General features: G+C 68.3%; 56 protein-coding genes and 1 tRNA gene (1 of these 57 cut by a window edge). 13 read left to right on the top strand and 44 right to left on the bottom strand.

Annotation, left to right across the window (positions count from 1 at the left end; all coding sequences use genetic code 11):
• From G528_RS0110995 to infC, 6 genes are all read right to left on the bottom strand, one after another.
• On the bottom strand, positions 1-509 hold the 5' portion of the coding sequence (locus G528_RS0110995) for an ABC transporter ATP-binding protein (RefSeq protein WP_026919012.1). The gene continues 310 nt to the left of window position 1, outside the view; 509 of the gene's 819 nt are visible here — the first part of the coding sequence; the start codon lies at positions 507-509; the stop codon falls past the left edge of the window.
• A gap of 80 nt (positions 510-589) precedes the next feature.
• Entirely contained in the window at positions 590-937 is a 348-nt protein-coding gene (locus G528_RS0110990; protein ID WP_026919011.1) for a gamma-glutamylcyclotransferase family protein, read from the bottom strand.
• On the bottom strand, positions 934-1,707 hold the full coding sequence (locus tag G528_RS0110985; RefSeq protein ID WP_084638156.1) for a TrmH family RNA methyltransferase: 774 nt from the start codon (positions 1,705-1,707) through the stop codon (positions 934-936). Before G528_RS0110985 ends, G528_RS0110990 begins: the two co-directional genes overlap by 4 nt.
• 79 nt (positions 1,708-1,786) lie before the next feature.
• Entirely contained in the window at positions 1,787-2,167 is a 381-nt protein-coding gene (rplT, locus tag G528_RS0110980) for a 50S ribosomal protein L20 (RefSeq protein ID WP_026919009.1), read from the bottom strand.
• Positions 2,168-2,201: 34 nt separating this feature from the next.
• Entirely contained in the window at positions 2,202-2,396 is a 195-nt protein-coding gene (gene rpmI, locus G528_RS0110975; protein ID WP_026919008.1) for a 50S ribosomal protein L35, read from the bottom strand.
• An 86-nt stretch (positions 2,397-2,482) separates the two neighbouring features.
• On the bottom strand, positions 2,483-3,076 hold the full coding sequence (gene infC, locus G528_RS0110970; protein ID WP_245569747.1) for a translation initiation factor IF-3: 594 nt from the start codon (positions 3,074-3,076) through the stop codon (positions 2,483-2,485).
• A gap of 213 nt (positions 3,077-3,289) precedes the next feature.
• Between infC and G528_RS0110965 the strand changes: the two genes are divergently transcribed.
• Positions 3,290-3,682 carry a DUF1844 domain-containing protein gene (locus G528_RS0110965; RefSeq protein ID WP_026919006.1) on the top strand — a complete coding sequence of 131 codons (393 nt, stop codon included), beginning with the start codon at positions 3,290-3,292 and terminating at the stop codon, positions 3,680-3,682.
• Between the two features lie 54 nt (positions 3,683-3,736).
• Here the strand turns inward: G528_RS0110965 and G528_RS17235 are convergent, their stop codons facing one another.
• From G528_RS17235 to G528_RS17230, 3 genes are read right to left on the bottom strand one after another with little or no spacing between them, the layout of a single operon-like run.
• On the bottom strand, positions 3,737-4,573 hold the full coding sequence (locus tag G528_RS17235; RefSeq protein ID WP_035719733.1) for a N5-glutamine methyltransferase family protein: 837 nt from the start codon (positions 4,571-4,573) through the stop codon (positions 3,737-3,739).
• Positions 4,570-7,428: an excinuclease ABC subunit UvrA gene (gene uvrA / locus G528_RS0110950; RefSeq protein ID WP_026919005.1), complete on the bottom strand. Its 2,859-nt coding sequence runs from the start codon at positions 7,426-7,428 to the stop codon at positions 4,570-4,572. Before uvrA ends, G528_RS17235 begins: the two co-directional genes overlap by 4 nt.
• A gap of 21 nt (positions 7,429-7,449) precedes the next feature.
• The gene (locus tag G528_RS17230; RefSeq protein WP_342663117.1) at positions 7,450-8,946 is read right to left on the bottom strand and encodes a DUF222 domain-containing protein; all 1,497 of its coding nucleotides are present in this window, start codon (positions 8,944-8,946) and stop codon (positions 7,450-7,452) included.
• A 226-nt stretch (positions 8,947-9,172) separates the two neighbouring features.
• Here G528_RS17230 and G528_RS0110940 point away from each other — a divergent pair, with 226 nt between their 5' ends.
• The 3 genes from G528_RS0110940 (at position 9,173) to G528_RS0110930 (ending at position 13,170) form a co-directional block, all read left to right on the top strand.
• Positions 9,173-9,871 carry an MBL fold metallo-hydrolase gene (locus G528_RS0110940; RefSeq protein ID WP_026919004.1) on the top strand — a complete coding sequence of 233 codons (699 nt, stop codon included), beginning with the start codon at positions 9,173-9,175 and terminating at the stop codon, positions 9,869-9,871.
• A gap of 134 nt (positions 9,872-10,005) precedes the next feature.
• Positions 10,006-10,728 carry a DoxX family membrane protein gene (locus tag G528_RS17225; protein ID WP_035719732.1) on the top strand — a complete coding sequence of 241 codons (723 nt, stop codon included), beginning with the start codon at positions 10,006-10,008 and terminating at the stop codon, positions 10,726-10,728.
• Between the two features lie 126 nt (positions 10,729-10,854).
• Positions 10,855-13,170, top strand: coding sequence for a HelD family protein (locus G528_RS0110930; protein WP_026919003.1), 2,316 nt, complete (start codon positions 10,855-10,857; stop codon positions 13,168-13,170).
• Positions 13,171-13,224: 54 nt separating this feature from the next.
• On the opposite strand, the gene G528_RS0110925 is transcribed toward G528_RS0110930, so the two are convergent.
• Positions 13,225-13,668, bottom strand: a complete 444-nt coding sequence (locus G528_RS0110925) for a universal stress protein (protein ID WP_026919002.1) — start codon at positions 13,666-13,668, stop codon at positions 13,225-13,227.
• A gap of 98 nt (positions 13,669-13,766) precedes the next feature.
• A complete protein-coding gene (uvrB, locus tag G528_RS0110920; RefSeq protein WP_026919001.1) occupies positions 13,767-15,920 on the bottom strand; it encodes an excinuclease ABC subunit UvrB in 2,154 nt (717 codons plus the stop codon).
• 115 nt (positions 15,921-16,035) lie between these two features.
• On the opposite strand from uvrB, the gene G528_RS0110915 reads away from it, so the two are divergent.
• The 4 genes from G528_RS0110915 to coaE all read left to right on the top strand — a co-directional run bounded on the left by G528_RS0110915 (position 16,036) and on the right by coaE (position 19,028).
• A complete protein-coding gene (locus G528_RS0110915; protein ID WP_051198680.1) occupies positions 16,036-16,497 on the top strand; it encodes a VOC family protein in 462 nt (153 codons plus the stop codon).
• A 150-nt stretch (positions 16,498-16,647) separates the two neighbouring features.
• Positions 16,648-17,172: a ribonuclease FAU-1 family protein gene (locus G528_RS0110910; RefSeq protein ID WP_026918999.1), complete on the top strand. Its 525-nt coding sequence runs from the start codon at positions 16,648-16,650 to the stop codon at positions 17,170-17,172.
• A gap of 70 nt (positions 17,173-17,242) precedes the next feature.
• Positions 17,243-18,058 (top strand): LppU/SCO3897 family protein, encoded by an 816-nt coding sequence (locus G528_RS0110905; protein ID WP_026918998.1) that lies wholly within the window; start codon positions 17,243-17,245, stop codon positions 18,056-18,058.
• Positions 18,059-18,086: 28 nt separating this feature from the next.
• Positions 18,087-19,028 carry a dephospho-CoA kinase gene (coaE, locus tag G528_RS0110900; protein WP_211220628.1) on the top strand — a complete coding sequence of 314 codons (942 nt, stop codon included), beginning with the start codon at positions 18,087-18,089 and terminating at the stop codon, positions 19,026-19,028.
• A gap of 9 nt (positions 19,029-19,037) precedes the next feature.
• On the opposite strand, the gene dmpG is transcribed toward coaE, so the two are convergent.
• From dmpG to G528_RS0110885, 3 genes are all read right to left on the bottom strand, one after another.
• Complete coding sequence (gene dmpG, locus G528_RS0110895) at positions 19,038-20,075, bottom strand: 4-hydroxy-2-oxovalerate aldolase (RefSeq protein WP_026918996.1); 1,038 nt, start codon at positions 20,073-20,075, stop codon at positions 19,038-19,040.
• Positions 20,072-21,031, bottom strand: a complete 960-nt coding sequence (locus G528_RS0110890; protein WP_026918995.1) for an acetaldehyde dehydrogenase (acetylating) — start codon at positions 21,029-21,031, stop codon at positions 20,072-20,074. Before G528_RS0110890 ends, dmpG begins: the two co-directional genes overlap by 4 nt.
• Positions 21,032-21,093: 62 nt before the next feature.
• Positions 21,094-21,891, bottom strand: coding sequence for a 2-keto-4-pentenoate hydratase (locus tag G528_RS0110885; protein ID WP_084638161.1), 798 nt, complete (start codon positions 21,889-21,891; stop codon positions 21,094-21,096).
• An 80-nt stretch (positions 21,892-21,971) separates the two neighbouring features.
• Here G528_RS0110885 and G528_RS0110880 point away from each other — a divergent pair, with 80 nt between their 5' ends.
• The gene (locus G528_RS0110880) at positions 21,972-22,739 is read left to right on the top strand and encodes an IclR family transcriptional regulator (protein WP_026918993.1); all 768 of its coding nucleotides are present in this window, start codon (positions 21,972-21,974) and stop codon (positions 22,737-22,739) included.
• 72 nt (positions 22,740-22,811) lie between these two features.
• On the opposite strand, the gene rpsA is transcribed toward G528_RS0110880, so the two are convergent.
• On the bottom strand, positions 22,812-24,284 hold the full coding sequence (gene rpsA / locus G528_RS0110875; protein WP_026918992.1) for a 30S ribosomal protein S1: 1,473 nt from the start codon (positions 24,282-24,284) through the stop codon (positions 22,812-22,814).
• A 254-nt stretch (positions 24,285-24,538) separates the two neighbouring features.
• Between rpsA and G528_RS18045 the strand changes: the two genes are divergently transcribed.
• Together G528_RS18045 and G528_RS0110865 are read left to right on the top strand one after the other, a co-directional pair.
• Positions 24,539-25,180: a 2'-5' RNA ligase family protein gene (locus G528_RS18045; protein WP_051198678.1), complete on the top strand. Its 642-nt coding sequence runs from the start codon at positions 24,539-24,541 to the stop codon at positions 25,178-25,180.
• Complete coding sequence (locus G528_RS0110865) at positions 25,177-26,001, top strand: class I SAM-dependent methyltransferase (protein WP_026918991.1); 825 nt, start codon at positions 25,177-25,179, stop codon at positions 25,999-26,001. The genes G528_RS18045 and G528_RS0110865 overlap by 4 nt, the downstream gene beginning before the upstream one ends.
• Here the strand turns inward: G528_RS0110865 and G528_RS0110860 are convergent.
• From G528_RS0110860 to G528_RS0110825, 8 genes are all read right to left on the bottom strand, one after another.
• Positions 25,998-26,291, bottom strand: coding sequence for a YrhK family protein (locus G528_RS0110860; protein WP_026918990.1), 294 nt, complete (start codon positions 26,289-26,291; stop codon positions 25,998-26,000). The genes G528_RS0110865 and G528_RS0110860 overlap by 4 nt on opposite strands.
• Positions 26,288-27,040, bottom strand: a complete 753-nt coding sequence (locus G528_RS0110855; protein ID WP_026918989.1) for an amino acid ABC transporter ATP-binding protein — start codon at positions 27,038-27,040, stop codon at positions 26,288-26,290. The genes G528_RS0110860 and G528_RS0110855 overlap by 4 nt, the downstream gene beginning before the upstream one ends.
• 35 nt (positions 27,041-27,075) lie before the next feature.
• Positions 27,076-28,032 carry an amino acid ABC transporter permease gene (locus G528_RS0110850; RefSeq protein ID WP_026918988.1) on the bottom strand — a complete coding sequence of 319 codons (957 nt, stop codon included), beginning with the start codon at positions 28,030-28,032 and terminating at the stop codon, positions 27,076-27,078.
• Between the two features lie 4 nt (positions 28,033-28,036).
• Positions 28,037-28,939: an ABC transporter substrate-binding protein gene (locus tag G528_RS0110845; RefSeq protein ID WP_026918987.1), complete on the bottom strand. Its 903-nt coding sequence runs from the start codon at positions 28,937-28,939 to the stop codon at positions 28,037-28,039.
• Positions 28,940-29,081: 142 nt separating this feature from the next.
• On the bottom strand, positions 29,082-30,161 hold the full coding sequence (locus G528_RS0110840) for an isocitrate/isopropylmalate dehydrogenase family protein (protein ID WP_051198676.1): 1,080 nt from the start codon (positions 30,159-30,161) through the stop codon (positions 29,082-29,084).
• Between the two features lie 5 nt (positions 30,162-30,166).
• Positions 30,167-32,845: a DNA polymerase I gene (gene polA, locus G528_RS0110835; RefSeq protein ID WP_425402231.1), complete on the bottom strand. Its 2,679-nt coding sequence runs from the start codon at positions 32,843-32,845 to the stop codon at positions 30,167-30,169.
• A 178-nt stretch (positions 32,846-33,023) separates the two neighbouring features.
• Positions 33,024-33,623, bottom strand: a complete 600-nt coding sequence (locus G528_RS0110830; RefSeq protein WP_026918984.1) for an ANTAR domain-containing response regulator — start codon at positions 33,621-33,623, stop codon at positions 33,024-33,026.
• A gap of 65 nt (positions 33,624-33,688) precedes the next feature.
• Positions 33,689-33,770, bottom strand: a tRNA-Leu gene (locus G528_RS0110825).
• Between the two features lie 227 nt (positions 33,771-33,997).
• Between G528_RS0110825 and G528_RS0110820 the strand changes: the two genes are divergently transcribed.
• Positions 33,998-36,076 (top strand): CocE/NonD family hydrolase, encoded by a 2,079-nt coding sequence (locus tag G528_RS0110820; RefSeq protein ID WP_051198690.1) that lies wholly within the window; start codon positions 33,998-34,000, stop codon positions 36,074-36,076.
• Positions 36,077-36,118: 42 nt separating this feature from the next.
• Here G528_RS0110820 and G528_RS0110815 read toward each other — a convergent pair whose 3' ends face one another.
• From G528_RS0110815 to hisD, 19 genes are all read right to left on the bottom strand, one after another.
• Positions 36,119-36,595, bottom strand: a complete 477-nt coding sequence (locus tag G528_RS0110815) for a hypothetical protein (RefSeq protein ID WP_026918982.1) — start codon at positions 36,593-36,595, stop codon at positions 36,119-36,121.
• Positions 36,596-36,610: 15 nt separating this feature from the next.
• Positions 36,611-37,507 (bottom strand): acyl-CoA thioesterase, encoded by an 897-nt coding sequence (locus G528_RS0110810; protein ID WP_026918981.1) that lies wholly within the window; start codon positions 37,505-37,507, stop codon positions 36,611-36,613.
• A gap of 36 nt (positions 37,508-37,543) precedes the next feature.
• Complete coding sequence (pyk, locus tag G528_RS0110805) at positions 37,544-38,977, bottom strand: pyruvate kinase (RefSeq protein WP_026918980.1); 1,434 nt, start codon at positions 38,975-38,977, stop codon at positions 37,544-37,546.
• 10 nt (positions 38,978-38,987) lie between these two features.
• Positions 38,988-40,601 carry a prolipoprotein diacylglyceryl transferase gene (gene lgt, locus G528_RS0110800; protein ID WP_026918979.1) on the bottom strand — a complete coding sequence of 538 codons (1,614 nt, stop codon included), beginning with the start codon at positions 40,599-40,601 and terminating at the stop codon, positions 38,988-38,990.
• 33 nt (positions 40,602-40,634) lie between these two features.
• Positions 40,635-41,441 carry a tryptophan synthase subunit alpha gene (trpA, locus tag G528_RS0110795; RefSeq protein WP_026918978.1) on the bottom strand — a complete coding sequence of 269 codons (807 nt, stop codon included), beginning with the start codon at positions 41,439-41,441 and terminating at the stop codon, positions 40,635-40,637.
• Complete coding sequence (trpB, locus tag G528_RS0110790; RefSeq protein ID WP_026918977.1) at positions 41,438-42,796, bottom strand: tryptophan synthase subunit beta; 1,359 nt, start codon at positions 42,794-42,796, stop codon at positions 41,438-41,440. The genes trpA and trpB overlap by 4 nt, the downstream gene beginning before the upstream one ends.
• Before the next feature lie 54 nt (positions 42,797-42,850).
• Entirely contained in the window at positions 42,851-43,669 is an 819-nt protein-coding gene (gene trpC / locus G528_RS0110785; protein ID WP_026918976.1) for an indole-3-glycerol phosphate synthase TrpC, read from the bottom strand.
• Positions 43,670-43,750: 81 nt separating this feature from the next.
• Positions 43,751-44,470, bottom strand: coding sequence for a TIGR02234 family membrane protein (locus G528_RS0110780; RefSeq protein ID WP_026918975.1), 720 nt, complete (start codon positions 44,468-44,470; stop codon positions 43,751-43,753).
• On the bottom strand, positions 44,467-46,032 hold the full coding sequence (locus G528_RS0110775) for an anthranilate synthase component I (protein ID WP_245569745.1): 1,566 nt from the start codon (positions 46,030-46,032) through the stop codon (positions 44,467-44,469). Before G528_RS0110775 ends, G528_RS0110780 begins: the two co-directional genes overlap by 4 nt.
• 26 nt (positions 46,033-46,058) lie before the next feature.
• A complete protein-coding gene (locus G528_RS0110770; RefSeq protein WP_026918973.1) occupies positions 46,059-46,238 on the bottom strand; it encodes a tautomerase family protein in 180 nt (59 codons plus the stop codon).
• A gap of 9 nt (positions 46,239-46,247) precedes the next feature.
• Positions 46,248-46,622 (bottom strand): phosphoribosyl-AMP cyclohydrolase, encoded by a 375-nt coding sequence (hisI, locus tag G528_RS17215; RefSeq protein WP_035719721.1) that lies wholly within the window; start codon positions 46,620-46,622, stop codon positions 46,248-46,250.
• Between the two features lie 15 nt (positions 46,623-46,637).
• A complete protein-coding gene (hisF, locus tag G528_RS0110760; RefSeq protein WP_026918972.1) occupies positions 46,638-47,411 on the bottom strand; it encodes an imidazole glycerol phosphate synthase subunit HisF in 774 nt (257 codons plus the stop codon).
• Entirely contained in the window at positions 47,408-48,241 is an 834-nt protein-coding gene (locus G528_RS0110755; protein WP_026918971.1) for an inositol monophosphatase family protein, read from the bottom strand. Before G528_RS0110755 ends, hisF begins: the two co-directional genes overlap by 4 nt.
• A gap of 7 nt (positions 48,242-48,248) precedes the next feature.
• Positions 48,249-49,001 carry a bifunctional 1-(5-phosphoribosyl)-5-((5-phosphoribosylamino)methylideneamino)imidazole-4-carboxamide isomerase/phosphoribosylanthranilate isomerase PriA gene (priA, locus tag G528_RS0110750; protein ID WP_026918970.1) on the bottom strand — a complete coding sequence of 251 codons (753 nt, stop codon included), beginning with the start codon at positions 48,999-49,001 and terminating at the stop codon, positions 48,249-48,251.
• 12 nt (positions 49,002-49,013) lie between these two features.
• On the bottom strand, positions 49,014-49,310 hold the full coding sequence (locus G528_RS0110745) for a hypothetical protein (RefSeq protein ID WP_035719720.1): 297 nt from the start codon (positions 49,308-49,310) through the stop codon (positions 49,014-49,016).
• Positions 49,310-49,948, bottom strand: coding sequence for an imidazole glycerol phosphate synthase subunit HisH (gene hisH / locus G528_RS0110740; protein ID WP_026918968.1), 639 nt, complete (start codon positions 49,946-49,948; stop codon positions 49,310-49,312). Before hisH ends, G528_RS0110745 begins: the two co-directional genes overlap by 1 nt.
• Positions 49,945-50,598 (bottom strand): imidazoleglycerol-phosphate dehydratase HisB, encoded by a 654-nt coding sequence (gene hisB / locus G528_RS0110735; protein WP_026918967.1) that lies wholly within the window; start codon positions 50,596-50,598, stop codon positions 49,945-49,947. Before hisB ends, hisH begins: the two co-directional genes overlap by 4 nt.
• A gap of 5 nt (positions 50,599-50,603) precedes the next feature.
• Positions 50,604-51,725: a histidinol-phosphate transaminase gene (locus G528_RS0110730; RefSeq protein WP_026918966.1), complete on the bottom strand. Its 1,122-nt coding sequence runs from the start codon at positions 51,723-51,725 to the stop codon at positions 50,604-50,606.
• On the bottom strand, positions 51,722-53,047 hold the full coding sequence (gene hisD, locus G528_RS0110725; protein WP_026918965.1) for a histidinol dehydrogenase: 1,326 nt from the start codon (positions 53,045-53,047) through the stop codon (positions 51,722-51,724). Before hisD ends, G528_RS0110730 begins: the two co-directional genes overlap by 4 nt.
• A gap of 216 nt (positions 53,048-53,263) precedes the next feature.
• On the opposite strand from hisD, the gene G528_RS0110720 reads away from it, so the two are divergent.
• Entirely contained in the window at positions 53,264-55,027 is a 1,764-nt protein-coding gene (locus tag G528_RS0110720; protein ID WP_245569744.1) for a DUF222 domain-containing protein, read from the top strand.
• A gap of 36 nt (positions 55,028-55,063) precedes the next feature.
• Here the strand turns inward: G528_RS0110720 and nadC are convergent, their stop codons facing one another.
• Together nadC and nadA are read right to left on the bottom strand one after the other, a co-directional pair.
• A complete protein-coding gene (gene nadC / locus G528_RS0110715) occupies positions 55,064-55,954 on the bottom strand; it encodes a carboxylating nicotinate-nucleotide diphosphorylase (RefSeq protein ID WP_026918963.1) in 891 nt (296 codons plus the stop codon).
• A gap of 5 nt (positions 55,955-55,959) precedes the next feature.
• On the bottom strand, positions 55,960-56,970 hold the full coding sequence (gene nadA / locus G528_RS0110710) for a quinolinate synthase NadA (RefSeq protein WP_084638160.1): 1,011 nt from the start codon (positions 56,968-56,970) through the stop codon (positions 55,960-55,962).
• Positions 56,971-57,156 lie beyond the last annotated feature (186 nt).

Genomic DNA, 57,156 nt, shown 5'->3' with positions numbered 1-57,156 from the left:
ATCAGGTCGGTCTCCTGGGCGAGGGTCATCGCGATCCAGACCCGCTGCCGTTGACCGCCGGAGAGCGAGTCGACGGGCCGATCGGCCAGATCGCGGGTCGCGGTCAGGTCCATCGCCGACCTCACCGCCTCGTCGTCGGCGCCCGAGAACTGCCGATACCAGCTCTGATGCGGATGACGTCCGCGGGCGACGAGGTCGGCCACGGTGAGACCGTCGGGAGCCGTCGGCGCCTGCGGCAGCAGCCCGAGCGTCCGTGCCACGTCCTTGGGTTTGCGCGATGCGATGTCCGCACCGTCGAGCAGCACGGTCCCGCCGGTCGGACGAAGCAGTCGGGCGAGCGCTTTCAGCAACGTCGACTTGCCGCACCCGTTGGGACCGACGATGGTGGTCACCCGCCCCGTCAGCACGTCCAGGTCGAGCCCGTCGAGCACGGTGAACCCGTCGTATCCCACCGTCAGGTCGGCCGCACGCAGCCGTGCGGGATGCACTGCTCGGTGGATCGTCGTCACGGGGTCTCCTCACCTCCCGGGGGCCGCTGCGGCACCGCCGAAAGAATGATAACCCCTAAGTAAGGTAAGCCATGCCTGGCCTAGTCGGTGGGTTCGGCTGCGAGATACACCCACGCCCGCAGTCCCGACGTCAACGTGACGCGGACCCGTCGATAATCGTCCACCTCGTAATCGTCAGCGGCCGACAATCCCGCGTCGTCGACCTCGAGGCGCACCCCCGGCACCGGATCGGCACGCGGATCCGGCCGGAGCACCAGATGGGTGTCGGTCCCGCTCAACGCGATCACCGCCGGATCGGTGATCGTCAGCTCATCGACTCGGAACCCGGGAAGCGAATCGGCGACGGTCGGCACGCTGCGACCGAAGACGCCCCGCTGTACCGCCGGGTCCCGCAGGGTGCCGTAACTGAACAGCAGATGGGCGCTCACCCCGGCCGCCCGTCCCGTGTCGCCTGTACCCGGGCGCTCGCATACAGGCAGATGGCACTGGCCGCAGCGAGATTCAAGCTCTCCGCCCGCCCCCGCAGGGGGATGCGGATCCGCCGCACGGCGTCGCGCACCACGTCGCCGGGCAGCCCGTGCGCCTCATTGCCGAACAGCCAGGCATGCGGCTCACCGAGCACGTCGTCCGCATCGTCGAGGCCGACCTCACCGTCCATCGTCGTCGCCAGTGTCGAGATCCCCGCCTCGCCGATCAGGTCGAGGCCGGAGGCGACCTCCGCCGACCGGACCACGGGGATGTGAAAGACGCTGCCGGCGCTCGCCCGTACCGCCTTGCCGTTGTGCGGATCCACCGAGTCGCCGAGCAGGATCACCGCGTCGGCCCCCATCGCGTCGGCACACCGGATCAGGGTTCCCACATTCCCAGGTTCGCGCGGCTCCACCGCGACGACGAGCAGTCGCGGCCGCGCCGCCAGCACATCGGCGAGTCGGACCGTCAGCAGGTCGCACACCGCGAAGACTCCCGGCGGCGTCGTCGTCTCGGACAGTTTGTCGGCCGCCCGCGCCGTCACGCGGAGGACCGGGATCCCAGCCTCCTCGGCGCGCCCGAGCAGAGCTCCGTGGCGATCGGAGTCGCCGTCCCGAACCAGCAGCCTGCGGGCACGACCGGTGGCCAGCGCCGCATCGACGGCGTTGGCGCCTTCGGCGAGGAACTGCTTCTCGTCGCGACGAACCGCGGCACGGTGCAGCTTCGCCACAGCAACGACCCGCGACGACCGTTCTGTGAGAACGTCCGTCGCGGGTCGTGAGTCAGTCACTGTTACCCGATCGCGCAGGTCAGGCCGCCGGAGCGTTGACGTCCGTCGGCAGCGCCTTCCGAGCGACCTCGACCAGGCCGGTGAACGCGGCCGGATCGGTCACCGCGAGATCGGCGAGCACCTTGCGATCGACCTCCACACCCGCGAGCTTGAGGCCCTGGATGAAGCGGTTGTACGTGATGTCGTTCGCACGCGCCGCGGCGTTGATGCGGGTGATCCACAGCTTCCGGAAGTCGCCCTTGCGTGCGCGACGGTCCCGGTAGGAGTAGGTCATCGAGTGGAGCTGCTGCTCCTTGGCCTTGCGGTAGAGGCGCGAACGCTGCCCGCGGTAGCCCTTCGAAGCCTCCAGGATGGAGCGGCGCTTCTTCTGGGCGTTGACAGCCCTTTTCACACGTGCCATGAGTCTTAGTCCTTCTCGAAATCGGTGCGGGAGATCAGCGGTTCAGCAGGCGCTTGATGCGCGGAGCGTCGTTCTCGCTCACGACGGTCACACCGTCGAGGCGACGCGTGCGGCGCGACGACTTGTGCTCCATCAGGTGGCGGCGGTTGGCCTTCTGGCGGAGGATCTTCCCGCTGCCGGTCACCTTGAAACGCTTCGCGGTGCCCTTGTGGGTCTTGCTCTTCGGCATGATTTTCCTTCGTTCTGGCGAACAGCGACCCCACCCGGATCCGATCCGGGCGGTGTCACCGTCCACTGCTGCTAACGGGGGTCGGTTCAGGAGCCCTGCGAGGGCTGCTGGGCCTTGGCCCTGGTCTTGGCTCCCTTGTGCGGAGCGAGGACCATCGTCATGTTGCGGCCGTCCTGCTTGGCCGAGGTCTCGACGAAGCCGTACTCGGCGACGTCGTCCCCCAGGCGCTGCAGCAGACGGAATCCCAGCTCGGGGCGGGACTGCTCACGACCGCGGAACATGATCGTGACCTTCACCTTCGAACCCGCCTCGAGGAACCGGACGACGTGACCCTTCTTGGTCTCGTAATCGTGGTCGTCGATCTTCGGGCGGAGCTTCTGCTCCTTGATGACGGTCATCTGCTGGTTACGGCGGGACTCGCGCTTCTTCTGCGCCGCCTCGTACTTGAACTTGCCGTAGTCCATGATCTTGCACACCGGCGGACGGGCGTCAGGCGCCACCTCCACCAGGTCCAAGTCGGCTTCGTAAGCCAGGCGAAGCGCATCTTCAACACGCACAATGCCCACCTGCTCTCCACCGGGCCCGACGAGCCGGACTTCGGGGACGCGGATGCGCTCGTTGATGCGGGTTTCAGTGCTGATGTGGCCTCCTCGATCAATGTGTTCCGAATGGCCGGCCAGCTGTGCTGGCAGCGCGAGGAGGATCGAGACCGAACAACCGTCGCGTGCGGGCACACTCTCGGCGATCTCTCGCCGGCGCCCCGCCGACTCGCGACGGTGTGACCGGAACCGGACAACCACGCGCCGGAGGCGGTGTCGTACGGTGGGACTCGAAGTTCCTCTTGCTACCCCGGCGTGTGCCGAGGCGGTCATCGATGTGAAAGTCTAACAGGCGTGAACGATAACTCCTATTCGCCGACCGGCGCCCCGTCCGATGAGAACGTCCACGTCGCATCGTCGGGAGGCGACGACGTCCGAGAACTCGCCACGATCCCGGCCGTCGAGGTGGTCACCCGCTCGATCGTCATGCTCATGAGCGCGGCCGCGGAGAAGATCGGCCCGGAGGCCGGCGGCGACGAGGAGTACCGCGATCTCGCGGAGGCTCGGTCGCTGATCAATGCGCTCGCCGGTCTCGTGATGGCGGCCTCACCCGACCTCGGTCTGCACCGCAAGCCGATCCTCGACGGGCTCAAGGCCCTGCAGCTCGCGTTCCGCGAGGCGTCGGCGTTCCCCGACGAGCCGGGCGCCGGCCCCGGAGAGAAGTCCACCGGCCCGGTCACCGGCTGATCTGGGGCGATGCCGAACATCCTCGAGGCACCCGTTCCCTGACGCCTGCGCTCGTCACACCGGTGTCCGCTGGGAGAGTTCGGCGACGAGCAGCGCCGTCTGGCCGTCACCATCGGTGACCACGTCCCCGACCTCATCGACGACACTGACCTCGTCGACGACACAGACGGGCGACAGCCCCTCGGCGCGAGCGGCGGTCCGGGCGGCGGCCAACTGCCCGATGTTCAGCTCCACGGCGACGGTCCCGCCGTCGGTCAACCAGTCGGGGGCTTCGGCGAGCAGTGACCGGACGTGGTCGAGACCGTCCGCCCCGCCACCGAAGAGCGCGGCCGCCGGTTCGTGATCCCGCGCCTCGTGCGGCAGCAGGTCGGCTGCGGACTCGGGAACGTACGGCGGTACCGCGGCGATCACATCGATCCTCCCGCGGAGCTCCGCCGGGAGGCATGACAGCCCGGGACCGCACCGCACCCGGCCGATTCCCACGTTCCTCGACGCCAGGCGCACCGCTTCGGGATCGACGTCGGTGGCGAACACCGTCGATTCCCGATGGGTCGCGGCGACGTGCGCCGCGATCGGGCCCACACCGCAGAACGGTTCGACGACCACCGGGCGCCGCCGGTGGCCGATGAGCCGCGACACGGTCTTCGCCAGGAGCAGGGATCGCTGTCGCGGTACGAACGTCTGCGCTCCCACGGCGAGATCGAGATCCCCGAACCGCACGTGACCGACGAGATGTTCCACCGGTTCGCCGCGGACGCGGCGATCCACCCACGCGGTCAACTCCGCGGCGTCGGACGCCCACCGCCGCAGTTCGGCCAATTCGTCCTCGGCGAAGACGCAGCCCGCTCGGCGCAGTCGGCCGAGGAGGCGGGCGTCCGCCGCCGACGTCACTTCGGAAGCATCTCCGCGATGAACGCCCCGGTGTGGCTGCCCGTGACCGTGGCGACGTCCTCGGGGGTGCCTTCGGCGACGACGGTGCCGCCGCCACTGCCGCCTTCCGGACCCATGTCGATGATCCAGTCGGCGGTCTTGATGACGTCGAGGTTGTGTTCGATCACGATGACCGTGTTGCCCTTGTCGACGAGACCGCCGATCACCATGAGCAGTTTCCGGATGTCCTCGAAGTGCAGTCCGGTGGTCGGCTCGTCGAGGATGTACACGGTCCGCCCGGTCGATCGCTTCTGCAGTTCGGCCGAGAGTTTGACGCGTTGGGCCTCACCGCCCGACAGGGTCGGTGCGGGTTGTCCGAGCCGAACGTATCCGAGCCCCACGTCGACGAGGGTTCGCAGGTAGCGATGGATCGAGGTCACCGGTTCGAAGAACTCGGCCGCCTCGTCGATCGGCATGTCGAGGACCTCGGCGATCGTCTTCCCCTTGTAGCGGACCTCGAGCGTCTCGCGGTTGTAGCGGGCGCCGTGGCAGACCTCGCACGGTACGTACACATCGGGCAGGAAGTTCATCTCGATCTTGATGGTGCCTTCGCCCATGCATGCTTCGCACCGGCCGCCCTTGACGTTGAACGAGAATCGACCGGGCTGGTATCCGCGCACTTTGGCCTCGGTGGTCGCGGCGAACAGGGTGCGGATCTTGTCGAACACCCCGGTGTACGTCGCCGGGTTGGAGCGCGGAGTCCGCCCGATCGGCGACTGGTCGACCTGCACGAGCTTGTCGAGGTGCTCCAGACCTCTGATCCGGGTGTGGTGGCCCGGCACCTGACGCGCCCCGTTGAGCTTGTTCGCCAAGACGGTCGCGAGGATGTCGTTGACGAGCGTCGACTTACCCGAACCGGACACGCCGGTCACCGCCGTCAACACGCCGAGCGGGAAGGTCACGTCGATGCCGCGGAGGTTGTTCTCACGCGCGCCTACCACCGTGACGCTTCGCTTCCGGTCGACCGTGCGCCGCTGTTCGGGGACGGGGAGGACCTCGCGACCCGCCAGGTACGCGCCGGTGATGGACTCCTTGTTACGGAGCAGGTCCGTGTAGCTGCCGCTGTGGACGACGCGGCCGCCCTGTTCGCCGGCGCGCGGACCGATGTCGACGATCCAGTCGGCCGAGCGGATCGTGTCCTCGTCGTGCTCCACGACGATCAGGGTGTTCCCCAGGTCGCGGAGCCGGACGAGGGTGTCGATGAGTCGACGGTTGTCGCGTTGGTGCAGGCCGATCGACGGCTCGTCCAGCACGTACAGGACGCCCGCCAGTCCCGCGCCGATCTGGGTCGCGAGCCGGATCCGCTGGGCTTCACCGCCGGAGAGGGAGCCTGCGGCACGGGCGAGCGACAGATATTCCAGGCCGACGTCCAACAGGAATCGGATCCTCGCCTGAACCTCTTTGAGAACCCGTCCGGCGATGGCCGCCTCGCGCTCTCCCAGCTCCAGCCCGTCGAGGTACTCGGCGCACTCGGCGACCGACAGCGATGTCACATCGGCGATCGACTTGGGACCGTGAACCGGGTGATCGAGGGTGACGGCGAGGATCTCAGGCCGCAGGCGTGCGCCGCTGCACGCCGGACACGGGACGTCGCGCATGTACCCCTCGTACCGGTCCTTCATCTGCTCGGACTCCGTGGTCTCGGCGCGCCGGCTGAGGAACGCCATGACTCCCTCGAACTCCGTGTAGTACGAGCGCGTTCGTCCGTACCGGTTGCGGAATCGAACGTGGACCTGATGGTCGGACCCGTTGAGCAGGGCTGTTCTCGCCGCTCGCGGAAGGTCGCTCCACGGGGTGTCGACGTCGAATCCCATCTGATCGCCGAGCCCTTCGATCAGCCGCAGGAAGTAGTCGGCGTTGTGACCCGTCGACCAGGGGGCGATCGCGCCGTCGCGCAGCGTCACCTCTGGATCGGGCACGACCAGGGTCTCGTCGATCTCCTTGCGGACACCGAGTCCGTCGCAGTCGGGGCATGCGCCGAACGGCGAGTTGAACGAGAAGGCCCGGGGTTCCAGATCGTCGATCGCGATCGGATGCGAGTTGGGACACGCCATCCGCTCGGAGTACCTGCGCTGGCGGTCGGGATCGTCCTCCGGGACGTCGACGAAATCGAGGACCACGATCCCGTCGGCCAGGCGCAGCGCGGTCTCCACCGAGTCGGTCAGCCTCTGTTTCGCGGAGGGCTTCACGACGAGGCGGTCGATGACCACATCGATGTCGTGCTTCTCCTGCTTCTTGAGCTTCGGCGGGTCGGACAGCTGGTGAATGCGGCCGTCGACCATGGCGCGCGCGAATCCCTGCGTCTGAAGATCCGCGAACAGGTCGACGAACTCGCCCTTCCGGCTGCGGACGACGGGCGCCAGCACTTGGAACCGCACGCCTTCGTCCATCGCGAGCACCTGGTCGACGATCTGCTGCGGGGTCTGCCGCGCGATCCGTTCGCCGCACACCGGACAGTGGGCGGTGCCGGCTCGCGCGTACAGCAGCCGTAGGTAGTCGTAGACCTCCGTGATGGTGCCGACGGTCGATCGAGGGTTCCGGTTGGTCGACTTCTGGTCGATCGACACCGCGGGCGACAGACCTTCGATGAAGTCGACGTCGGGTTTGTCCATCTGTCCGAGGAACTGACGAGCGTACGCCGACAGGGACTCCACGTATCGTCGCTGCCCTTCGGCGAAGATCGTGTCGAAAGCGAGCGATGACTTCCCCGACCCCGACAATCCCGTGAACACGATCAGCGAATCGCGGGGCAGGTCCACGTCGACTCCACGCAGATTGTGCTCGCGCGCACCGCGGACGATCAGGCGATCTACCACAGGAATTTCCTCACGTTCTCATCACAGATTTACCCGGCTGCAACAGTACGCGGGACCTCCGACAATCATGATCTCGGCGGTGGGTGGGCATTCGGCACCGGGAGCAGTTCTGCGTGGTGGATGGTGTTGAGCTGCCACCGGTGGGGGCTCCCGGTTGCCGGTCGCCAGTGGACGCGTCCGGTGTGGGGGCCGGTGGCCGCGATGCGGGTTTCCCATTGGCCGGGTGCGGTGCCGACGGTGCGGTTGTGGCTGCCGCAGGCCGCCCCGAGGTGGTCGATGTCGGTGGGGCCGCCGTCTTGCCAGTCCGGAAAATGGTGGGCTTCGGTGCGGGCGAAGGGTGCCGGGCAGCCGGGGGGCGGTGCAGCCGCGGTCCCGCGCGAAGAGCATCAACCGTTGGGCGCGGGAGGCCAGGCGGCGCCCGCGTCCGAGGTAGAGGGGTTCGCCGGTGGTGTGGGCGAAGACCGCCAGGTGTGGGGTCGCTTCGGCGGCCAGGCGCACCAGTTCGCTGATCGGTACTCGTGTTCCGGTGGCGGTCAACGCGATGCCGGCGTGGGCGGCCAGTTCCGCGTCGGTGATGGTGACGACGAGTTCGGAGCGCAACGACCCCGACGCCGGGGCGGCACTGTGGGAGCGGGCGAGGATCAGGAGGGCGTGCAGGGCGTCGTGGTTGCGTTGCATCGGGGTGCGGTCATCGCGCTCGGCCGCCGCAGCCACCACGGCCGGGTCGGCCGATTCGACGGCTCCGGTCGGGGAGGCGGGATCATCGGGGTTGTTCATACCCGGGGCGGCCCAGGACTGGAGCATGATCTCGAGGTCGGCCCGCAACCCCGGGGTGAGCCGGGTGCGCAGGGTGCTCATCAGCTGTCGGTCTTGGGGCATCAACGCCAGACCGCGCAGGCGGCGGCGGTCGCGGTCGTCGGTGAGCTGCCCATCAGGATCCAAATGCGCCAGCAGACGCACACCGGCGGTGCGGACCCCGGCGGGAGTCAACGTGCGGGCCACGGCCGCCAGCTGGGCTTCGGCACCCTCGCGGGTGGTCTCGTCGACCGCGGCCGGGATGCGGGTCAAGACGGCATCGATTTCCAGGACGTGATCGACCCCGATCGCCCCGTCAGCAACCGCATCGGCCGTCGCGGGGCACCGCGGAGACAGGGTTTGACCTTGCATGCTGGTGAATCGTCCGATCGCCGCGGCGGCGACCCGGCGACGCCTCGCCGCGCCGTCACCGACCCGCAGACCACCGGACAGATAGGAGTGCAACGACAGGTAGCCGGCTGTGCGGTAGGCGCCTCGGTCGGAGATCTCCACCAGCACGGCCGCGTCGGCGGCGTCGAACCGGCGTCGCGCCTGCTCCAACGACTCGGCGGCCGTCAGTAGCTCGCCCTCGGTGGATGCGGCCAGCGGTAGTGCGGCGAGTTTCACGGCGACCGCATTCGCGACGGCGGCCAGGGCGATCGGATCATCGGGCAGCAGGGCGTCCAGGTCGGGTGAGGTCGGCGTGGCGATGATCGTCGTCACGACCCTCACCCCCTAGCGTGTTCCTGCAGCTCATCGCTGCTATTGAAGCTGTGACACGACACTAACAAGAGCCTCCGACAAAACGGCCCCGCTGCCATCCAAGACCCCCTGCTGTCCAAGACCCCCTGCTGTCAAAGACCCCCTGCCGTCCCAGACCCCCTGCCGTCCAGGATCCGCTTACATCAATGCCGGCGAGCCGTCTCCTCGACGTGGCTAGCCTGAAGGCATGAGTACACAGGTCACCCTCACAGACGATTACACCGGCGACGTCACCCCCGATCCAGACCATCACGGAGCGCGCGCCCAGCGTCGAGTCCTCGACAACGCGACCATCGTCAAGATCTCGGTCGGCCCGATGGACAACAACGTGTACGTGATCACCGACACTGCGACGGGTGATGCTCTCCTGATCGATGCGGCCAACGATCCGCAGACCATCCTGGCGCTGCTCGACATCCTCCCCGGGAACGTCCGCCAGATCGTCACCACGCACGGCCACTTCGACCACTGGCAGGCTCTTGAGGAGGTGCACCGCGTCCTGCGAGTGCCGACGGCCGTCGGCGAGGCCGACGCCGATGAGCTCCCGCTCGACCCCGACCGCGTCCTGACCGACGGCGACACCGTCGACGTCGGCGATCTGACGCTCGACGTCATCGGGATCCCCGGTCACACTCCGGGATCGATCACCCTCGTCCTCACCGAGGAGTCCGGACGGACCCACCTGTTCACCGGCGACACCCTGTTCCCCGGCGGAGTCGGCAAGACATGGCAGCCCGGTGACTTCGAGACCCTGCTCGACGGAGTGACCGGCAAACTCTTCGACCGGTACGGCGACGAGACCATCGTCTATCCCGGGCACGGCAAGGACACCCGGATCGGTGTCGAACGACCTCATCTCGACGAGTGGCGGAAGAGGGGCTGGTGACATTCGGCGTCCCCGCCGGACGTTGCCGGTAGCGTGGATCGTGACGGCGTGTTCGCTCCCGCGGTCAGCGGTTCGCGATGCTCTCGGGGGTGAGCGCCTCGTCTTTCGTTCTCCGAGATGAAAGGCCGAAATCCATGCTGCTCCGCACCATCGCCCGTCCGCTCCTGGGGACCGCGTTCGTCGCGTCCGGGGTCGACGCCCTCCGTGCGCCCGCAGGCCCCGCCCGGGTGGCGGAGCCCCTGCTCGATTCCGTCCCGGCGGAGTCCGAGACCGTCATCCGTGCCGCCGGCGCCGTCCAGGTGGCGGCCGGCGTCGCCCTGGCCGCGGGCAAGGCTCCTCGACTCTCGTCAGCCGTCCTCGCCGGCACTCTGGTTCCGACCACGGTGTTCGCAAGTGACTTCTGGAACGAGACCGATCCCGCGCTCAAGAGCGCGAAGCGGTCGGAGTTCGTCAAGAACCTCGGACTGCTCGGTGGTGCGCTGATCGCCTCGGCCGACACCGAGGGCCGCCCCTCCCTCGGTTGGCGTGGCCGTCGCCGACTCGAGAGCGCGCGTACCTCGGTGGTCGACGCCCTCCCGTCCGGTGCACAGCGCCAGTCCGCGTGGGACGACGTGGCCGAGCGAACCTCACAGTGGGCCGGTACGGCAGCGGATCGGGCCCAGGACGTCGCCGACCAGGTCGCCGACCGCGCGCCGGAGGTCATCGACACCGTGCGCGACCGTGCCGGCACATTCGCCGACCAGGTGGTCGACCGGGCTCCGGAGGTCGCCGATCGCGCGCGGGATCTGGCCGAACGCGCCGGTGAGGAGACCGCTGTGCGGACCCGCCGCTGGCGACGAGCCCTCGCCGATCGCTGAGCTGACATTCACGGGGCCGGACGACTTCCGGCTCGGAACGTCACACCGGGGTCTGCGCCGATCACGGCGCGGACCCCGGTCTTGTGACGAGCCCCGGGGATTGAACGCCGGTACCATGGAGCGACTGTGACAGCGCCAACGCCGAAGAGCGACGACTCCCCCGGTACCGATCCGCGGACCGGTGAGGAGCAGACACACCTCGACACCGTCTACGGGCGACTCGACCGCATGCGGGCCACCACCCGTCGCCGACTCGACGAGACCCTGCGCGAATCGGCCGGGACACCTCAGGCCCTCTCCGAGCGAGAGTCGTACGAACGGCTGTACAGCGAGGAACTCGTGAAGATCGATGCGGCCGAACACAATCTGTACTTCGGCCGCCTCGACATCGACGGTGAGGACGAGCCCCGCCGCATCGGGCGAATCGGCATTCTCGACGACGACGCCGCCGACACGACACTGCTGCTCGACTGGCGTGCACCGCTGGCACGCCCGTTCTATCTCGCGACGCCGGCCTCCCCCGAGGGCGTCGAGCGCCGTCGGCATGTCCGCACTCGGTCCCGGCGTGTTCGCGGAGTGTCGGATGAGTATCTCCGCTCCGGCCGCATCGACGATGCCGACGACACGACGGCGAATGTGGTGAACGAATCGGCGTTGGTCGACGCCCTCAACGCCGCCCGGACCGGCGAGATGACCGACATCGTCGACACCATCCAGCGCGAACAGGACCAGATCATCCGATCCCCGCACCGCGGGGTCACCGTGGTGCAGGGCGGACCGGGGACCGGGAAGACCGCTGTCGCCCTGCACCGCGCGGCGTATCTCCTCTACACGTACCGTGACCTGCTCGCCCGCAGTGGAGTCCTCATCATCGGTCCCAACACCGACTTCCTGAACTACATCGGCCAGGTGCTTCCGTCGCTGGGTGAGACGGGGGTGCTGCTCTCGACGATCGGCGACCTGTTCCCCGATGTCCGCGCTCGCGGTCGGGATTCGCGCGCCGCCGTGGCCCTCAAGGGGGACCCGAGGATGCAGTCCGTTCTGCGTGCCGCGGTCCGGGCGCGTCAATCGCTGCCCCCACGCGGGTTGTCGATCACGTTCGACGGCTACGACCTGCCCATCGCCCCCGAGATCGTGAAGACCGCCCGCGCGCATGCCCGGTCGACGCGGCGGGCCCACAACCTCGCTCGCCGCGCATTTCTCCGTGCGGCGCTCGACGAGCTCGCCGCGGTTCACGCTCACCGGGTCGGGGCGGACCCGCTCGACGGCGGTCAACTGTTGACGCCCGCCGATCTCGAGGACATCCGCGTCGAGCTGGAGGCCGATCCCGGTGTCACCGAGGTGCTCGGACGGTTCTGGCCACAGCTCACGCCGCAGGGACTGCTGCGCGATCTGTTCGCGGACCCCGCATTCCTCCGCAGGGCGACCCGCGGATGGACCGATGACGAGCGGGCGGCGCTGTTCCGCGAAGCGCGTCCGCTGGCCGACGACGCCGACGTCTCCCCCGCAGATGTTCCGCTGCTCGACGAGCTCGCCGAACTGATCGGTTACCGCACCGACGAGGCCGACCGGCTGACGCGCAGCCGGTGGCGGCAGCGGCTCGCCGACGCCCAGGATGCGCTCGACATCCTCACCGGCTCGGCGCCGCAGGACCTCGAGGACGATCTGGATCCGGAGATCCTCATGGCGTACGACCTCATCGATGCCGAGCAGCTCGCCGAACGTCAGGAGCACGTGGACCGCCGAACCACGTCCGAACGCGCCTACGGGGATCGGACGTGGACTTTCGGTCACGTGATCGTCGACGAGGCCCAGGAGCTGTCGCCGATGGCGTGGCGCATGGTGATGCGGCGGATTCCGAACCGGTGGATGACCGTGATCGGTGATACCGCGCAGACCGGGGACGCCGCCGGAACGGATTCGTGGGAGGCGGTCTTCTCCCCGTATGTGGCCGACCGGTGGCGGTTGCACGAGTTGACGGTCAACTATCGGACCCCGTCGGAGATCACCCGGTACGCGAACCGTGTGCTCGATTGGATCGACCCGGGACAGACGCCTCCGGAGTCGCTGCGGTCGAACGGGATCGAGCCGTACGCGGTTCCGGTCGCCGACGACGGTGATGCCGCGTCGACGGCGGTCCGCATCGCGACGCAGATCCGCGAACCCGGGTTGACGACGATCATCGGGTCCGACGAGGGGGCTGCCGCGGCGCTGCGGGCGGCGTCGGCGTCGGCTGTCGATGTGAGCGTTCACGCGATCACCGCGGCCAAGGGGCTGGAGTTCGACACGGTGATCCTGCTGGAGCCGGCCGATCTCATCGCCGAGTCACCGCGGGGGTACAACGACCTGTACGTCGCGCTCACGCGTGCCACCCAGCGGCTCATCGTCGTCCACGGCCGGGCGTTGCCACCGGATCTCGCCGACATGCCCGCGCACGGCTGACCGCCGGCCCTCGCAACCGACTGGCGGGAGGACCGGCGGTGGGACTCCGCGTTTCTAGGTGGTGTGGACGATCAGCACGTCACATGCGGCCTTGCGCGCGACGTCTGCCGGCACCGATCCGAGCAGGCGCCCGGCGATCGAGTTGAGTCCCTTGTTGCCGACCACGAGGAGGTCGGCCTGGGTGTCGACGACCAGCTGGAGGAGCGCGTCGACCGGCGCGCCCTGCACCGCTCGCTGGACGACCTTCGCAGCGCCGGCACCGACGGCCCGCTCTTTCGCGGTCCGGAGGATCTCCTCCGTGGGAGACGACCCCATGACCTGGTAGGCCTCGTCGCGGAGCGTATCGGTGGCCGCGCTGGCCGCCTTGCCGTCATTCGGGAAGTAGGCGCAGGCGATCACGAGCGTCGCATCGCCCGCGATGGCGCCGGCGCGTTCGACGGCCTTCATCGACGACTCCGAGCCGTCTGTACCGACCACGACCGTGGTGTAAGCGCTCATGCTTCTAGGTCCCTCCAAACGTGAAGTGAGCAGCGCACCCGACTCCCGGGAGCGCGATTCCTCGTCATGAAGATACCCCGAATGTCTCCTGCTCTGGGTCACTTGATCCCAGCGGCGTCCATTCCACGCAGTTCCTTCTTCAGGTCGGCGATCTCGTCGCGCAGTCGGCCGGCCAATTCGAACTGCAGGTCCCGGGCCGCATTCATCATCTGATCGGTGAGCTGCTGCACCAGATCCGCCAGTTCGGCCCTCGGCATCGACGATGTGTCCCGCTTCTCGATGACGCCCGCCGATGCGGCGGTCGAGACCTCACCCTGTGCGCGTCGGCCGCGGCTCGCGTTGCGTCCGGATCCGCCGACGTCGACGGCGTCTTCGGCTTCGGCGTACACCTGGTCGAGAATGTCGGCGATCTTCTTACGCAGGGGCTGCGGGTCGACGCCCATTCGGGCGTTGTACTCGATCTGTTTGGCCCGCCGACGATCGGTCTCGTCGATGGCGCTCTCCATCGCCTCGGTGATCTTGTCGGCGTACATGTGGACTTCGCCGTCGACGTTGCGCGCCGCACGCCCGATCGTCTGGATCAGTGACCGCGTGCTGCGGAGGAATCCCTCTTTGTCGGCGTCGAGGATCGCCACCAGCGACACTTCGGGGAGGTCGAGTCCCTCGCGGAGAAGGTTGATGCCGACCAGGACGTCGTAGTCGCCCGTCCGGAGCTGCCGCAGCAGTTCGACTCGTCGCAGCGTGTCGACCTCCGAGTGCAGATAGCGGACCCGGATGCCGAGTTCCAGCAGATAGTCGGTGAGGTCCTCTGCCATCTTCTTGGTCAGCGTCGTCACCAGGACCCGCTCGTCCTTCTCGGTGCGTTCCCTGATCTCGTGCACCAGATCGTCGATCTGTCCCTTGGTCGGCTTGACGACGACCTTCGGATCGAGGAGTCCGGTCGGCCGGATGACCTGTTCGACCACCTCGCCCCCGGCCTGCCCGAGCTCGTAGTCTCCCGGCGTCGCCGACAGGTAGACGGTCTGTCCGACGCGGCCCTCGAACTCGTCCCACGTGAGGGGGCGGTTGTCGACGGCGGACGGGAGGCGGAACCCGTAGTCGACGAGATTGCGTTTGCGCGACATGTCGCCCTCGTACATCGCCCCGATCTGCGGGACCGTCACGTGCGACTCGTCGATCACCAGCAGGAAGTCGTCCGGGAAGTAGTCGAGCAGCGTTGCGGGCGCCGACCCCGGTCCCCGCCCGTCGATGTGCCGCGAATAGTTCTCGATGCCGGAGCAGAAGCCGACCTGTCGCATCATCTCGAGGTCGTATGTGGTTCGCATGCGCAACCGCTGGGCTTCGAGCAGTTTCCCCTTCGCCTCCAGGTCGGTGAGGCGTTCGGCGAGTTCGGCTTCGATGCCCTCCATCGCCGCGGCCATGCGTTCGGGCCCCGCCACGTAGTGGGTCGCCGGGAAGATCCGCAGGTTCTCGACCTGCCGGACGACGTCGCCGGTGAGCGGATGCAGGTAGTAGAGCGCCTCCACCTCGTCGCCGAAGAACTCGATCCGAACCGCCAGTTCCTCGTAGGAGGGGATGATCTCGACGGTGTCACCGCGCACACGGAAGCTGCCGCGGGTGAATGCGGTGTCGTTGCGGGTGTACTGGACGTCGACGAGGAGGCGGAGCAGCGCGTCGCGGTCGATCGTGTCCCCGACCGACATCTCCACCGACCGGTCGAGGTACGACTGCGGGGTGCCCAGGCCGTAGATGCACGACACGGACGCCACCACCACCACGTCCCGTCGGGAGAGCAGGTTCGACGTCGCGGCGTGCCGCAGCCGCTCCACGTCGTCGTTGATGGAGCTGTCCTTCTCGATGTACGTGTCCGTCTGCGCGATGTACGCCTCAGGTTGGTAGTAGTCGTAATACGAGACGAAGTATTCGACGGCGTTGTTCGGCAGCATCTCCCGCAGCTCGTTCGCCAACTGCGCTGCGAGGGTCTTGTTCGGCGCCATGACCAGTGTCGGACGCTGGACGCGTTCGATGAGCCAGGCGGTGGTCGCCGATTTACCCGTGCCGGTCGCCCCCAGGAGCACCACATCGCGTTCGCCCGCGACCAGGCGTCGCTCCAACTCGGCGATCGCCGTGGGCTGGTCGCCCGCCGGCTCGTATTCGCTGACCACCTCGAAGGGTTTGTCGGTGCGCTGGATCTCGCCGATCGGGCGGAACTCGGACTGCGCGATGACCGGTTTCTCCGCAGGAAATGCCATACCTCCACAGTAGACGCGGGTACCGACAGATCCGCTCGCCCCGATCTGCTCGGCCGGGCCGTGCCCGGCGGCGAACGCGCGTACTGTCGCATCCACCGGCAGACAGGAGATCCAGATGCATCCGCCGCACGGCACGTCCGGCGATCGACGGCCGCCCGTGATCTCCGCCGTCACCCTCGGCGTCCGCGACGTCGCTCGATCGACCGAGTTCTACGTCGACGGCCTCGGCTTCCGGCCGATCAGCTCGGTTCCCGACGAGATCTCGTTCGTCCAGGCCGGGCACGGACTGCTGCTCGCCCTCTGGAACATCCGATCGATGCCGCAGGAGTACGGGGACGTCGCCCACGGCCGGTCGGGGCCACCGGTCTCGTTGGGGCACAACGTCGATCACCCCGACCTCGTCCACGCGCTGTTCGACGCGGCGGTCGCGGCCGGAGCCACGGTGGTGAATCCGCCGAGTCGGCAGAGTTGGGGTGGGGTGAGCGCGTGCGTCGCCGATCCGGACGGGTTCCGCTGGGACTTCGTCCACAACCCCGGGTTCGCAGTCGCCTCCGACGGCACCGTGATCTCGGTCTGACGGGACAGCGGCCAGACGGGACAGCGATCTGACGGAACACGGGGTCCGGCGTGACGCCTGCCCGACGAAGACGAGGCCCGGTCAGACCTGACCGCTTTGCACATCCCTCGAACGCGACCGTCGTCCGCCCCGACATGCCACGCTGAGGACATGGCCGCCGATCTGCATCCCCCGAAGCGGGAGGTCTTCGACCCGCCGGCGATGACGAACACCGACAACAAGGGCATCGTCCGCGCCGTCGAGGAGTTCCGGAGCACCGACTACGGCCTCTACATGTCCCGGACGGCCGATCATCGGCGGTTCCATCACCTCGAGAGCTGGCTGCTCCCCACACTCGGGTTGCGGGCCAACATCTTCCACTTCACGCCGGGACATCGCTCCGACCAGCGCCTCTACCTCGACGTCGGTCGGTTCTCCGGTCCCGACGAAGACGGCCGCTGGCACGCCGTCGACTGGTACCTCGACCTCGTCGACCGTCCCGGTCGGCCGTTGCAGCTGGTCGACGTCGACGAACTCTTCGAGGCGCACGCCGCTTCGCTCCTGTCGACGGTCGATGCCGAACAGGCCGTACGGATCGCGACCGTCGCCCTCGGCGGGGCCGAACGGGCCGGCGACGTCCAGTCCTGGCTCGACGAGCAGATCGGCGAGCGTCTGCACTGGTTGGACCGCACCTGACGGAGCGCTCGGCCGGCCGACGTGTCACACTTCGTCTGATCCGTCGCTCTCCGTAGAAGGTGCCATCACGATGACCACTCCCCCGCCGCAGCAACCGCCGAACCAGCCGGGCGGCCAGTTCCCGGGCGGCCAGTTCCCGGGCGGGCCGGTGCCGCCGCAGGGGCAGTTCCCCGGCGGCCAGTTCCCGGGCGGCCAGTTCCCGGGCGGCCAGTTCCCGGGCGGCCAGTTCCCGGGCGGGCCGGTGCCGCCGCAGGGGCAGTTCCCCGGCGGCCCCGTGCCGCCGGCTCCCCGGGGACCGCAGAACGGAAGGAATCCGCAGAAGAACCTGCTGACCGTCGTCATCGGCGTGGCCCTGGTCCTCGTCGTCGCGATCGGCGGCGTCATCGTCTACACCATGAACCGCGATGACGACAGCGGAACCTCGGTCGACTCCAGCCCCGTCGGATCGTGCATCACGGTGAGCGGGTCGTCGATGGACGTCGAGACGGAGGCCGTCGACTGCGCGGACTCCACGCCGTCGTTCATCGTCGGCGCCGCACTCCCGACGAAGTACCTGTGCGAGTCGGCCGGATACAGCTACTACGTGTCCGAATACGGCAGCGACGCCAGCGACGACGTGTCGTGCCTGATCCCGAACTACCGGCAGGGAACCTGCTACAAGGAGTCCTCGTTCTCGTTGAAGGTCGAACTCACCACGGTCGACTGCTCCAAGCCGTCCGGCATCGCCTCAGCCCACTTCAAGGTCACCGAGCGCGTCGAGAGCACCGATGTGCCGAACTGTTCCGACGAGGCCACGCAGAAGCCGCTGACCTTCACCATCGCAACCGATCCGCAGCGTCAGATCGGGTTCTGCGCGGAGACCCTCGGCGACTACACCTGGCAGTGATCGACCTCGGGTCTGACACACTGGACACGTGATCAGAGTGGGGCTCACCGGCGGCATCGGTGCCGGGAAATCGACCGTGGCGACGACCTTCATCGATCGGGGTGCCTATCACGTCGACGCCGACCGGATCGCGCGCGAGGTCGTCGAACCGGGCACCCCGGGTCTCGACCGCCTCGTCGACGCCTTCGGTTCCGAGATCCTGGGGCCTGACGGCGCGCTCGATCGGCCCGCGCTGGCCGCGCGGGCGTTCGTCGACGACGAGAGTCGGGCACTCCTCAACTCGATCACCCATCCGTTGATCGGGGCCCGAACCCAGGAGCTCACGGATGCCGCACCGGCCGATGCGATCATCCTGCACGATGTGCCGCTGCTCGTGGAGGGCCACATGGCGCCCTTCTACCACCTGGTCGCCGTGGTGCACACGGACGCCGACGTCCGCCTTCGCCGTCTCGTCGATCTGCGCGGGATGGACGCCGAGGACGCGCGAGCACGGATCACGGCGCAGGCCACCGACGAGCAGCGTCGCGAGGTCGCCGACATCTGGCTCGACAACTCCGGCACCCCGGAGGAGCTCGCGACGCAGGCGCGCACGGTATGGGAGGAACGCCTGATCCCGTTGCGCGACAACGTCGCCGCGGGGGTCCCTGCCGCCCTGCCGACGCAGGTCCGCGACTACGACCCCGACTGGGCGGTTCTCGGCCGGCGGGTCGTCGCGAGGGTGTGGGCGCTGCTCGGCGCGAACGCCTCCGCGGTCGAGCACGTCGGCCCGACATCCGTGGTCGGTGGCCGCGCCGCGCCGGTCATCGACGTCGAGGCGACGGTCGCCGATCTGGGCGTGGCCGACTCCGTCGCGGACTCCCTCACCGCGGGCGGTTTCCCGCGTGCGGAGTCGTCGGGTCCCGGCCGTCTCCACATCAGCGCAGACGCCGACCGCCCGGTTCGAGTTCGACTCCGGGCGGTCGGCGTCTGAGCAGGCGCGTCAGGCGACGTCCTCGCCGTCGCGCTCGGCGACGAGGGTCAACGCGATGTCGACGATCATGTCCTCCTGGCCGCCGACGAGGCGACGTTCGCCGCAGACCGTGAGGATGTCGCGGACGTCGAGGTCGTAGCGCTCCGCAGCGGCTTCGGCGTGCCGTAGGAAGGATGAGTAGACGCCCGCGTAGCCGAGCGTCAGGGTCTCCCGATCGACTCGGACGGGACGGTCCTGCAGCGGGCGCACGATGTCGTCGGCCGCGTCCTCGAGACGATTGAGGTCGCAGCGATGCTCGAATCCCGAGAGGTTCGCGACGGCGATGAACGGTTCGATCGGGCAGTTGCCGGCGCCCGCGCCGTGGCCGGCCAGCGAGGCGTCCACCCGGTACACCCCGTTCTCGACGGCGACGACGGAGTTCGCCACCGAGAGAGACAGGTTCTCATGGGCGTGGATGCCGATCTGCGTGCCCGGGTCGAGCACATCGCGGTACGCCTTCACTCGGGCTTCGACGTCGCGCATCGTGAGTCGGCCGCCCGAGTCGGTGATGTAGACGCAGTGAGCGCCGTACGACTCCATCAGCTTGGCCTGCTCGGCCAGTGCGGCCGGTTCCGACATGTGGGACAGCATCAGGAACCCCGAGACGTCCATGCCGATCTCGCGGGCCGCGGCGATGTGCTGGGCGGCGACGTCGGCCTCAGTGCAGTGCGTGGCGATGCGGACCGAGCGCACACCGAGATTCCAGGCGTGTTCGAGTTCCTCGACCGTGCCGACGCCCGGCAGCAGGAGCGTCGTGAGACGCGCGTTCTCCAGGACGTCGGCGGCCGCCTCGATCCACTCCCAGTCGGTGTTCGATCCCGGGCCGTAGTTCACCGACCCGCCGGCGAGACCGTCGCCGTGCGCCACCTCGATGGCGTCGACGCCCGCCTCGTCGAGGGCCTTGACGATGCGCTGGACGTCATCGGTGCTGATCTGGTGCCGGATGGCGTGCATGCCGTCGCGGAGTGTGACGTCCTGAACGAAAATGGGCGTTCCCGTCGAAGTCATGCGGTGGCCTCCTGCTCTTTGAGCGCCGCGATCCGCTCCGCGTACTGCAGACCGGCGGACGTCATGATGTCGAGATTGCCCGCGTAGGCGGGCAGGTAGTGTGCGGCGCCCTCGACTTCGAGGAACACCGAGACCTGGTGGGTCGGCTCCGATTCCGGATCCTGTTTCATCAGGGTGTGCACCGTCGCGCCCTCGCCGATCTCGGTGATCTGCACCTTCTGCTTGAGCCGGTAGCCGGGCACGTAGGCCGAGACGTCGGCGACCATCTTCTCCACCGAGTTGCGGATGCGTTCCTGCGTGTCCAGGTCGGGGGCGTCGACGAGCGCGTACACGGTGTCGCGCATGATCAGCGGCGGCTCGGCCGGGTTCAGGATGATGATCGCCTTGCCGTTCCGCGCACCGCCGACGTCACGGATGGCGCCCGAGGTGGTCTCGGTGAACTCGTCGATGTTGGCGCGGGTGCCGGGGCCCGCCGATTTCGAGGAGATCGATGCGACGATCTCGGCGTATGCGACCGGCGCGACCCGGGAGACGGCCGCCACGATCGGGATCGTGGCCTGACCGCCGCACGTCACCATGTTGACGTTCTGCGCGTCGAGGTGGTCGTCGATGTTGACCGCGGGCACCACGAACGGGCCGATCGCGGCCGGCGTGAGATCGATCAGCCGTTTACCCAACGGCTGCAGGATCGACGCGTTGTGCTCGTGGGCCTTGGCCGACGTCGCGTCGAAGACGATCTCGATCTCATCGAAGTTCGGCAGTGCGAGGAGCCCCTCGACGCCTTCGTGGGTCGTCGGCACGCCGAGACGCTCGGCGCGCGCCAAACCGTCGGAGTCCGGGTCGATACCGACCATCGCGCCCATCTCGAGATGCTTCGCCGTGCGGATCACCTTGATCATCAGATCGGTGCCGATGTTGCCCGATCCGATGATGGCGACCTTCGTCTTGCTGCTCATCGCTGTTCTTCCTTCATCTGACTCTTCCTGCCTGGTGTGGGGACGCCCGTGCGGTGCGGCGGTCACGAGAACCGCGCACCGACCGATCCGAGGCCGCCGATCTCGACGGTCACCTCGTCGCCGGACGCCAGCGGCCGCATCGGACCGAGGGCTCCGGACAGGATGACCTGTCCGGCACGCAGCGGTTCACCGAAGTCACGGGCCGCCTTCGCCAGCCAGGCGACCGCGTTGAGCGGATCACCGAGGCATGCGGCGCCGGTGCCGGTCGAGACCTCCTCGCCGTTGATCACCATCGACATCGTGGTGTCGACGGGATCGAATTCGTCGAGGGTCTTGCGGACCGTTCCCAGGACGTAGACCCCGGAGGAAGCGTTGTCGGCCACGGTGTCGGCGAAGGCGATGTCCCATCCGTCGATCCGGCTGTCGCAGATCTCGATGGCCGGAACCCCGTAGGCGACGGCGCCCCGGATCTGTGCGAGACCGAGGTCGCCGTCCGCCAGGTCCTCACTCAGGACGAAGCCGATCTCCGCCTCCGCTTTCGGCTGGAGCAGCGTGTCGGTGGGGACCAATGCGCCGTCGTCGTACGCCATGTCGTCGAAGAGGACCCCGAAGTCGGGCTGATCGACACCCATCTGCTGTTGGACGGCGTCGGAGGTGAGGCCGATCTTTCGGCCCACGATCGTGGCGCCACCGGCCACGCGGCCCGCCGTGAGCCGTTCCTGGACTCGGTAGGCCGCCGGCAGATCGACGGCTCCGATCAGGTCGCGCACCGGTGCGCAGGCCTGACGGGTGCGGAGCGCGGTCAACAGCCGCTGGGCCGCCTGCTCCTCGGCGACGTCGCGGTCGGTGGTGGAAGTCATGGTGACCATGGTCACCGGCGTCGAGGAAAGACGAAAGAACATCGTCTCACTCAGCGATACGCTCCGCGTAGTGTGGATGCATGACCAGTGAGGCGGGCACTCCCGACACCGTGATCGGCAAGGTGGTGCTGATCCTGCGCGCCTTCACGGTCGACGACTCCGAACTCCCCCTGGCCGAGTTGGTTCGCCGAACGGGCCTCCACAAGGCCACCGTGCACCGACTCGCCCGCGAACTCGCCGACGTCCGCCTCCTGGACCGCACCGATGCCGGGTACCGACTCTCCGGCGGTCTCTTCGAACTCGGCATGCTCGCCTCGGTGGAACGCAGCCTGCTGGAGATCGCGATGCCGTTCATGCAGGACCTCTACACCCGCACACGCGAGACCGTGCACCTCGGCGTCCTCGACGGCCACGAGGTCGTCTACGTCGCCAAGATCGGCGGCCACCGCTCGGCCACCGCGCCGTCGCGTACAGGCGGCCGAATGCCCCTGCACTGCACTGGAATCGGCAAGGCCCTCCTCGCCCATTCCACCTTCGACCTTCGACGCGACGTCCTGTCCGGCGACCTGATCCGACGAACTCCGCGGACCATCGTCGCTCCGGGCATGCTGAGCAGGCAGCTCGACGCCGTCCGCGAGAACGGCGTCGCCTTCGAATACGAGGAGTCGGCGCTCGGGATCGCGTGTGTCGCCGCCCCCGTCCTCGACGTCGGGACCGACGACGCCGTCGCCGCCATCAGCATGACCGGGCCGCTGAACCGCTACCGGCCCGAGGCCCACGCCGACGCCGTCCGTGCCGCCGCCGGCGGAATCGCCGCCACCCTGCAACGCCGCGCCCTCCTCCGCTGAGCGGGCGAACCAGACAGCGGTGCCCCGGAACCGAAGTTCCGGGGCACCGTGGTCTAGCGGGCTAGAAGCGGATCAGGCGTTGCCCGACAGCTTCTCGCGCAGCGCGGCGAGCTGCTCGTCGCTGGCCAGCGAGCCGCCCGACTGAGCGGGGCCGCTGCTGGTCGCGGGTGCAGCCTGCGCCGCCCCCGTGCTCGACGAGTAGTCGCTCGGAGCGTTCTCCGCCTCGGCTGCAGCCGCAGCGAACTTCTCGATCTGAGCGGTGTGCAGCTTGTGGCGACGCTCGGCCTCGGCGTAGCGGGCCTCCCACTCCTGCTGCTGCTGCTCGTAGCCCTCGAGCCACTCGTTGGTCTCGGCGTCGAAGCCCTCGGGGAAGATGTAGTTCCCCTGGTCGTCGTAGCTGTCGGCCATACCGTACTTCGAGGGGTCGAACTCCTCGGTGTAGTCCTCGTTGGCCTGCTTCAGCGACAGCGAGATGCGACGGCGATCCAGGTCGATGTCGATGACCTTGACCATCGCGTCGTCGCCGACCGAGACGACCTGATCGGGAACCTCGACGTGGCGCTCGGCCAGCTCCGAGATGTGCACCAGACCCTCGATGCCCTCCTCGACGCGGACGAACGCACCGAACGGCACCAGCTTGGTGACCTTGCCCGGCACGATCTGACCGATCGCGTGGGTGCGGGCGAACTGACGCCACGGATCTTCCTGAGTGGCCTTCAGCGACAGCGAGACGCGCTCACGATCCATGTCGACGTCCAGGACCTCGACCGTGACCTCGTCGCCGACGGTGACGACCTCGGACGGGTGGTCGATGTGCTTCCAGGAGAGCTCCGAGACGTGCACCAGGCCGTCGACGCCGCCGAGATCGACGAACGCACCGAAGTTGACGATCGACGAGACGACGCCCTTGCGGACCTGGCCCTTCTGCAGCTGGTTGAGGAACTCGCTGCGGACCTCCGACTGCGTCTGCTCGAGCCATGCGCGACGCGACAGAACGACGTTGTTGCGGTTCTTGTCGAGCTCGATGATCTTGGCCTCGACCTCCTTGCCGATGTACGGCTGCAGGTCGCGGACGCGGCGCATCTCGACCAGCGAGGCGGGGAGGAAGCCACGCAGGCCGATGTCGAGGATCAGGCCGCCCTTGACGACCTCGATGACGGTGCCCTTGACGGCCTCGTCCTTCTCCTTGAGCTCCTCGATCGTGCCCCAGGCGCGCTCGTACTGAGCACGCTTCTTCGACAGGATCAGGCGGCCTTCCTTGTCCTCCTTGGTGAGAACCAGGGCCTCGACCTCGTCGCCGACGGTGACGACTTCGTTGGGGTCGACGTCATGCTTGATCGACAGTTCACGAGACGGGATGACTCCCTCGGTCTTGTAACCGATGTCGAGCAGGACCTCATCGCGGTCGACCTTGACGATGGTGCCTTCGACGATGTCGCCATCGTTGAAGTACTTGATCGTCGAGTCGACGGCGGCGAGAAAATCCTCGGCCGTGCCGATGTCGTTAACGGCGACTTGCGGCGAGGTGATGGTGGGGGACGACATGTGTTGAGTAGCTCCGGACAGGCATCTAGTAGGTACAGGGTCCAGGCAGAGCGCTCGGATGCGGAATCGGTATTCGAATCGTCGCTGGCTGTGCCCGGTTTCTTGCATCAGGCGCACCGACGGTGATCAGGCCCCCGGCGGCGCTGTGCGGACGCGTCGCGCACACACGTGACCAAGCGTACTACCCTGGGTTGGCCTGCACAAACGCGACCCACACGCGGTCCGCGCGCCGACCACGACGAGGTGACGATGCGATGGCGCACTCGATCGAGATCCTGATGGATCCGGACACCGAAGCCGCGGTGCGCGCCGAGTGGACGGTCCTCGACGACCTCGTCGGACGACCCTCCCGGCCGGCCGCCCATCGACCCCACTGCACGCTGGTCGCCGGATCGGCGATCACGCCCCGGCTGGACCGTCTGACCGGAAGGATCGCCACAACGATGCTGCCGATCCCGCTGCGACTGGGCCCGCCGGTGATCCTCGGCGGCGGCCGACGCGTCACCCTCACCCGTTCGGTGCTCCCCTCCCGAGCGCTCATCGCCCTGCACCACGCCGTCCACGACGCCTACGTCGACGGCGTGACCGACGCGTCACCGCACTGTGCGCCCGACCGGTGGACTCCCCACGTCACGCTCCTTCGGCGTCTGTCTCCGACAGAGATTCGACGCCTGTCTCCGACAGGGGTTCCGGCGGCACTCGAGCGGCTCGGCGCCCCACCGGACGAGAGCTCCGCGAATCGCGACGGCCGCGCGATGGCGCTGCGACGATGGGACGGCGACGCGAAGACCGACATCGTGTTCCACGCGCGTGACACGGTGACAGGCGTGTCGCATGACACGGTGACAGGCGTGTCGCGTGACACGGTGACCATGGATGGAAAGGACCTCCGGTGACCTCCGACCCGCGATCCCCGCGCCTCCTCGGTGCGATCGACTCGGCCACCAGTGAGAACGCGAGCCGCCACTGGTGGGACACCGAAGCCGACGAGTACCACGAGGAACACGGTTCATTCATCGGCAACACCACCCCCGGCGGCGAGTTCGTGTGGGGTCCCGAACGGTTTCGTGAGGACGACGCCCGACTCCTCGGCGACGTCGCCGACCGTGACGTGCTGGAGATCGGATGCGGTTCGGCCCCGTGTTCGCGGTGGCTCACATCGCAGGGCGCCCGCGCGATCGGCCTCGACGTGTCGATCGGGATGCTCAGCCACGCGGTGACGGCGATGGCGCAGGACCCCGAACCGGTCCCCCTCGTCCGGGCCGGTGCCGAACACCTCCCGTTCGCCGACGAATCGTTCGACATCGTGTGCTCGTCGTTCGGCGCCGTCCCGTTCGTCGCCGACTCCGCGCGCCTGATGGCGGAGGCGGCTCGCGTCCTTCGCCCCGGCGGCCGCTGGGTGTTCTCCACCAACCATCCGATGCGGTGGATGTTCCTCGACGATCCCGGTCCGGACGGGCTGGTCGTCCAGATGTCGTACTTCTCGCGCACGCCGTACTCCGAGACCGACAGCGACGGATCGGTGACCTACGTGGAGCACCACCGCACGATCGGCGACCGCGTCCGCGAGATCGTCACGGCAGGCCTGATTCTCGAGGACATCGTCGAACCCGAGTGGCCCGACGACCTGGACGCGGAGTGGGGCCAGTGGTCGCCGCTGCGCGGCGGTTACTTCCCCGGGACGGCGATCTTCTGCTGCCGCAGACCCCGCGCCTAGAAGTCACCGTCGGACTCCACGGCCGGCTCGGGCGCCAAGCGTTGCAGATGAACATGCCGTACCAGCCGGATCACCGGCCTGATCAGCATCTCGACACTCCCGATGACGAACAGCCACGTCCCCGCGAACACGGTGTCGTCGGAGAAGAAGAGGAAGCTCCCGATCAGGAACCAGACTCCGATCAGGACATCGTTGGCGATGCTCAACGCCTCGTAGCGGCGCCGAATGATGATCTCTTCACGACCGAGCCGGACGACGAGCGTCCGATTGCGGTCCTCGGCCCCGGTCACAGCAGTTTGGAGAGGAACTCGCGAGTCCGCTCCTGCGTCGGATTCGACAACAGGTCGCGCGGGTCGCCCTTCTCCACCACGACACCGCCGTCCATGAAGACGAGTTGATCGGCCACCTCGCGAGCGAAGCCCATCTCATGGGTGACGACGAGCATCGTCATCCCCTCGGACGCCAGCGTCCGCATCACCGCGAGCACGTCGCCGACCAGCTCCGGGTCGAGGGCCGATGTCGGCTCGTCGAAGAGCATCAGCTTCGGGTCCATCGCAAGGGCGCGGGCGATCGCGACACGCTGCTGCTGCCCACCGGACAGTTGAGTCGGGTACGCGTCGGCCTTCGCGCGCAGACCCACCTGACTCAACAGGTCGAGGGCCCGCTCGGTGGCCTCGTCCTTCGACTTCCCGCCGACGAGGATCGGCGCCTCGATGATGTTCTCCACGGCGGTCCGGTGCGGAAAGAGGTTGAAATGCTGAAACACCATGCCGATGTCACGCCGCTGACGGGCCGCATCGCGCGGGCTCATCTCGTACAGCTTTCCGTCGCGTTCGCGATAACCGATGAGGTCGCCGTCCACCAGCAACCGTCCCGCGTTGACCTTCTCCAAATGGTTCACACAGCGCAGGAAGGTCGACTTGCCCGACCCCGACGGCCCGATCAGGCAGGCGACCTCGCCGCGCTGAACGTCGAGCGAGACACCGGTCAACACCTGCAGTGCCCCGAAGTTCTTGCACACGCGGTCCGCCGAGACCATCGGCGTCCGGTCACCGGCCGTCGAATTCGCCTCTGTCACTTGCCCTCCTCGACGACGGTCCTGTTCGCTGCGGCGAGGGCCTTCAACTGACTGTCGGACAGTTCTCGCGACGAGCCCCGCTCATAGTGCTTCTCGATGTAATGCTGTCCGACCATCAGGATCGACGTGACCACCAGATACCACGTCGAGGCCACGAGCAGCATCGGGATCGGCTGGAAGTTGACTCCCGAGATGTCGCCCTGCCGACCGAACAGCTCCAGGCTGAACGGCACGGCCGTCACCAGCGACGTGGTCTTCAACATGCTGATGACCTCGTTGCCCGTCGGCGGGATGATCACCCGCATCGCCTGCGGCAGCACGGTGCGCCGCATGGTCTGCCACCACGACATGCCGAGGGCGACCGATGCCTCCATCTGGCCCTCTCCCACCGACGAGATCCCCGCGCGCACGATCTCGGCCATGTAGGCGGCCTCGTTGAGCGCCAAACCGATCACCGCGAGGAAGAAGACGTATTTGAGGCTCAGCTCCTGAATGTCGATCGTGATCGCGGTCGGGCCGAACGGGACGCCGACGTCGACCGTCTGATACAGCGATCCGACCAGTCCCCACAGGGTCAGCTGCACGAAGACCGGGGTTCCCCGGAAGATCCAGAGGTACACCCATGCGGTCCAGCTCAACACCCTGTTGGACGACATCCGCATCACGGACAGCAGGACACCGAGAACGACACCGATGACCATCGACAGCACGGTGAGCGCGAGGGTGTAGCCGACACCGGACAGGATGCGCCGCTCGAACAGATACTTGCCGAACGTGTCCCAGTGGTAGGCGGAGTTGGTCGCGGCACCGTAGACGAACAATCCGGCCAGCACCAGGACGATCACTGCGGCGACCCACTGCCCGGGGTGCTTCAGCGGTACCGCCTTGATGGGTGCCGGCCCGTCCGACTCCGTGTCGTCCCCGCGGGAGCGATCTGGATCTGCTGTCGTCATCGGATCAGTCCTCCGCCCCGTTGATCACCGATCGCTGAATCATTCCGGCTTCCACTCCCCAGTGCGTGGCGATCGCCTCGTACTGGCCGTTGTCGATGAGGTATTGCAATGCGTCGCGAAGGGCGGGACCGAGCGACGACCCCTTGACGACCGGCCAGCCGTAGGGTGATGCGTCGTACAGCGGGCCGACCTCCTCGATCTGTCCCTCGGTCTTCTTCACCGCGTACGCCGTCACCGGCGAATCCGCGGAGAACGCGTCGACCTGTCCCAGCAGGACGGCGTTGACCGCCTGATCCTGGGAGTCGAACTTGACGATCTTGATGGCGTCCTCGCCCGCCCGCACACACGCGGCGCTCTTCGCCGGCAGTTCTTCGATGTCCTCGACGGTGGTCCGCTGCACACCGACCCGCAGGCCGCAGGCGTCATCGGGGTCGATGTCGCGACCGGCCTTCTGCGCCCACCGGATGCCCGCACTGAAGTAATCGACGAAGTCGACCTGCCGCTGGCGTTCCACCGAGTCGGTGAACGACGACATTCCGACATCGAAACTGCCGCTCTGCAGCGCCGGGATGATCTTGGCGAAGTCGGACTCGACGTAGACCGGCCGCACCCCGAGGACCTGGGTGACTGCGTTCATCAGGTCGACGTCGAAACCGATGATCTCGCCGTCGCGGTTCTTGAACTCGTTCGGCTGATACGGCGGGTTCGTTCCCACGCGCAGCCGCCCGGAGGACCGCACCCCGGCGGGCAGCAACGCCGCGATCTCGGGCTGTTCGTCGACCGTCAGCGTCAGCGGTCGGGTGTCGAATGCGGACTCGTCGACGACGCAGCCGGTCAGCAGTGATCCGCCGAGTGCCGCGGCCGCCGCGAGCATCCCGGCGCGCATGCGGAATGTGGCCTTCCGCATCGGCTCACCTCCGTCGTCGTTTGACCGCCGTCGTCGTTCGACCGCGGTCCGTCGTGGCCCGCCCAGCGTATGAGTTCAGATCATCGAGTATGACCGATTCGGATCTCCCCGCCTGCGCGCGGGGCGGTCGACGAGTTCTGCGTCAGCCGACTTCGCTGAGTGCGGCGCGAACGGCCGCCCCGACGTCCGCGGTCGTCGCGGCACCGCCGAGATCGGCGGTGCGCGCACCGTTCGCCGACGCATGCGCCACCGCAGCGTCGATCGCGTCGGCCGCGGCTGTCACGCGATGCTCACCCGTGCGGTCGCCGTGCCACCGCAACAGCATCGCCACCGAACCGATCATCCCGACGGGATTCGCGATGCCGCGGCCGGCGATGTCGGGCGCCGCACCGTGGACGGCCTGCGCCATCGCCCGCGCCGACGAGGCGTTGAGCGACGGTGCCGATCCCAGCGATCCGGACAGCTCGCCGGCCAGGTCGGAGAGGATGTCGCCGAACAGGTTCTCGGCGACGATCACATCGATGGCGTCGGGGCTGCGCACCAGCAACGCGGCCATCGCATCGACGTGCTGTTGGCTCACCCGCACATCCGGGTACCGCCGGGCGACGTCGAGACAGACGTCACGGAACAGTCCCGTCGTCAACCGCAGGACGTTGGCCTTGTGGACGATGGTCACGTGCCCGCGCCGTCGGCGTGCGGCTTCGAACGCCTCGACGGCGATGCGTTCGGTGGCCGCCCGGGTGACGACGCCGATCGACATCGCCACGTCGGGCGTCGGCATGAACTCGCCGGCGCCGACCGCCATGTTCCGGTCGGCGTACAGACCCTCGCTGTTCTCCCGCACCACCAGCACGTCCATCGACGGTGTCGTGGCCGGAACACCGGGCAGTGCGCGCGCCGGACGCAGGTTCGCGAACAGATCGAACCGGGTGCGAAGCAGTGCTCCGGGCGGTGGCGTTCGCAGCTGATCGGGATAGGAGGCGCTGTCGTGCGGGCCGACCACCCACAGGGGAGTCTCGGCGAGGCCGTCCAGGGTCGTCTGCGGTACCGGTGCACCGTGGGATGCGATCGCGTGGCCGCCGAAGGGCAGGTCGACCCGGTCCACGACGATCCCGTGCGGTTCGAGGGCCGCGGCCGCGACCTCGACGGCGACCGGGACGACTTCCGGTCCGATGCCGTCCCCGGCGAGCACGGCCAGCGGCAGGTGATCGTCAGCAGTCATGGGCGTCAGTGTGCCGCGTCGTCCCAGCTGCGGCCGTATCCGACCGAGACCTCCAGCGGCACCGACAGTTCGATGGCGCCGCTCATCTCGTCGCGGACCAGCGCCTCGACCGCGTCACGCTCACCGGCGGCGACCTCGATGACCAGTTCGTCATGCACCTGCAGGAGCATTCGAGAGCCGAGACCGGACTCCCCGAGACGCCGCTGGACGTTGATCATCGCGACCTTGATGATGTCGGCGGCAGTGCCCTGGATCGGAGCGTTGAGGGCCATGCGTTCCGCGGACTGGCGGCGCTGGAAGTTGTCGGAGTTCAAATCCGGCAGGTACCGCCTGCGGCCGAGGAGCGTCGCGGTGTAACCGTTGGTCCGCGCCTCCTGCACGACGTGGTGGAGGTAGTCGCGCACTCCGCCGAACCGGTCGAAGTACCGCTCCATCTGCTCCTTGGCCTCCTCCCGACTGATCCCCAGTTGAGCGGCCAGACCGTAGGCCGACAGCCCGTACGCGAGGCCGTACGACATCGCCTTGACCCGTGACCGCATCTGGGCGTCGACCTGGTCGACCGGGACGCCGAAAGCACGTGAGCCCACGAAATTGTGCAGGTCCTCGCCGGTCCGGAAGGCCTCGATCAGGCCCGCATCCTCCGAGAGGTGGGCCATGATCCGCATTTCGATCTGCGAATAGTCGGCGGTCATCAGACTCTCGAACTCCACCGACTCGCCCCGCGGAGCCACGATGAACGCGTGCCGGATCTGTCGGCCGGCCTCGGTCCGGACCGGGATGTTCTGCAGGTTGGGCTCGGTCGACGACAGGCGCCCGGTGGCCGCGACCGTCTGGTTGAACGTGGTGTGGATGCGTTGATCGACGGCGACGGTCTTCTGCAATCCCTCCACGGTCACCCGCAGGCGGGTGGCGTCACGATGCTCGAGCAGGAATTTGAGGAAGGGATGCTCGGTCTTCTCGTACAGCGAGGTGAGGGCGTCGGCGTCGGTCGTGTACCCGGTCTTGGTCTTCTTGGTCTTCGGCATGTCGAGCTTGTCGAAGAGCACCGACTGCAGCTGTTTCGGCGACCCGAGGTTGACCTGCTCGCCGATAACCTCGTACGCCGATTCGGCGGCGTCCCGCACCCGCTGGGCGAACTCCCGCTCGAGATCGTCGAGATGGTCGGTGTCGACGGCGATGCCGGCGGCTTCGAGGTCGGCCAGGACGAACGCGAGCGGCAGTTCCATGTCGCGCAGCAGGGAGACGCTGTCGATCCGATCGAGTTCGGTGTCGAGGGTGTCGGCCAGTTCCGCGACGGCAGCCGCGGACAGCATCAACTCGTCGGCGGCACGGTGAGCGTCGGCGTCGGCGTCGAGGAGGGACAGCTGCCCGTCGTCGTCGCCCGCATCCTGGGCGGCGAGCTCGCGCCTCAGGTACCGCAGGGTGAGGTCGTCGAGTTGGAATGTCCGCTGCCCGGGTCGGACCAGATACGCCGCGAGAGCCGTGTCGGACGTGACCCCCGACAGGGACCACCCGCGTCCACGCAGCGCATGCAGCGCCCATTTGACCTCGTGGAGGGCCTTCGGACGCGATGCGTCCGCCAGCCATGCGCCGAGGGCGGCGTCGTCGGCCGCGGTCAACACGGTGGGGTCGATGTGCGCCGCCTCGCCGTCGGCCGCCGCGATCGCGATCGCCTCCACGTCGCTGCCGACGACCCGGTGCGGCGCGGCGATCGCGAGCCCGCTGCGCCCCTCCCCGACGTGGTCGGCGAGCCACGGTCCGACCTCCCCGGCGCGAAGGCGCGTCCCGGAGATCTCGAAGCCGGCGTCGGCCTCGGGTTCCACCGAGGTCAGGGTGGAGAACAGTCGATCGCGCAGCACCTTGAATTCGAGGTCGTCGAACAGCCGGTGGATCCGGTCGCGGTCCCACGCGTGCAGCGCCAGCTCATCGGGTCCGGACGGCAGGTCCATGTCGCGGACCATCTCGGTGAGCCTGCGGTTCATCTGGACGTTCGCCAGATTGGCGCGCAGTGCGTCGCCGACCTTGCCGCGCACCTCGTCGGCGTGGTGGACGAGTTCGGCGAGCGACCCGTACTCGCGGATCCATTTCGCCGCCGTCTTCTCCCCCACGCCGGGGATGCCGGGGAGGTTGTCGCTGGGATCCCCGCGCAGCGCCGCATAGTCGGGATACTGCTGCGGGGTCAGGCCGTACTTCCGCTCCACCTCGTCGGGGGTGAAGCGGGTCATCTCCGACACGCCCCGCTTCGGGTACAGGACCGTGATGTTCTCGTTGACCAGTTGCAGGGCGTCGCGGTCGCCGGTCACGATGTAGACGCGGTATCCCTGCTGATCGGCGGCCGTCGCCAGCGTCGCGATGATGTCGTCGGCCTCGAATCCCTCGACCGCCATGACCGGGATTCCCATCGCGTCGAGGACGTCCTTGGTGAGGTCGACCTGACCGCGGAACTCGTCGGGCGACTTGCTGCGCTGCGCCTTGTACTCCGGGTACATCTCGGATCGGAAGGTCACGCGCGAGACGTCGAAGGCTGCGGCGACGTGGGTCGGGTCCTCGTCGCGGAGCAGGTTGATGAGCATCGACGTGAAGCCGTACACCGCGTTGGTGGTCTGCCCCGTGTTGGTCGTGAAGTTCTCCGCGGGCAGCGCGAAGAAGGCCCGATAGGCCAGCGAATGCCCGTCGAGGAGCATCAGGGTGGGCTGGGTCGTGGATGCCTGGGTCGTGGATGCCCGGGTGGTCTTCGCTGCGCTCACGTGCACGAGTCTAGTGACCGACACCGACGGGGTCAGACGCAGACGGGGTCAGACGCAGACGGGATCAGGCGCAGACGGGATCAGGCGCAGACGGGATCAGGCGCAGACGGGCGAGTCAACCGCCGAGGGTCTCGACCACGATCTCTGCGACGGCCCGCATCGTCACCCGTCTGTCCATCGCGTTCCGTTGGATCCATCGGAACGCTTCGGGTTCGCTGAGGCCTCGCGAGTCCATCAGGAGTCCCTTGGCGCGGTCGATCAGCTTTCGCGCGTCGAGGCGGTCGGCGAGGTCGTCGATCTCGGCTTCGAGCGCCGTCAACTCGCGGTAGCGACTGAGGGCGAGTTCGATCGTCGGCACCAGGTCGGCCTGGGTGAAGGGTTTCACCAGGTAGGCCATGGCGCCGGCGTCGCGTGCCCGTTCGACGAACTCGCGCTGGCTGAACGCGGTCAGCATCACGACGGCGGCCAGCCGACGGCGGGCGATCTCGCCGGCGGCGTCGATCCCGTCGCGCACCGGCATCTTGACGTCCATGACGACGAGGTCGGGGCGGAGCCGCTCGGTGAGCTCGACGGCCACCTGCCCGTCTCCGGCCTCGCCGATGACGTCATAGCCCTCCTCGCGGAGCATCTCGACGAGGTCGAGCCGGATGAGGGAGTCGTCCTCCGCCACGACGACGCGCATGGGGCCGCTCGTCGTCTCGGTGCGATCGGTCATCGCTGTCGCTCCCCCGCTCTGCCGGCGTATGGGTTCCCGGCGTATGGGTTCCCCTGTCGGGTGGGTGCCCCGGGCCGGACTCGAACCGGCACCTCCTAGGAGACCGCATTTTGAGTGCGGCGCGTCTGCCTGTTTCGCCACCGGGGCCGGTGGTGGTGCGAGAGACAAGTGTACGGGCGCGCCGCCGGTGCCGACGACTCGGCCCCGAATCGCACCCTGAGAAACGCTGTGTTCAGCAAATATGGCCACGGTGCCAAATTTTGTGACCCTTTCGTTCCCGGCCCCCGACCCTTATTGTTACCTGAGAGTCACATCACAGAAGTCACATGAACCGTGTGTCGTCACCGGAGACAGCTCCTCTCGACCGCGTCGTCATGAACGTCCATCGGGGAGGAAGTCCAGTGCGCTCACAGCGATCGGTCTCTCGTATTCTGCTCGCCGTCGTCGTCGCCGCGCTCACCGCGGTACCGCTGCTCGTCGCACCGGGACCCGGCACGTCCGACGCCGCCCTCTCCGGTGCCCTGGGCGCCAAATGGACCCGCACTCACGACGGGCCGCAGAAGTACTCCGGCTACTCGGTGACCCCCGACGTGCCGATCCGCATGAGCGACGGGACCGTCCTCAAGGGCAACCTCATCCGGCCGACCGGGAAGTCCGGCAAGCCGACCTCCAAGAAGCTGCCGGTGATCGTCAACATGACGCCGTACACCAAGATGGTGTCGGCGTTGGCCGCCGAAGTGGTCAACTATCCGGTCCTGGTGCCACAGCTGATCGACCTGCTCAACGGAATCAACGTCCGCGGCACCGTCATCTCCGGCTACAACGAACTCGTCGGCGCTCTGAAGGGCGGGCTCGTCCAGACGTTCGCCTACGATCCGCAGTTGGTGAAGAGCGGATACAACATGCTCGTCGTCGACGTCCGCGGCACCGGCTTCTCGCAGGGGACCTGGCAGGTCTTCGGCGACCGCGAACGCAAGGACACCGTCGAGGTGGTCGACTGGGCTGCCAAACAGCGCTGGTCGAACGGCAAGGTCGGCATGGCCGGCGTGTCGTACTCGGCGATCAACCAGTTGCAGGCGTCCTCCGACGCACCGGGTGCACTCGGCGCCACCTTCCCGGTGGTTCCGGGCGCCGACTTGGTGCGCGACGTCATCGCCCCCGGCGGCGGTCTCGGCTTCGGGTTCCTCGCTCCCTGGCTCGCCGCCGTCAACAGTCTCAAGCTGATCCCCAACCTCGCGTCGATGTTGAACGGCACCTTCGACTGGCGGTGGTTGGCCGACAGGGTGAAGGATCCGCTGACCTACTTCGACGTGCTGATCCAGGCGATCACCACGCGCGACGTCAAGGACGTCCACGGAACCACCCGTCAGATGCTGATCGACAGCTCCCGGCGACGGCAGTCGATGTACACCGATCTGTCGAAGGTGACCACGCCGACGTTCACCATCGGCGGTTGGAACGACCTGTTCACCTTCTCCGAGGCACGCATGCTCTCGAAGCTCACCTCGCTGCCCGACGCGAAGAAGAAGCTGATCATGGATGACGGTTACCACATCACGTCGAGTTCGAACTTCGGCAGTCCCGGGCACCCCCCGCGCATCGACGTCCTCGCTCGCGCCTGGTACGACAAGTGGCTCAAGGGCATCGACAACGGCATCGAGAAGTACGCACCGGCCACCCTGGCGTCCGAACCCACCGGCAACTTCCTGCAGGGCGACACCTTCCCGCTGCCCGGGTACACCTACCAGCGGCAGTATCTGTCGGGTACGCCGTCGGGCACCGTCCACACTCCCGTCGGCGGCGACGGCTCCCTGGGCCGATCCGCCCCTGCTCGGAAGGCGGTCCGCGAGGTCAAACCGGGTCTCTCGACGCTGTGCGGCCGCGACAACGCACAATCGACAATCGGCATCACCGCGTTCTTCGACTTCTGCGGAAAGGACTCGCGGATCACCGAGGTGGCCGCGCAGACGTTCACCGGCAAACCCGCCGCGAAACTGACCCGGATCAGCGGGACGCCCGTGGTCCATCTGCGCCAGCGAGTTCAAGCCTCCGACGGCTACTGGCACGCCACGGTCAACGTCGTGTCGCCGGACGGCCGCTCCCAGGTCGTCTCGATGGGGCAGCTGATGGTCTCACTGCGTGACGTCGACAAGACCAAGAGCGGATATGCACCCAACGGCGACCTCACCGATCCGTACCTGTACCTCTCACTCGACCACTACCGGCCGGTCAAACCGGGTCAGATCCTCAACGTCGACATCCCGATGTCGGCGACGCAGGCCGCACTGAAGCCCGGTGACCGACTTCGCGTGGACATCTATTCGTTCAACTTCTCGAAGGCGCTGCCCCTGGGCCCCGGTCTCTGGTCGTCTCAACTGCGCCCGCAGTACATCCACATCGACCCGAAGAACCCGAGTTGGGTGAATGTGCCGCTGTCGCGGCCGCTGCGCTGATGCGGCGGCGGACGCCGACGAGATCGTTCGACGCCGACCGAATCAGTCGATGAGCGCGCCCGACGCGAGCGACTGGTAGGAGACCAGGACGCGGTAGTCCTCGCCGATCTGCAGCGTGTAGAGATCGGTCCGGCGCACATCGTCGATCTCGAACCCGAGCAGACAGACACCGCTCGACAGGGTCGCCGTCTCGTCGAGTCGACCGCGCCCGTAGACCTCACCGGTGTCGGCGTCGACGATGCGGACGGGAGCCAGCGCACCGACCCCCCGGGCGAAAGGCTTGGTCCGGGTGGTGCAGTCGACCTGGACCACGCCCCTCGCCGTGAACGACAGACTCCCGACGACCCCCGTCACGATGGCGGCGAGAGCGGCGATGAGCAGTACCGTGCCGACGATGATGCTGCCGATCCGGATGCCCGGCTTCCAGCGACGCTGCCACCGTTTCGGCGGCAACGCCGGCCCCTGCGGAAGGAAGAACCGCATCTCCGGTGCGCCGGTCCCCTGCGTGCCATCGACCATCTGTCCCCCGATGTCTCAATTGCGTGGTGGAAAATACTTGATGAGCGCCTCTTGGACGACCGACGTCGCCAACGCCCCCTCGCGGGTGAAGAATCGCCCCGACCCGAGGCCGCGCGAGCCCGCGGCCACCGGCGATTCGGTCGCGTAGAGCATCCACTCGTCGAAACGGAACTCGCGATGGAACCACATCGAATGGTTGACGGTCGCCGCGAACAGGCGGTCGATCCCCCAGGACAGTCCGTGCGTCGTGATGATCGAGTCGAGCACCGTCGTGTCCGACGAGTAGGCCATCGCGCCGACGTGCATGAGCGGATCGTCCGGCAGCACGCCGTCGGCCTTCATCCACGCCCGATTGTGGTTCAACCGCTCCCCCGTCGCCTTCATCTTCCACGTCGGATCGTTGGCGAACCGGATGTCGATCGGGTGCAGCGCGTTGACGAACGCCTCGATCTGCTCCTCGTATCCCTTGAAGTGCTCGTCGATCGTCGGCAGTTCCTCCGGGTACGGCACCTCCGGAATCTCGACGGCGTGCTCGAGACCGGCGGAGTTGTCCTGGAAGGACACCAGCATCGTGAAGATCACTTCGCCGTCCTGTTTCGCGGTGACCTGACGGTTGGCGAACGCCCGGCCGTCGCGATACCGGTCGACGTGGTACTCCAGCGGCTTGCTCACATCGCCGCCGCGCACGAAGTGCGCGTGCAGCGCGTGCACCGGCGGCGCACCCTTCACGATGGTCCGCCCGGCTGCGACGACCCCCTGCCCGAGGAGTTGCCCGCCGAACGTTCGAGCCGTCAACTGGTCGGGATGCTGACCGACGAACAGGTCGTCGTCGACCCGCTGGACGTCGAGCAGTCGAACGAGGGTCTCCAGGTCGGTCGTCGCGGCGGCTGCGGTGGCGTCGGCGTCAGTCATCCCTCCAGCCTATGCCAGGGCGCGCCGACGACCCGCTCAGTGGTCCTGTTCGCCGATGCGGTGCACGTGCACGAAGTTCGTCGACCCGACCACCGAGGCCGGTGCGCCGGCGATGATGACGACGGTGTCACCGCGTTTGAGCCTGCCGTTCGCGATGAGGACGTCGTCGACCTGATCGATCATGTCGTCGGTGTGCTGCATGCGGGCCACGAGGACGGACTCGACGCCCCAGCTGACCGCCATCTGCCGATGGGTCGCCTCGGTGGCCGTCATCCCGATGAGCGGGACGCGCGAATGGAGTCGGGCCACCCGTCGAACGGTGTCGCCGGATTCGGTGAACGCGATCATCGCGGCCGCCCCCAGTCGTTCGGCGATGTCTCGCGCCGCATAGGTCACCACTCCGCGTCGAGTGCGCGGCACATGGGTCAGCGGCGGCACGTCACGGTTCCCGCCTTCGGCCGCGGTGACGATCCGCCCCATGGTTCGCACGGTGTCGTGCGGGTATCGGCCGACCGAGGTCTCACCCGAGAGCATCACGGCGTCGGCGCCGTCGAGGACGGCGTTCGCGACGTCCGAGGCCTCGGCGCGTGTGGGACGTGAGTTCTCGATCATCGAGTCGAGCATCTGCGTCGCGACGATCACCGGCTTGGCGTTCTCCCGAGCCATCTGAATCGCCCGCTTCTGCACCAGCGGCACCTGTTCGAGCGGCATCTCGACACCCAGGTCGCCGCGAGCGACCATGATGGCGTCGAACGCGAGCACCACGGCTTCGAGGTTTTCGATGGCTTCGGGCTTCTCCAACTTCGCGACCACCGGAACCCGTCGGCCGACGCGGTCCATGACCTCGTGCACCAGCTCGATGTCCGACGGACTCCGCACGAACGACAGGGCGACCAGGTCGACCCCGAGCGCGATCGCGAACTCGAGGTCCGCGATGTCCTTGTCTGAGAGTGCGGGCACCGAGATCTTCATCCCCGGCATCGACAGGCCCTTGTTGTTGCTGACGGTTCCGCCCTCGGTGACGAGGCAGACGACGTCCGGTCCCTCCACACGGAGCACGGTGAGTCCGACCTTGCCGTCGTCCACCAGCAGCCGATCACCGGCCACGGCGTCCTGGGCGAGCTGCTTGTACGTGGTGGAGACCCGTCCCTGATCGCCGAGAACGTCCTCGACGGTGATCCGGATCTCGTCACCGGTCCGCCAGTCGACGGCCCCGTTGGGGCGGCCGTTGTCCTCGAACCTCCCGAGGCGGATCTTGGGCCCCTGGAGGTCGGCGAGGATGCCGACTCCCTTGCCGGTCGCGGCCGACGCCTCGCGGACGGCGTCGTACACGCGTCGGTGGTCGTCGTGGGTGCCGTGGCTGAAATTCAGTCGGGCGACGTCCATTCCGCACTCGACGAGCTCGGTGATGCTCGCCGGAGAGTCGGTGGCCGGGCCCAGGGTGCAGACGATCTTTGTTCGACGAGTCACGTCCACCAGGCTAGTCGGCCTCGCCCGAGGTGTCGCGCTCAGCGTCGTCATCGGACTCGTCGCCGGCACTCGCATCACTGGCACTCGAATCCCTGGGACTCGAATCACCGTCCGTGTCGGCGGCCCGCCGGATCTCGATCGCGCCGGCCGAGCCTCCGGGGTTCTGCTCGATGATCGTGATGCCCTCGAACTGGTCGTCGACCGGAGTGACCGTGTATCCGGTGGTCTCCGCCGACTCGACCGCAGGCGTCGACGCCGGCGAATCCTCGGTGTCGGTGGTCCCCTCGGTGTCGGCGGGCCCCTCGGTATCGGTGGGCTCCGCAGGCTCCTCGTCGTCCGTGTCCAGATCTGACCGGTCGGCCCCACCGTCGGGCGAGGGGACGTCGGGAGAGGGGACGTCGGGTGAGGGGACGTCGGGCGAGGAGAGGTCGACCTGGGTCTCGACGAACTCGCCGCCGTCGGAGTCGGGAGCCTGCAGCAGATCATCGTCGACGGAGCCGTCGCTCGGCGCCGCGACGTCGAGGGATTCCTCGGTCACGACGAAGTCGGGCGCGTCACCCGCCGTCTCCGCGTCGTCCCAGCTCTCCTCGCCGTCCCAGGTGTCCTCGCCGTCCCAGCTCTCCTCGCCGTCCCAGCTCTCCTCGTCGTCCCAGCTCTCCTCGTCATCCCAGCTCTCCTCGTCATCCCAGTCGTCGAGGCTCGGGGGCACATAGCCCACCGCGCCCTCGGCGGCGAGCTCGTCGGCGCGGTCCGGCCAGTACATCGACAGACCCTGCTCACGCCCCTTGCGTGCCATCACGACATACAGCGCCGCACAGATGAACACGATCGCCGAGGTGAAGACGTTGATCCGGATGCCGAAGAGCTCCGTCGCGTAATCATCCCGCAGAAGTTCCACACCGAATCGACCGACGCAGTAACCGGCCACGTAGAGGGCGAACAGACGCCCGTGACCGATCGAGAAACGCCGGTCGAGGAGAACGAGGGCGATCACGACGATCACATTCCAGACCAGTTCGTACAGGAACGTCGGGTGGACCACCCGGTCGACGACTCCCGTGGAGACGCCGTCGATCACGTTGTACCCGGTCGGGCCTCCCGACGCCTCGCGGCGTTCGAAGATCTCCAGCCCCCACGGCACCGTGGTCTCCCGGCCGAAGAGCTCCTGATTGAAGTAGTTGCCCAGGCGACCGACCGCCTGCGCCAGCAGGATCGCGGGGGCGATCGCGTCGCCGAAGGCGGGCAGTTTGATGCCCATCGTCCGCGCACCGAGCCATGCGCCGAGGGCGCCGAAGGCGACGGCCCCCCAGATCCCGAGTCCACCGTCCCAGATGCGGAAGACCGCGCCGAGACCTCGGCCGCCGGCACCGAAATACGTGCTCCAGTCGGTCAGGACGTGATAGATGCGTCCGCCGACGAGCCCGAACGGCACGGCCCAGAGGGCCACGTCGATGACCTCGCCCGGCTGTCCGCCCCTGGCTTGCCAGCGACGGCTGCCCCACCAGCAGGCGATGATGATGCCGACGATGATGCACAGGGCGTAGGCGCGGATCGGAACCGGACCGAGGTGCCACACACCCTGGGACGGACTCGGAATGTAGGCGAGGACGCTTGGGTCAGTCACACGTGCCACAGTATCGTGCGCAGACCCGAACGGTCAGCGGCGGGCGCGCCGCACACCGTCCGCCAGATCGGCGATGAGGTCCGCGACGGCGTCCTGCCCGGAGTCTGCGGCCGCGACGATCGCCGAGCCGACGATCACACCGTCGGCATACGCGCCGATCTGCGCTGCCTGGTCGCCGTCGCGGACGCCGAGTCCGACGCCGATCGGGATGTCCGAGTACTCGCGGACTCGCGCGCACAGATCCGGTGCGGCATTCGACACGGCGTCGCGGGCACCGGTGACGCCCATCGTCGACGCGGCGTACACGAATCCCCGGCAGTTGTCGACGGTGAGCGCGATCCGTTCGGCCGTCGACGACGGCGCGACGAGATAGATGCGGTCCAGGTCGTGCGCCTCGGACGCGGCGAACCAGTCGTCGCCCTCCTCCGGGATGAGATTCGGCGTGATGATGCCGGTCCCGCCCGCGGCGGCGAGATCACGGGCGAACGCGTCGACACCGTATTTGAGGACGAGATTCCAGTAGCTCATCACCACCGGCTTAGCCCCCGCGTCCGCGATGGCCTCGGCGGCGGTGAACACGTCCCGGACGCGGGTCCCCGCCGACAGGGCGGTCTCGGCGGCCCGCGCGATCGTCGGCCCGTCCATCACGGGATCGGAGTAGGGCACGCCGATCTCGACGATGTCGCAGCCGACCGCCACCATGGTTCGGACCGTGTCCAGCGACGTCGCGAGATCGGGGTATCCCACCGGGAAGTAGCCGATCAGGGCGGCGCGGTCCTCGGCTCGGCAGGCGGCGAACGTCTCGCCCAACCGTGACGCGGGTGCGGTGTGGACGCTCACTGGTTGCTCTCCCCTGCATCGGCGCCGCGTCCGGACTCCCCGGCGAGGCGTGCTGCGTACTCGGTCTCCGACGGCGGTTTGTCGAACAGGTCGAACCATTCCGCCGCCGTGTCGACGTCCTTGTCGCCGCGACCGGAGAGGTTGACGACGATGACGGCGTCGGGGCCGAGTTCGCGGCCCAGCGTCAGCGCGCCGGCCACCGCGTGCGCCGACTCGATCGCCGGGATGATGCCCTCCTTGCGCGACAGCAGCGCCAGTGCGTCCATCGCTTCGGAGTCCGTGACCGGCCGGTATTCGGCACGACCCGTCTCCAACAGGTGCGCGTGCTCGGGCCCCACGCCCGGATAGTCGAGGCCCGCCGAGATCGAATGCGACTCGACGGTCTGGCCGTCGTCGTCCTGCAAGAGGTAGGAGTACGCGCCCTGGAACGCCCCCGGCGATCCGCCGGCGAACGTGGCCGCATGCCTGCCGGTCTCGACACCGTCGCCGGCGGCTTCGAAGCCGACGAGCCGGACCCCGGCGTCCTCGAGGAACGGATGGAAGATGCCGATGGCGTTGGACCCGCCGCCGACGCAGGCCGTCACCGCATCGGGCAGCCTCCCGACCTTCTCTTTGATCTGCACTCGAGCCTCCATGCCGATGACGCGCTGCAGGTCGCGGACGATCATCGGGAAGGGGTGCGGGCCGGCTGCCGTGCCGAAGGCGTAGTACGTGTTCTCGGCGTTCGTCACCCAGTCGCGCATCGCCTCGTTGATCGCGTCCTTGAGCGTCGCCGATCCCGTCTCGACGGCGACGACGGTCGCGCCGAGCAGACGCATCCGCGCCACGTTGAGTGCCTGACGCTCGGTGTCGACACGCCCCATGTAGATGAGGCATTCCAGGCCCAGGAGCGCGGCGGCGGTCGCGGTGGCGACGCCGTGTTGGCCGGCACCGGTCTCCGCGATGAGTCGGGTCTTGCCCATCCGTGTCGCCAGGAGCGCCTGACCGAGCACGTTGTTGATCTTGTGCGAACCGGTGTGGTTGAGGTCCTCCCGTTTGAGGAACAGCCGGGCGCCGCCCGCGTCCTCGCGCAGGCGCTGCGCCTCGTACAGCGGCGAGGGCCGGCCCGTGTAGTCACGCTGCAGCCGGTCCAACTCGTCGAGGAACGTCGAGTCGGTCCGCACCTTCTCGTAGGTGGCCGTCACCTCTTCGATCACCGCCATCAGCGCCTCCGGCACGTGGCGACCGCCGAACGCACCCCAGTGGCCCCGCTCGTCCGGCCCGATCGGGTGGACGTCGGCGACACCGGCGCTGGCCTGCGGGAGGGCAGCCGGATCGCCGGTCTCGGGGTGTCCGGCCTCGGGGAGTTCAGTCACGTCTCTCAGTATCCTCATCGATCGAAGTCGGCGGCAACCGGATTACCGTCGGCGTCAGCGGGAGGGTTTGGGGCACGACGGGTGCGACCCCGCAGTCACCAGATCCGCGACGGCCAGGCGCGGATCACCGCTGGTCACCACGCCCTCGCCGACGAGGATCGCATCGGCCCCCGCTCCGGCGTAGGCGAGCAGGTCGGCGGGTCCCCGAACTCCGGACTCGGCCACCTTGATGACGTTCGACGGGAGCCCCGGCGCGATGCGCGCAAAGGAGTCCCGGTCGACGTCGAGGGTCTTGAGGTTCCGGGCGTTGACGCCGACCACCGAGGCACCTGCCTCCAGCGCACGGTCGGCCTCCTCCTCGGTGTGCACCTCCACCAGTGCCGTCATCCCCAGAGACTCGGTCCGGTCGAGCAGCGACGCCAACACGTTCTGCTCGAGCGCCGCCACGATGAGCAGGATGACGTCGGCACCGTGAGCGCGGGCCTCGTGGATCTGGTACGGCCCGACGATGAAGTCCTTGCGGAGGATCGGGATGTCGATCGTCGCACGGACGGCGTCGAGGTCGGCCAACGATCCGCCGAACCGGCGCTCCTCGGTCAGGACGCTCACGATGCGCGCACCGCCGTCCTCGTACGCCTTCGCCAGATCCGCGGGGTCCGGGATGTTCGCGAGCTGCCCCTTGGACGGACTGGCCCGCTTGACCTCGGCGATCACGGCGATGTCCGACTGACTCAGCGCCGCCATCGCGTCACGCGGCGGCGGCGCGGTCTCCGCGGCCCGCTTGACGGCGGCGAGGTCGAGAACCGCTTCACGCGCAGCGACGTCAGCCTTGACTCCCTCGATGATCGAATCGAGCACTGACGGATTGGTCACGGCTATCGGCCCCTTTCCACGCTTGCCCTCAAGAGTAGGCAAGCCCGACGGCCGTCGACCCCCCGGGGTGCCCTACCTCGGTCAGTGCTCGTCGTCGGTGGGATCGATGCCCTCGTCGAGCGAGTCCCACAGCAGTCGTTCGTTCGACTCGGTCTCACCCCGTGTCGGCGTCTGCCCCGCGGCGGCCTGGGCCTCGGCACGTTCCCTGTCGGCGAAGACCCGCCGTTCGAGCTCCGCACGACGCGCCGCCGGCGACGAGTACTTCGACGACATGCCCGGGTCTCGTGCGGTCCGGGCCATCGCGACGGCGCCCACGACCGCTGCGACGACGGCCGCGATCACGAGGAATCCCGGCCCGGAGTTCGTCGGTATACCCGTCACCTGCGCCCGACTCGGCAGGTCGACCATCTTGGCGACGTACATGTTGTCCTCGCCGTCGGTGAGCAGCGAGATCGCCGGGATCGCCGCCAGGACCGCCAAGATCGCGACCAGGATCGCGACGGCCCGCAGCGCCCAGCCGCGGAGTGCGAACTGGACCAGGGCCGCCGCGACGATCACACCCGGGACCACCAGCAGAAGCGGGCTCCACGTGGCGCCGGTGACCGTCCATTCCCGAGGCGGTCCGAGCCGGTCGGCGGTCAGCACCTGCGCCCACGTGAGCTGGGACGCCCCCCACAGGCCGGCCGCGGCGAGCAGCAGCAGCACCAGCGCCACCAGCTGCCACCGACGGTTCGCGGTGGCAGCGGCGGGACGCGCACCGGGTTCCGGGACGTCCGGCGTCGTCGGATCTGCCGAAGTCATGTCTTCTCCTGTCCCGCCACCGGCGACATGGTCCCGGCGGCGGCGATCGCCCGCAGGACCGCGGTGGCCTTGTTCCTGGCCTCGTTGTACTCGTATTCCGGATCGCTGTCGGCGACGACCCCGCCACCGGCCTGCACGTAGGCGGTGCCGCCCGACATCAGCGCGGTACGGATTGCGATGGCCGTATCGGCGTCACCCGCGAAGTCGAGGTACCCGACGACACCGCCGTACAGGCCGCGCCGCGTGATCTCGATGTTCTCGATCAACTCCATCGCCCGCACCTTCGGCGCGCCGGTCAACGTCCCCGCCGGGAAACACGCCGTCACCGCGTCGAGCGCGTGTTTGTCGTCGCGCAGCGTCCCCGACACGGTCGAGACCAGGTGCATCACGTGGCTGTAGCGTTCCACCCGTCGGTAGTCGGTGACCCGGACCGTTCCGGGGCGACACACCCGCCCGAGATCGTTGCGTCCCAGATCGACCAGCATCAGATGTTCGGAGTTCTCCTTCTCATCCTCCAGCAGCCCCTTGGCCAGCAACTGGTCTTCGCCCTCGGTGGCCCCGCGCCACCGGGTGCCCGCGATCGGGTGCGTCGTCGCGACCCGGTCGGCCACCGTCACCAACGCCTCCGGCGACGAACCGACGATCGTGAACGGATCACGGTCGATCCCCGGCATGTGCAGCAGATACATGTACGGACTCGGGTTCGACGCCCGCAGCACCCGGTACACGTCGAGGGGATCGGCCTCGGAGTCCATCTCGAAGCGCATCGACGGGACCACCTGGAACGCCTCACCGGCCTCGATCTCGTCGACCAGCCCGGTGACGATCTCCCGATAGTCGTCGAGGGTTCGTTGCGAGGTGTGCTCCGGATCGGGCCGCGAGAACGTCGACACCGTCGAGGGTGCCGGCGCCGCCAGCGACTCGGTCATGGCGTCCAACCGTGCCACCGCGTCGCGGTAGGCGTCGGCCGCACCGTCCTGCGCACCGTTCCAGTTCACGGCGTTCGCGATGAGGGTGATGGTGCCCTCGTGATGATCGAATGCCGCCAGATCCGCCACGAGCAGCCAGAACATGTCGGGCAGCCCCAGGTCGTCGACGGTGTTCTCGGGGAGTCGTTCCAGACGACGCACCAGGTCGTACGCCATGAAACCGACGAATCCGCCGGTGAGCGGCGGCATTCCGGCGAGCGGGTCGGTGTGCAGAAGCCGCAGCGACTCGGCCAACGCGTCGAGCGGGTCGCCGCCGGTCGGCGCGCCGGCGGGCACATCCCCCCACCAGTGGGCCTGCCCGTCGCGCACCGTGAGCGCCGAGCGGGTTCCCGCACCGATGAACGACCACCGCGACCACGACTGTCCGTTGGGCGCGGACTCGAGCAGGAACGTGCCCTCGCGCAGCGAGCCGCCGGGCGCTCGCGAGTCCGCCGGCCCCGCAGCCCCGGTGGCGGCGAGCTTGGTGTACGCCGACAGGGGCGTCTCGGAGTCCGCGAGCACCTTGCGCGTCACCGGGACGACCCGGTGATCGACCGCCAGATCGAGGAACGTCTCCAGGGTGGTCGTGCTCATCGGACCGGTGCTCGTCGTCTGCGCACTCATCCGAGCGACTCCCCGCCCACACCCCACTGCTGGCGCGGGACCTCGGTGATCGTCACCCACACGGAGTCCGGATTCTTTCCGGTTGCGCGGGCGTACGCGTCGGTGACCGCAGCGATGGTCTCGCGTTTCACCCGATCCGACAGTCCCGGCGTCTGGGAGATCTGAATCAACGGCATCTCATGTCCTCACGTGGTTCGGGGGTCGATGTGATCGTTCGGCACGCCGAACGGCAGCGATTCGGTGTCGAAACAGCTGTGATTGCCGGTGTGGCATGCGGCGCCGACCTGGTCGACGACGAGCAGCAGGGTGTCACCGTCGCAGTCGAGCCGGATGTCGTGCACATACTGGGTGTGACCGCTCGTCTCGCCCTTGACCCAGTACTCGCGGCGCGACCGCGAGTAGTAGGTGGCGCGCCGCGTCGCCAGCGTCCGTTCCAACGCCTCGTCGTCCATCCACGCCATCATCAGGACGATGCCCGTCGACCGCTCCTGCGCGATCGCCGCGACCAGCCCGTCGGGCGTCCGTTTGAGCGCGGCCGCCAGGTCCGGTGGCAGTGCCATGATCCTCCTATCGGGTCAGCGGACGGTGACGCCGTCTCGGCGCATCGCGTCCTTGACCTGTCCGATCGTCATCTCCCCGAAGTGAAACACCGATGCGGCGAGCACCGCGTCGGCGCCGGCCGCGACCGCGGGCGCGAAATGCTCCACCGCGCCGGCCCCGCCGCTGGCGATCACCGGAACGGAGACCGCCGCCCGGAGCGCGCGGATCATCGGCAGGTCGAAGCCCGACTTGGTGCCGTCCCCGTCCATCGAGTTGAGCAGGATCTCGCCGACACCCAGTTCCTCACCGCGGCGCGCCCACTCGACGGCGTCGATCCCGGTCCCGCGCCGTCCGCCGTGCGTGGTGACCTCCCACCCGGACGGGGTGCTCACCTCCGGGTCGACGGTGGTGCGGGCGTCCACCGACAGCACGATGCACTGGGAGCCGAACCGCTCGCTCATCTCGGCGAGCACCTCCGGGCGGGCGATCGCCGCCGTGTTGACGCTGACCTTGTCGGCGCCCGCGCGGAGCATCGCGTCCACATCGTCGACCGTGCGGATCCCGCCGCCGACGGTCAACGGGATGAACACCGCATCGGCGGTGCGCCGGACGACGTCGATCATGGTTCCCCGCCCCGAACTCGACGCCGTGACGTCGAGGAAGGTCAGTTCGTCGGCGCCCTCGGCGTCGTACCGCGCCGCCAGTTCCACCGGGTCTCCCGCATCGCGCAGATTCTCGAAATTGACCCCCTTCACCACCCGACCGCCATCGACGTCCAGGCACGGGATCACGCGCACCGCCACCGTCACTTCTCAACTCTCCTTCGTTTGTCGGTCACCAGCGTGCCGGAGATGATCTCGAGCAGTTCACCGTGCAGTCGGCGGTTGCCGGTCACGAGCGACGCCGACTGCACCGTCCACGGTTCACCGTCGACGTCGGTCGCCATGCCTCCGGCCGCGAGCACCAGGGCCGCACCCGCGGCGTTGTCCCACGGTTTCGCGCTGAAGGAGACCGCTCCCCCGAACACGCCCGCCGCGACGTACGCCACGTCCGTGCCGTTCGACCCGGTCATGCGGAGCCGACCGGCCCGGTAGCTCAGCACACGCTGCAGATCGGCGCGCGCCGCGCCCGGATACCGGCCACCGGCCTTCGCATTGAACGCTCCGTACCCGATCACCGCGGATTCCAGGGGGCTGTCGGCCACGGGTCCGACGGCGTGACCGTCCACCAGGAGCGGACCGTCGGCGTGTCCGGCGAAACTCTGACCGATCAGCGGAAGCCGGGTCAGTCCGAGGACCGGGTGACCGTCGACCGTCAACGCGAGGAGCATCGCCGCCAGCGGCATGCCGACCGAATAGTTGAACGTGCCGTCGATCGGATCGAGGATCCACATGGCTCCCGTCTCGGGCGCCGGGCCGCCGAACTCCTCACCGTGCACCTCGATGCCGGTCCGTTGCTCGAGCAGTCGGCCGATGCGTTCCTCGAGCGCCAGATCGACGTCGGTCGCGAAGTCGCCCCGCCCCTTGATGTGGGTTCCCGGGGATCCGAGGCCGTCGATGAACTGCCCGGTCACCTCGTCGAGCACCGCCCCCGCGGCGTCGAGCAGGCCGGGCAGATCCAGGTCGGCCGAGTCCGTCATCGAACGGTCACCGGCTCCCTGCTGCGGCCACGGCGTCCAGTGCCTCTCCGAGCGTGAATCGGCCCGCGTAGAGCGCCTTGCCGATGATCGCGCCCTCGACGCCCACGGACGTCAGTTCGGCTATCGCCAGCAGGTCATCGATCGCCGAGATGCCTCCCGAGGCGACGACCGGCGAATCGGTGGCGCGCGCAACCTGCTCCAGCAGCTCCAGGTTCGGGCCCGTCAACGTCCCGTCCCTGCTGACGTCGGTCACCACGTATCGGGCGCAGCCGTCGCGGTTGAGGCGGTCGAGCGTCTCCCACAGGTCGCCCCCCTCGCTCACCCAACCCCGGCCGCGCACCCGATACGAGTCGCCGTCACGGGTGACGTCGAGGCCGACGGCGATGCGGTCGCCGTACTCGGCGATCGCGCGGGCACACCATCGGGGATCCTCGATCGCAGCGGTGCCCAGATTGACCCGTCGGCATCCGGTGGCGAGCGCAGCGGCCAGCGTCGCATCGTCCCGGATGCCGCCGGAGAGCTCCACGTCGACATCGACCTCGGCGGTGACGGCGGCCAGCAACTCGCGGTTGTCGCCCCGCCCGAATGCCGCGTCGAGGTCGACGAGGTGCAGCCACCGGGCACCGTCGCGCTGCCAGGCGAGGGCCGCGTCGCGCGGAGAGCCGTACGAGGTCTCCGACCCGGCCTCCCCCTGCACGAGTCGGACGGCCTGCCCGTCGACAACGTCGACGGCGGGGAGGAGTTCGAGGATCTGGCCCATCGGTTTCGGCATCTACTTTCTCGGGTGGTCGTTCTTGGCTGCCAGTTCGGCACGGCGGGCGTCGATCTCCCGCTGGACGCCGGCTGTCATCCGGCGTGAGACGAGTGCGATCACCGCGATCATCAGGACCACGGCGCCCAGCGCCACGATGAGCGCCGCCGTCGGGTGGTTCCGGCCCAGCACCATCACGACGGGCACCGCGACGATGAGGACGGCCACGCCCCCGCCGAGCGCGTACATCACCAGGCGGAGGAAGGAGAAACCCGTGTCGGAGCTCCGGCGACCGTTCGGGGTGCTGTCGGAATTCATCACAGTCCTCCGATCCAGTTGGCGAGGAGTTCGGCGCCGGCGTCCCCCGACTTCTCGGGGTGGAACTGGGTGGCGCTCAGCGGCCCGTTCTCGACGGCCGCGAGGAACGGGCCGCCGTGATCCGACCACGACGGGCGGGGTGCGGCGAGCGGAGAGCCCTCCGAATCCATCTCCCAGGTCTGCACCCCGTAGGAGTGCACGAAGTAGAAGCGGGTGCCCGCGTCGATTCCGGCGAACAGCCGCGAACCGGCGGCGACGTCGACGGTGTTCCACCCCATGTGCGGGAGGACCGGTGCCGCCAGCCGCGTCACCGAACCGGGCCATTCCCCGCAGCCCGGGGTGTCGACGCCGCCTTCCACGCCGCGGTCGAACAGGATCTGCATGCCCACGCAGATCCCGAGCACCGGTCGGCCGCCCGCGAGGCGTCGCCCGATTATCCGGTCGCCGCGAACGCCGCGCAGTCCGGCCATGCATGCGGCGAACGCCCCCACACCGGGTACGACGAGACCGTCCGCCTCGATCGCGGTGTGGAAGTCCGCCGTGATCTCCACGTCGGCACCGGCGCGTTCGAGCGCCCGCTGAGCCGAACGGAGGTTGCCCGAACCGTAGTCGAGCAGCGCCACGCGACTGCCGCTCAAAGGGCGCCCTTCGTCGACGGGACGCCGGTCGTCCGCGGATCGGATTCCACGGCCTGCCGCAGGGCTCGCGCGACGGCTTTGAACTCCGCTTCAGTGATGTGGTGCTGGTCGCGGCCGTAGAGGACCCGGACGTGCAGGGCGATCCGCGCGTTGAGGGCGATCGACTCGAACACGTGCCGGTTGAGCACGGTGCCGTACGAGACGACGGGCTTGTCGCCGCCGGAGTACCCACCGATGACCGCGGTCAACATGTGGTCGGGTTCGCCGGTGTGCACGCAGTACGGTCGCCCCGACACGTCGACGACGGCCTGAGCGAGGGTCTCGTCCATGGGGATCCAGGCGTCGCCGAACCGGCGGATCCCCGCCTTGTCGCCGAGGGCCTCCCCGATCGCCTGACCGAGGACGATGGCGGTGTCTTCGACCGTGTGATGCGCTTCGATGTCGATGTCGCCGCGGGCGTGCACCGTGAGGTCGAAGCTGCCGTGGGCGCCGAAGGCGGTCAACATGTGGTCGAAGAACGGCACCGACGTGTCGATGTCGGTCGTCCCGGTGCCGTCGAGGTCGATCTCGACGGTGATCGACGATTCGCGGGTGGTCCGTTCCACCCGGGCGACGCGGCGTCCGGCGGATGTGGGCTGGGCTGTGGTCACTGCTGCTACTGCTGCTTTCGGTCGGTGGCGGACAGCTCGGCGCTGACCGCGAGGAAGGCGTCGTTCTCTGCGGGCAGTCCAATGGTCGCACGGAGACGGCCCGGAATGCCGACATCCCTGATCAGGACCCCGCGGTCGAGGTAGCGCTGCCAGGTGGCGGGTGCGTCGTCGAACTCCCCGAACAGGATGAAGTTGGCGTCCGACGGGGTGACCGCGTACCCCATCGCGGCGAGCGCTGCGACCACGCGGTCGCGTTCGGCGGCGATGGCGGCGACGCCGCCGAGTGTCTCGGACGCGTGTCGGAGGGCCGCCCGCGCCGCCGCCTGAGTGATCACCGACAGGTGATACGGGAGCCGGACCAGCAGGAGCGCCTCGATCATCGCCGGCGCGGCGGCCAGATAGCCGAGGCGTCCTCCCGCGAAGGCGAACGCCTTGCTCATCGTGCGCGTGACGATCACGGAGGTGCCGTACTCCTCGATCAGGTGCACGGCACTCGGCTGCGACGAGAACTCGCCGTAGGCCTCGTCGACGATCACGATGCCCGGTGCCGCGTCGATGATGGCGCGAAGGTCGTCGAGCGGCACGCTGCCGCCCGTCGGATTGTTCGGCGACGTCACGAAGACCACGTCGGGACGGTGTTCGGTGATCGCTGCGACCGCCGCGGACGCGTCCAACGAGAAGTCCTCGGCCCGCGCCGCCGGGATCCATCGGGTCTGCGTGCCGTCGGAGATGATCGGGTGCATGGAGTACGACGGCACGAAGCCCATGGCCGAGCGTCCGGGCCCGCCGAACGCCTGCAGGATCTGCTGCAGGATCTCATTCGACCCGTTGGCGGCCCACATGTTGTCGATGGTCAACGGCACTCCGGTGGCGCCGCTGAGGTAGTCGGCGAGGTCGCCGCGCAGTCCCACGGCGTCGCGGTCCGGATAGCGGTGCAATTCGTCGGCCGCCGCGGCGACCGCCTTGGCGACGTCGTCGATCAATGCGTCGCTCGGCGGGTGCGGATTCTCATTGGTGTTGAGGACCACCGGCACCTTCAGCTGCGGGGCGCCGTACGGCGACGCGCCGCGCAGGTTGTCGCGGATCGGCAGATCCTCGAGGCGTACCCGCGCGCCCGGACCGGTCATTTCGCGGTCTCCCCGAATCGTGCCCGCACCGCTTCACCGTGCGCCGGCAGGTCTTCTGCGTCGGCGAGCGTGACGACGCGGTCGGCGATCTCGGCGAGTGCGTCGCGGTCGTAGTCGATGATGTGGACGCCGCGAAGGAACGTCTGGACCGACAGTCCCGACGCGTACTTCGCCGAACCCGAGGTGGGCAGGACGTGGTTCGATCCGGCGCTGTAGTCGCCCAGGCTCACCGGCGAGTGGGTGCCGACGAAGATCGCGCCGGCGCTGGTGACGCGGTCGGCGACGCCTCGGGCGTCGCGTGTCTGGATCTCGAGGTGTTCGGCGGCGTAGGCGTCGACCACGGCCAGACCGGCGTCGATGTCGTCGACCAGGACGATGCCCGACTGCGTGCCGGACAGTGCGGTCCGGACGCGTTCGGAGTGCTTGGTGGCCGATACGGCGCCGATGAGCGCCTCGTCGACGGCGTCGGCGAGAGCGACGCTGTCGGTGACCAGCACGGACGCCGCCAATACATCGTGTTCGGCCTGACTGATGAGGTCGGCGGCGACCACCGCGGGGTCTGCGGAGTCGTCGGCGAGGATCGCGATCTCGGTGGGCCCCGCCTCCGAGTCGATGCCGACCACGCCGCGCACCAGCCGTTTGGCCGCCGTCACGTAGATGTTGCCCGGTCCCGTGATCAGGTCGACCGGGTCGAGTGCCGTTCCATCCGTGTCCTGACCGCCGTGGGCGAGGAGAGCAACGCCCTGTGCGCCGCCGACCGCCCACACCTCGTCGACGCCGAGAAGCGCACAGGCGGCGAGGATCGTCGGGTGCGGCCATCCGCCGAAGTCGGCCTGGGCGGGCGACGCGACCACCAGCGTGTCGACGCCGGCCTCCTGCGCGGGGACGACGTTCATGATGACGCTCGACGGGTATACGGCGTTGCCGCCGGGGACGTAGAGGCCGACGCGGCGGACCGGGATCCACTTCTCGGCGACGGTGCCGCCCGGCACCACCGTGGTGACCGTGGTCTCGCGACGCTGTGCGGCGTGGACGATCCGGGCGCGGCGAATCGACTCCTCCAGGGCATCGGTCACTGCGGGGTCGAGTTCCTGCCGTGCCTGCGCGATCACCGTGGCCGGGACACGCACCGACGAGGGGCGGACGCGGTCGAACTTCTCGGTGTAGTCGAGCGCCGCGGTGGCGCCATGCTCGGCGATCGCTTCGACGACGGGGCTGACCGTGTCGAGCACGGCGTTGACGTCGGTTCCGCCTCGCGGGAGCGCCCGACGCAGTTGTCTGAGCGTCGGGGTGCTGCCCCGCAGATCGGTGCGCGTGAGCATGGTTGTGTCCGTCTCCAAATCCTGTTGGCGTGAAGACTCCATTTTCTGTGACATCTGGAGCCCCACCAGGATATGCGGTCTGGGCAAACCGATTCTGATCCGGGCCCCGCCCAGTGTGAGCCGCGGAACGCTTGGCCGGTGTTGTCGGACCCCGCGAGTATCATCGAACATGAGTTCGAGATGGTTCGGGTTCGAGATGGTTTCGGGGAGGACGCCATGACCGCGACGATGATCTTTCCGCCAGGACCGGGCACCCCCGGGCCCGGTCCGGCGTTGCGCGGGCCCGGCGAACTCGCGGAACCGTCGGTGACGGTCACCGATGAGGAGTTGGTGATCCGACTCCCCCGACCCGCCGGAGCAGCGGGCCGGGCAGCGGACGGCAGGCACATCGAGGACAGTGCAGGCGCTGAGAGCACCGCGGGCGGTGAAGGGTCTGGGCGTGATTATGCTGGGCGTGATGATGCGGCGATGATGCTCTTCGCCGCCCGCGCCGACTCCTTCCACGGTCTGGTCCTCTGGCACCGGTACCGGGCCATCTACGACCTGGCCAGTGACCGGATCGCCGAGGCCAATGCTGCCGCCGACACCAACACCGCCGCCGATGCTGCCGGGGGCGGGGATGTGTTCACGCGGCTTTATGATCCGCTGTGTCAGGTCGCCGCCTCCTACGCGGTGGTGGCCGGGGTGCGGCAGTGCACCGCTGAACGCTTCGTCGATGAGGCCCTCGCCTGCTTCGACCGCATCCCCGCCATCGGGAGACTGTTACGCGACGGGGTCCTGACGCCGTTCTGGTTCCGCCGCGTCATCGAACAAACCGCCCTCATCGACGACCCCGACATCCTGGCGTTCATCGACACCGAAGCCGCCCACCGCCTCGCAGTCATCGGCGGGCTGACCGCACGCCGGGTGGAGGACACCATCGCCGCCGTCGTGGCCGCACACGACCCGGATGCGGTCACCGCCACCCGCGAGGACACCCGCGCACAGAAGAAGGTGCTCGTCGCGCCGGTGACCGATACGGTCTCCGAACTGCTCATCACCACCTCCACCGAAGACGCCGCCCTGTGCACAGACACCATCGATGCCGTCATCGCCGGCGTGTGCCGCCACGATCCGCGCACGAAGGGAGAACGACGTGCTGATGCGGCCGTCGCCCGCCTGACCGGCACCCCGTTCGTCTGCGCGTGCAAGCGACCCGACTGCACGGCTGAACTCTCCGATGCGGATGTAGCAGCCCGGTGCGCGAGCATCGTCCTGCACGTCGTGGTCCGCAAAGAAACCCTCGACGGCAGCAGCGACACCCCCGCCGTACTCGACGGCTACGGACCGATCTCGGCGGCCCACGTCCGAGAACTAGCCCAACGCCCCGACGCGGTCACCCGGGACCTCGACCTCGGGAAACTCCTGGACCGGACTGCGCAGCGCGGTAATCCGTACCGACCGACCGCGGTCCTCGACACGGCGGTGCGGGGCCTGTTCGGGACGTGTTCGTGGGTCGGGTGTGATCGGCCCGCGTGGCGGTGCGATCTGGATCATGTCACCGAATACAACCACGCCGACCCCGGCTCGGGTGGGCCGACGTGTGCGTGCAACCTCAACCCCAAATGCCGCTTCCACCACGGCCTGAAAACCCACACCCGCGGCTGGCTCGACGACCAGATCATCGATGCCCACGGCATCGTCTGGACCGAGCTCACCACCCCGGAAGGCATCACCATCCGCCGCCAGGCCGCCAACATCTGGCTGCTCCCCGAACTCGGCCTCCTGCCCTGCGACCACAGCGACCCGACCACCAGTGGCCCGGCCGCCGACCCAACCAGCGCGACACGCCGAACAACCCGACACGCCGAGAACACACCCAAACGCACACGCACCCGCCTCGAGGCCAAACACCGATACCGGATGCAACAACGCGCGATCAACCGCCGCCACCGCCAAGCAGAACAAGCACACGCCGCTCTGACACCGCCGCCGTTCTGACACCGCCGCCGCTCTGACACCGCGACCGTTCTGAACCTACATGTCCAAGCCGAAGTCGAGGACGGTCACCGAGTGGGTGAGCGCGCCGACGGCGAGGTAGTCGACGCCGGTCCGCGCGTAGTCGGCCGCGACATCGAGTATGAGTCCACCGGAGGATTCCAACCGGGTATCGGGAGCTCGAGCGTCGCGACGCTGCACGGCCATCTGCGTCTCCCACGGCTCGAAATTGTCCAGAAGGATCAACTCGGGCGCCAAGCCCAACACCTCGTCGAGCTGGTCGAGGGAGTCGACCTCCACCTCCACCGGGATGTCGGGTGCGGCCTCGCGGACCGCGGCGAGCGCCTTCGCGACCCCGCCGGCCGCGACGACGTGATTGTCCTTGATGAGCGCCGCGTCGCCGAGTCCCATCCGATGATTCACGCCGCCGCCTGCCCGCACGGCGTACTTCTGCAGTGCACGCATGCCCGGCATCGTCTTGCGAGAATCACGAATGAGGGCACCCGTCCCCTCCACAGCGGCCACCCACTGTGCGGTCGCCGTCGCGACACCCGAAAGATGGCACAGCAGGTTCAACGCGGTTCGTTCCGCAGTGAGCAGCGACGTGACCGGCGCCCGGACCGCGAGTGCGACCGTCCCCGGCTCCACCCGATGACCGTCGTCGAGTTGTGTGTCGACGATGTAGTTCTCGGGCCCGATCACCTGATCGAAGACCGCGCGGACCATCGGGAGGCCGGCCACCACGCCGGTTGCCCGCGACACGATCCGGGCATCGGCGACTGTGCCCGACGGCACCGTGGCAAGGGTCGTGATGTCCGGGCCGTACCGCAGGTCCTCGAGCAGCGCCGTGCGGATGAGCGCGACGATCTCCTCGTCGATCTGGAGGTCGAGACCCCCGTCGGCGTTCCGCTGTCCGATGAACGCGTCCACCCCGCCTATTCCCCGCTTCCCGGGTTTCCGATGGCGATCATCCGCTCCACCGACCGCCGCGCGCGCTCGGCGACATCGGGGGCGACGTGCACTTCATCGCGCCCCTCGGTGAGGCACCGCAACAGCGCCGCGGGCGTGTTCATCTTCATGTAGGGGCACGCGGCGCGCTCGTTGACCGCCTGGAAGTCGATCTCCGGCGCGGCGCGGCGAAGCTGATGCAGCATGCCGACCTCGGTCGCGACGAGCACCTGCGAGGCGTTGCTCGCCCGGGCCGCGTCGATCATCCCGCCCGTCGAGAGGATCTTGACCCGATCCTCCGGCACGATCCCCTCGCCCGAGAGGTACAGAGCGGAGGTGGCGCATCCGCATTCCGGGTGGATGAACAGATCGGCGTCGGGGTGGTTCTCGGTCTGTGCGGTCAGCTCGTCGCCGTTGATCCCCGCGTGGACGTGGCACTCACCGGCCCAGATGTGAATGTTGTCCCGACCCGTGGCGCGCTTGACGTGCGCTCCGAGGAACTGGTCGGGCAGGAACAGGACGTCACGGTCGGGGTCGATCGACTCGACCACGTCGACGGCGTTCGACGAGGTGCAGCAGATGTCGGTGAGCGACTTCACCTCGGCGGTCGTGTTGACGTACGACACCACGACCGCATCCGGGTAGTCGGCCTTCCACTCGCGCAGATCGTCGGCGGTGATCGAGTCGGCGAGCGAGCATCCGGCGCGCTCGTCGGGAATCAGCACCCGCTTGGCCGGGCTGAGGATCTTGGCGGTCTCGGCCATGAAGTGGACACCGCAGAACACGATCTCCTCGGCATCGGTCTCCGCCGCCACCCGCGACAGGGCGAGGGAGTCGCCGACGTGGTCGGCGATGTCCTGGATCGCCGGAAGCTGGTAATTGTGCGCCAGGATGACCGCATTGCGCTGCTTCGCCAGGCGACGAACCTCATCGGCCCATTCCCCGGTCGGCTCCACGCCTCCGTAGGCGGCCGGGATCTCGTGGCGCGGATCGGGCATCCCCAGATCGGTCTCGGTGCGGGTGATCACGTTTCCGGTGGTCATGACGACTGCTCTCCCATCGGCGTTCTCCGGTGCGGGGCTGCGCCCCGGAGGGGTTTTCGACCATCGGTCGAAAACATGGCGCTCATCGTAACACCGAACGGGGTACCGGTAATTCCCGGTACCTCGGCCCGAGTCATTAGA

This window comes from Gordonia shandongensis DSM 45094 (assembly GCF_000423025.1).
GTDB classification, from domain to species: Bacteria; Actinomycetota; Actinomycetes; order Mycobacteriales; family Mycobacteriaceae; genus Gordonia; species Gordonia shandongensis.
Note: the sequence above shows the minus strand (reverse complement) of the source record. Positions and strands in the feature narration are given on the sequence as shown.

Bases quoted from the DNA above. Each gene is read 5' to 3' on its own strand.
- G528_RS0110890 (WP_026918995.1), bottom strand. From the start codon at position 21,031: ATGAGCAGCAAGACGAAGGTCGCCATCATCGGATCGGGCAACATCGGC.
- G528_RS0110925 (WP_026919002.1), bottom strand. From the start codon at position 13,668: ATGAGCGCTTACACCACGGTCGTGGTCGGTACAGACGGCTCGGAGTCG.
- G528_RS0110910 (WP_026918999.1), top strand. From the start codon at position 16,648: ATGGCCGCCGATCTGCATCCCCCGAAGCGGGAGGTCTTCGACCCGCCG.
- G528_RS0110840 (WP_051198676.1), bottom strand. From the start codon at position 30,161: ATGACTGCTGACGATCACCTGCCGCTGGCCGTGCTCGCCGGGGACGGC.
- nadA (WP_084638160.1), bottom strand. From the start codon at position 56,970: ATGCCCGATCCGCGCCACGAGATCCCGGCCGCCTACGGAGGCGTGGAG.
- G528_RS0110905 (WP_026918998.1), top strand. From the start codon at position 17,243: ATGACCACTCCCCCGCCGCAGCAACCGCCGAACCAGCCGGGCGGCCAG.
- G528_RS0110775 (WP_245569745.1), bottom strand. From the start codon at position 46,032: ATGAGCACGACCACCCTGGAGACGTTCCTCGATCTGGCGGTCGATCAC.
- G528_RS0110915 (WP_051198680.1), top strand. From the start codon at position 16,036: ATGCATCCGCCGCACGGCACGTCCGGCGATCGACGGCCGCCCGTGATC.
- G528_RS0110940 (WP_026919004.1), top strand. From the start codon at position 9,173: ATGAGTACACAGGTCACCCTCACAGACGATTACACCGGCGACGTCACC.
- rpsA (WP_026918992.1), bottom strand. From the start codon at position 24,284: ATGTCGTCCCCCACCATCACCTCGCCGCAAGTCGCCGTTAACGACATC.
- G528_RS0110845 (WP_026918987.1), bottom strand. From the start codon at position 28,939: ATGCGGAAGGCCACATTCCGCATGCGCGCCGGGATGCTCGCGGCGGCC.
- G528_RS0110770 (WP_026918973.1), bottom strand. From the start codon at position 46,238: ATGCCGTTGATTCAGATCTCCCAGACGCCGGGACTGTCGGATCGGGTG.
- G528_RS0110730 (WP_026918966.1), bottom strand. From the start codon at position 51,725: ATGACCGGTCCGGGCGCGCGGGTACGCCTCGAGGATCTGCCGATCCGC.
- uvrB (WP_026919001.1), bottom strand. From the start codon at position 15,920: ATGGCATTTCCTGCGGAGAAACCGGTCATCGCGCAGTCCGAGTTCCGC.
- priA (WP_026918970.1), bottom strand. From the start codon at position 49,001: ATGGGCCAGATCCTCGAACTCCTCCCCGCCGTCGACGTTGTCGACGGG.
- rplT (WP_026919009.1), bottom strand. From the start codon at position 2,167: ATGGCACGTGTGAAAAGGGCTGTCAACGCCCAGAAGAAGCGCCGCTCC.
- hisI (WP_035719721.1), bottom strand. From the start codon at position 46,622: ATGGCACTGCCACCGGACCTGGCGGCCGCGCTCAAACGGACGCCCGAC.
- G528_RS0110885 (WP_084638161.1), bottom strand. From the start codon at position 21,891: ATGACTTCCACCACCGACCGCGACGTCGCCGAGGAGCAGGCGGCCCAG.
- G528_RS0110820 (WP_051198690.1), top strand. From the start codon at position 33,998: ATGAACGTCCATCGGGGAGGAAGTCCAGTGCGCTCACAGCGATCGGTC.
- dmpG (WP_026918996.1), bottom strand. From the start codon at position 20,075: ATGACTTCGACGGGAACGCCCATTTTCGTTCAGGACGTCACACTCCGC.
- polA (WP_425402231.1), bottom strand. From the start codon at position 32,845: ATGCTCCTCGACGGGCATTCGCTGGCCTATCGGGCCTTCTTCGCGCTG.
- G528_RS0110780 (WP_026918975.1), bottom strand. From the start codon at position 44,470: ATGACTTCGGCAGATCCGACGACGCCGGACGTCCCGGAACCCGGTGCG.
- G528_RS0110745 (WP_035719720.1), bottom strand. From the start codon at position 49,310: ATGAATTCCGACAGCACCCCGAACGGTCGCCGGAGCTCCGACACGGGT.
- hisD (WP_026918965.1), bottom strand. From the start codon at position 53,047: ATGCTCACGCGCACCGATCTGCGGGGCAGCACCCCGACGCTCAGACAA.
- G528_RS0110880 (WP_026918993.1), top strand. From the start codon at position 21,972: ATGACCAGTGAGGCGGGCACTCCCGACACCGTGATCGGCAAGGTGGTG.
- G528_RS17225 (WP_035719732.1), top strand. From the start codon at position 10,006: ATGCTGCTCCGCACCATCGCCCGTCCGCTCCTGGGGACCGCGTTCGTC.
- G528_RS0110830 (WP_026918984.1), bottom strand. From the start codon at position 33,623: ATGACCGATCGCACCGAGACGACGAGCGGCCCCATGCGCGTCGTCGTG.
- G528_RS0110815 (WP_026918982.1), bottom strand. From the start codon at position 36,595: ATGGTCGATGGCACGCAGGGGACCGGCGCACCGGAGATGCGGTTCTTC.
- G528_RS0110855 (WP_026918989.1), bottom strand. From the start codon at position 27,040: ATGGTCTCGGCGGACCGCGTGTGCAAGAACTTCGGGGCACTGCAGGTG.
- rpmI (WP_026919008.1), bottom strand. From the start codon at position 2,396: ATGCCGAAGAGCAAGACCCACAAGGGCACCGCGAAGCGTTTCAAGGTG.
- G528_RS0110810 (WP_026918981.1), bottom strand. From the start codon at position 37,507: ATGACTGACGCCGACGCCACCGCAGCCGCCGCGACGACCGACCTGGAG.
- G528_RS0110720 (WP_245569744.1), top strand. From the start codon at position 53,264: ATGACCGCGACGATGATCTTTCCGCCAGGACCGGGCACCCCCGGGCCC.
- G528_RS18045 (WP_051198678.1), top strand. From the start codon at position 24,539: ATGGCGCACTCGATCGAGATCCTGATGGATCCGGACACCGAAGCCGCG.
- G528_RS0110755 (WP_026918971.1), bottom strand. From the start codon at position 48,241: ATGACGGACTCGGCCGACCTGGATCTGCCCGGCCTGCTCGACGCCGCG.
- G528_RS0110850 (WP_026918988.1), bottom strand. From the start codon at position 28,032: ATGACGACAGCAGATCCAGATCGCTCCCGCGGGGACGACACGGAGTCG.